Annotated in this window: 54 protein-coding genes and 1 pseudogene (2 of these 55 only partly in view); 30 read left to right on the plus strand and 25 right to left on the minus strand. The window is 60.6% G+C overall.

Translation table 11 applies throughout. The annotated features are described in order from the left end of the window. Positions 1–62, plus strand: partial view of a GntR family transcriptional regulator gene (locus tag F3J17_RS11855; protein ID WP_167057975.1) — the 3' portion only. 697 nt of this gene lie to the left of the window's left edge; only the last 62 of its 759 coding nucleotides appear in the window; the start codon falls outside the window, past its left edge; the stop codon is at positions 60–62. A gap of 66 nt (positions 63–128) precedes the next feature. Here the strand turns inward: F3J17_RS11855 and F3J17_RS11860 are convergent, their stop codons facing one another. Both F3J17_RS11860 and F3J17_RS11865 read right to left on the minus strand, forming a co-directional pair. Continuing rightward, on the minus strand, positions 129–335 hold the full coding sequence (locus F3J17_RS11860; RefSeq protein ID WP_167057978.1) for a tautomerase family protein: 207 nt from the start codon (positions 333–335) through the stop codon (positions 129–131). Between the two features lie 54 nt (positions 336–389). Further along, on the minus strand, positions 390–1190 hold the full coding sequence (locus F3J17_RS11865; protein ID WP_167057981.1) for an SDR family oxidoreductase: 801 nt from the start codon (positions 1188–1190) through the stop codon (positions 390–392). A gap of 439 nt (positions 1191–1629) precedes the next feature. On the opposite strand from F3J17_RS11865, the gene F3J17_RS11870 reads away from it, so the two are divergent. The 12 genes from F3J17_RS11870 to F3J17_RS11925 all read left to right on the plus strand — a co-directional run bounded on the left by F3J17_RS11870 (position 1630) and on the right by F3J17_RS11925 (position 14916). After that, positions 1630–3711, plus strand: coding sequence for a hydantoinase/oxoprolinase family protein (locus F3J17_RS11870; protein ID WP_167057984.1), 2082 nt, complete (start codon positions 1630–1632; stop codon positions 3709–3711). Positions 3712–3727: 16 nt separating this feature from the next. Further along, positions 3728–5455: a hydantoinase B/oxoprolinase family protein gene (locus F3J17_RS11875; RefSeq protein ID WP_167057987.1), complete on the plus strand. Its 1728-nt coding sequence runs from the start codon at positions 3728–3730 to the stop codon at positions 5453–5455. 29 nt (positions 5456–5484) lie between these two features. Continuing rightward, positions 5485–6009 carry a RidA family protein gene (locus tag F3J17_RS11880; RefSeq protein WP_345891187.1) on the plus strand — a complete coding sequence of 175 codons (525 nt, stop codon included), beginning with the start codon at positions 5485–5487 and terminating at the stop codon, positions 6007–6009. A gap of 199 nt (positions 6010–6208) precedes the next feature. Then, on the plus strand, positions 6209–7033 hold the full coding sequence (locus tag F3J17_RS11885) for a transporter substrate-binding domain-containing protein (RefSeq protein ID WP_240160935.1): 825 nt from the start codon (positions 6209–6211) through the stop codon (positions 7031–7033). 130 nt (positions 7034–7163) lie between these two features. Beyond that, positions 7164–7994, plus strand: coding sequence for an amino acid ABC transporter ATP-binding protein (locus tag F3J17_RS11890; RefSeq protein WP_167057993.1), 831 nt, complete (start codon positions 7164–7166; stop codon positions 7992–7994). Beyond that, a complete protein-coding gene (locus F3J17_RS11895) occupies positions 7960–8676 on the plus strand; it encodes an amino acid ABC transporter permease (RefSeq protein WP_345891179.1) in 717 nt (238 codons plus the stop codon). The genes F3J17_RS11890 and F3J17_RS11895 overlap by 35 nt, the downstream gene beginning before the upstream one ends. 9 nt (positions 8677–8685) lie before the next feature. Then, the gene (locus F3J17_RS11900; RefSeq protein ID WP_167057998.1) at positions 8686–9351 is read left to right on the plus strand and encodes an amino acid ABC transporter permease; all 666 of its coding nucleotides are present in this window, start codon (positions 8686–8688) and stop codon (positions 9349–9351) included. 32 nt (positions 9352–9383) lie between these two features. Next, on the plus strand, positions 9384–10400 hold the full coding sequence (locus tag F3J17_RS11905) for a 4-hydroxyproline epimerase (protein ID WP_167058001.1): 1017 nt from the start codon (positions 9384–9386) through the stop codon (positions 10398–10400). Beyond that, positions 10397–11686, plus strand: a complete 1290-nt coding sequence (locus F3J17_RS11910) for an FAD-dependent oxidoreductase (protein WP_167058004.1) — start codon at positions 10397–10399, stop codon at positions 11684–11686. Before F3J17_RS11905 ends, F3J17_RS11910 begins: the two co-directional genes overlap by 4 nt. Before the next feature lie 40 nt (positions 11687–11726). Next, the gene (locus F3J17_RS11915; protein ID WP_167058007.1) at positions 11727–12746 is read left to right on the plus strand and encodes a proline racemase family protein; all 1020 of its coding nucleotides are present in this window, start codon (positions 11727–11729) and stop codon (positions 12744–12746) included. A gap of 41 nt (positions 12747–12787) precedes the next feature. Beyond that, positions 12788–13714 (plus strand): shikimate dehydrogenase, encoded by a 927-nt coding sequence (locus tag F3J17_RS11920; protein WP_345891180.1) that lies wholly within the window; start codon positions 12788–12790, stop codon positions 13712–13714. A 56-nt stretch (positions 13715–13770) separates the two neighbouring features. After that, positions 13771–14916, plus strand: a complete 1146-nt coding sequence (locus tag F3J17_RS11925; protein WP_167058010.1) for a porin — start codon at positions 13771–13773, stop codon at positions 14914–14916. Positions 14917–14957: 41 nt separating this feature from the next. On the opposite strand, the gene F3J17_RS11930 is transcribed toward F3J17_RS11925, so the two are convergent. From F3J17_RS11930 to F3J17_RS11945, 4 genes are all read right to left on the minus strand, one after another. Next, the gene (locus F3J17_RS11930) at positions 14958–15674 is read right to left on the minus strand and encodes an aldolase (protein ID WP_167058791.1); all 717 of its coding nucleotides are present in this window, start codon (positions 15672–15674) and stop codon (positions 14958–14960) included. Between the two features lie 165 nt (positions 15675–15839). Continuing rightward, positions 15840–16961, minus strand: a complete 1122-nt coding sequence (locus F3J17_RS11935; RefSeq protein ID WP_167058013.1) for a tyramine oxidase subunit B — start codon at positions 16959–16961, stop codon at positions 15840–15842. A gap of 59 nt (positions 16962–17020) precedes the next feature. After that, positions 17021–18295 (minus strand): enolase C-terminal domain-like protein, encoded by a 1275-nt coding sequence (locus F3J17_RS11940; protein WP_345891181.1) that lies wholly within the window; start codon positions 18293–18295, stop codon positions 17021–17023. Between the two features lies 1 nt (position 18296). Continuing rightward, positions 18297–19706, minus strand: a complete 1410-nt coding sequence (locus F3J17_RS11945) for a DUF4147 domain-containing protein (protein WP_167058019.1) — start codon at positions 19704–19706, stop codon at positions 18297–18299. 220 nt (positions 19707–19926) lie between these two features. On the opposite strand from F3J17_RS11945, the gene F3J17_RS11950 reads away from it, so the two are divergent. From F3J17_RS11950 to F3J17_RS11965, 4 genes are all read left to right on the plus strand, one after another. Continuing rightward, entirely contained in the window at positions 19927–21330 is a 1404-nt protein-coding gene (locus F3J17_RS11950; protein WP_167058022.1) for a PLP-dependent aminotransferase family protein, read from the plus strand. After that, a complete protein-coding gene (locus F3J17_RS11955) occupies positions 21255–22547 on the plus strand; it encodes a branched-chain amino acid ABC transporter substrate-binding protein (protein ID WP_345891182.1) in 1293 nt (430 codons plus the stop codon). The genes F3J17_RS11950 and F3J17_RS11955 overlap by 76 nt, the downstream gene beginning before the upstream one ends. A gap of 148 nt (positions 22548–22695) precedes the next feature. Beyond that, positions 22696–24942 carry a PAS domain-containing protein gene (locus tag F3J17_RS11960; protein WP_240160936.1) on the plus strand — a complete coding sequence of 749 codons (2247 nt, stop codon included), beginning with the start codon at positions 22696–22698 and terminating at the stop codon, positions 24940–24942. 125 nt (positions 24943–25067) lie between these two features. Next, positions 25068–25415 (plus strand): response regulator, encoded by a 348-nt coding sequence (locus F3J17_RS11965; protein WP_240160937.1) that lies wholly within the window; start codon positions 25068–25070, stop codon positions 25413–25415. Positions 25416–25476: 61 nt separating this feature from the next. Here the strand turns inward: F3J17_RS11965 and F3J17_RS11970 are convergent. Beyond that, a pseudogene (locus tag F3J17_RS11970) lies at positions 25477–25824 on the minus strand (H-NS family nucleoid-associated regulatory protein); the annotation flags it as partial. A gap of 273 nt (positions 25825–26097) precedes the next feature. Here F3J17_RS11970 and F3J17_RS11975 point away from each other — a divergent pair. Beyond that, positions 26098–27639 (plus strand): methyl-accepting chemotaxis protein, encoded by a 1542-nt coding sequence (locus F3J17_RS11975; RefSeq protein WP_167058034.1) that lies wholly within the window; start codon positions 26098–26100, stop codon positions 27637–27639. Here F3J17_RS11975 and F3J17_RS11980 read toward each other — a convergent pair. Then, positions 27636–28565 carry a LysR family transcriptional regulator gene (locus tag F3J17_RS11980; protein ID WP_167058037.1) on the minus strand — a complete coding sequence of 310 codons (930 nt, stop codon included), beginning with the start codon at positions 28563–28565 and terminating at the stop codon, positions 27636–27638. The two genes, F3J17_RS11975 and F3J17_RS11980, sit on opposite strands and share 4 nt — an antisense overlap. Before the next feature lie 112 nt (positions 28566–28677). On the opposite strand from F3J17_RS11980, the gene F3J17_RS11985 reads away from it, so the two are divergent. Genes F3J17_RS11985 through aroQ form a run of 6 tightly spaced genes read left to right on the plus strand, consistent with a single transcriptional unit; the run spans position 28678 to position 33007 of the window. Further along, positions 28678–29628: a ketopantoate reductase family protein gene (locus tag F3J17_RS11985; RefSeq protein ID WP_167058040.1), complete on the plus strand. Its 951-nt coding sequence runs from the start codon at positions 28678–28680 to the stop codon at positions 29626–29628. Continuing rightward, positions 29625–30017 (plus strand): VOC family protein, encoded by a 393-nt coding sequence (locus tag F3J17_RS11990; RefSeq protein ID WP_167058043.1) that lies wholly within the window; start codon positions 29625–29627, stop codon positions 30015–30017. Before F3J17_RS11985 ends, F3J17_RS11990 begins: the two co-directional genes overlap by 4 nt. A gap of 10 nt (positions 30018–30027) precedes the next feature. After that, positions 30028–30489: a MaoC family dehydratase gene (locus F3J17_RS11995; RefSeq protein WP_167058046.1), complete on the plus strand. Its 462-nt coding sequence runs from the start codon at positions 30028–30030 to the stop codon at positions 30487–30489. Next, positions 30486–31700 carry a CoA transferase gene (locus tag F3J17_RS12000; protein ID WP_167058049.1) on the plus strand — a complete coding sequence of 405 codons (1215 nt, stop codon included), beginning with the start codon at positions 30486–30488 and terminating at the stop codon, positions 31698–31700. The genes F3J17_RS11995 and F3J17_RS12000 overlap by 4 nt, the downstream gene beginning before the upstream one ends. Before the next feature lie 17 nt (positions 31701–31717). Further along, positions 31718–32551, plus strand: coding sequence for a shikimate dehydrogenase (gene aroE, locus F3J17_RS12005; protein WP_167058052.1), 834 nt, complete (start codon positions 31718–31720; stop codon positions 32549–32551). Between the two features lie 18 nt (positions 32552–32569). Further along, complete coding sequence (gene aroQ / locus F3J17_RS12010) at positions 32570–33007, plus strand: type II 3-dehydroquinate dehydratase (RefSeq protein ID WP_167058055.1); 438 nt, start codon at positions 32570–32572, stop codon at positions 33005–33007. Positions 33008–33051: 44 nt separating this feature from the next. Here aroQ and glyA read toward each other — a convergent pair whose 3' ends face one another. The 8 genes from glyA to F3J17_RS12050 form a co-directional block, all read right to left on the minus strand. Next, positions 33052–34308 carry a serine hydroxymethyltransferase gene (gene glyA / locus F3J17_RS12015; protein WP_167058058.1) on the minus strand — a complete coding sequence of 419 codons (1257 nt, stop codon included), beginning with the start codon at positions 34306–34308 and terminating at the stop codon, positions 33052–33054. A gap of 151 nt (positions 34309–34459) precedes the next feature. Continuing rightward, the gene (locus tag F3J17_RS12020) at positions 34460–35482 is read right to left on the minus strand and encodes a GlxA family transcriptional regulator (RefSeq protein ID WP_167058061.1); all 1023 of its coding nucleotides are present in this window, start codon (positions 35480–35482) and stop codon (positions 34460–34462) included. Positions 35483–35568: 86 nt separating this feature from the next. Beyond that, on the minus strand, positions 35569–36291 hold the full coding sequence (locus tag F3J17_RS12025; RefSeq protein WP_167058064.1) for a GntR family transcriptional regulator: 723 nt from the start codon (positions 36289–36291) through the stop codon (positions 35569–35571). Positions 36292–36378: 87 nt separating this feature from the next. Continuing rightward, entirely contained in the window at positions 36379–37323 is a 945-nt protein-coding gene (gene yddG, locus F3J17_RS12030; RefSeq protein ID WP_167058067.1) for an aromatic amino acid DMT transporter YddG, read from the minus strand. Positions 37324–37431: 108 nt separating this feature from the next. Beyond that, positions 37432–38925, minus strand: a complete 1494-nt coding sequence (locus F3J17_RS12035) for an aldehyde dehydrogenase (RefSeq protein ID WP_167058070.1) — start codon at positions 38923–38925, stop codon at positions 37432–37434. After that, a complete protein-coding gene (locus F3J17_RS12040; protein ID WP_167058073.1) occupies positions 38925–39833 on the minus strand; it encodes a dihydrodipicolinate synthase family protein in 909 nt (302 codons plus the stop codon). Before F3J17_RS12040 ends, F3J17_RS12035 begins: the two co-directional genes overlap by 1 nt. Positions 39834–39886: 53 nt before the next feature. Then, complete coding sequence (locus F3J17_RS12045; RefSeq protein ID WP_167058076.1) at positions 39887–41218, minus strand: MFS transporter; 1332 nt, start codon at positions 41216–41218, stop codon at positions 39887–39889. Between the two features lie 138 nt (positions 41219–41356). Beyond that, positions 41357–42676 (minus strand): FAD-binding oxidoreductase, encoded by a 1320-nt coding sequence (locus F3J17_RS12050; RefSeq protein ID WP_167058079.1) that lies wholly within the window; start codon positions 42674–42676, stop codon positions 41357–41359. A 466-nt stretch (positions 42677–43142) separates the two neighbouring features. Here F3J17_RS12050 and F3J17_RS12055 point away from each other — a divergent pair, with 466 nt between their 5' ends. Next, positions 43143–44600: an amino acid permease gene (locus F3J17_RS12055; RefSeq protein WP_167058083.1), complete on the plus strand. Its 1458-nt coding sequence runs from the start codon at positions 43143–43145 to the stop codon at positions 44598–44600. Positions 44601–44624: 24 nt separating this feature from the next. On the opposite strand, the gene F3J17_RS12060 is transcribed toward F3J17_RS12055, so the two are convergent. Both F3J17_RS12060 and flhC read right to left on the minus strand, forming a co-directional pair. Next, entirely contained in the window at positions 44625–45101 is a 477-nt protein-coding gene (locus F3J17_RS12060; RefSeq protein ID WP_167058085.1) for a hypothetical protein, read from the minus strand. A 181-nt stretch (positions 45102–45282) separates the two neighbouring features. Beyond that, a complete protein-coding gene (gene flhC, locus F3J17_RS12065; RefSeq protein WP_167058088.1) occupies positions 45283–45864 on the minus strand; it encodes a flagellar transcriptional regulator FlhC in 582 nt (193 codons plus the stop codon). A 641-nt stretch (positions 45865–46505) separates the two neighbouring features. On the opposite strand from flhC, the gene F3J17_RS12075 reads away from it, so the two are divergent. Further along, entirely contained in the window at positions 46506–47297 is a 792-nt protein-coding gene (locus F3J17_RS12075; RefSeq protein WP_205194759.1) for a tyrosine-protein phosphatase, read from the plus strand. Between the two features lie 21 nt (positions 47298–47318). Here the strand turns inward: F3J17_RS12075 and F3J17_RS12080 are convergent, their stop codons facing one another. From F3J17_RS12080 to F3J17_RS12090, 3 genes are all read right to left on the minus strand, one after another. Further along, positions 47319–48584, minus strand: coding sequence for an ATP-binding protein (locus tag F3J17_RS12080; protein ID WP_167058097.1), 1266 nt, complete (start codon positions 48582–48584; stop codon positions 47319–47321). Continuing rightward, entirely contained in the window at positions 48581–49333 is a 753-nt protein-coding gene (locus F3J17_RS12085) for a response regulator (RefSeq protein WP_167058100.1), read from the minus strand. The genes F3J17_RS12080 and F3J17_RS12085 overlap by 4 nt, the downstream gene beginning before the upstream one ends. A gap of 118 nt (positions 49334–49451) precedes the next feature. Beyond that, positions 49452–50270 (minus strand): hypothetical protein, encoded by an 819-nt coding sequence (locus tag F3J17_RS12090; RefSeq protein WP_167058103.1) that lies wholly within the window; start codon positions 50268–50270, stop codon positions 49452–49454. A gap of 386 nt (positions 50271–50656) precedes the next feature. Between F3J17_RS12090 and F3J17_RS12095 the strand changes: the two genes are divergently transcribed. Together F3J17_RS12095 and F3J17_RS12100 are read left to right on the plus strand one after the other, a co-directional pair. Beyond that, positions 50657–51229, plus strand: a complete 573-nt coding sequence (locus F3J17_RS12095; protein WP_167058106.1) for a hypothetical protein — start codon at positions 50657–50659, stop codon at positions 51227–51229. An 83-nt stretch (positions 51230–51312) separates the two neighbouring features. Beyond that, complete coding sequence (locus F3J17_RS12100) at positions 51313–52089, plus strand: response regulator (RefSeq protein ID WP_167058108.1); 777 nt, start codon at positions 51313–51315, stop codon at positions 52087–52089. 91 nt (positions 52090–52180) lie between these two features. Here the strand turns inward: F3J17_RS12100 and F3J17_RS12105 are convergent, their stop codons facing one another. From F3J17_RS12105 to F3J17_RS12120, 4 genes are all read right to left on the minus strand, one after another. Beyond that, on the minus strand, positions 52181–52855 hold the full coding sequence (locus F3J17_RS12105) for a flagellar basal body L-ring protein FlgH (RefSeq protein ID WP_345891183.1): 675 nt from the start codon (positions 52853–52855) through the stop codon (positions 52181–52183). A 144-nt stretch (positions 52856–52999) separates the two neighbouring features. Then, on the minus strand, positions 53000–53812 hold the full coding sequence (locus tag F3J17_RS12110; protein ID WP_167058113.1) for a hypothetical protein: 813 nt from the start codon (positions 53810–53812) through the stop codon (positions 53000–53002). A 13-nt stretch (positions 53813–53825) separates the two neighbouring features. Then, on the minus strand, positions 53826–54014 hold the full coding sequence (locus tag F3J17_RS12115; protein ID WP_167058116.1) for a DUF6726 family protein: 189 nt from the start codon (positions 54012–54014) through the stop codon (positions 53826–53828). 53 nt (positions 54015–54067) lie between these two features. Further along, a complete protein-coding gene (locus F3J17_RS12120; RefSeq protein ID WP_167058119.1) occupies positions 54068–54250 on the minus strand; it encodes a hypothetical protein in 183 nt (60 codons plus the stop codon). Positions 54251–54642: 392 nt separating this feature from the next. Between F3J17_RS12120 and aldA the strand changes: the two genes are divergently transcribed. Together aldA and F3J17_RS12130 are read left to right on the plus strand one after the other, a co-directional pair. Continuing rightward, complete coding sequence (aldA, locus tag F3J17_RS12125) at positions 54643–56064, plus strand: aldehyde dehydrogenase (protein ID WP_167058122.1); 1422 nt, start codon at positions 54643–54645, stop codon at positions 56062–56064. Positions 56065–56287: 223 nt separating this feature from the next. Then, positions 56288–57343, plus strand: the 5' portion of a protein-coding gene (locus F3J17_RS12130; protein ID WP_240160956.1) for an MFS transporter. The gene runs 198 nt beyond the window's last position; 1056 of the gene's 1254 nt are visible here — the first part of the coding sequence; it begins with the start codon at positions 56288–56290; its stop codon lies beyond the right edge, outside the window.

Consider the following 57343-nt stretch of genomic DNA (forward strand, 5'->3'; position numbering starts at 1 on the left):
TCACTGCGTCCGTGCCCTTGAACTACCGCGCACCGTCGCGCGAAACTTCGACAACGGAATAAGACGTCGCTTGCAGGGAAGCGACTCCAGTCTTTTCGACAGGAGTCGCACTTTACGGCGCAACAGGCTTATTTCGTCGCCAGGCTGGCTTGCGTCGGTTCCGCAAGCGTGCCACCCACAGACCACATCGAGCGCTCCACCTCCGTCATCACCAGTTGCACATCCGCTAGCGGACATTTGGCGATGCGAGCTGTTTCGCGGGTCAAGACCTCGGCGAGTTCAGCTTTCTGGGCGTGAGTTCGGCCCGAGAGCATTTCAAGTCGAATAATTGGCATTGCGAATCGTCCTTTCGTATTTGAGTCGGGATATCAATCAGATTGTGCTTCGGATTATGCTTCGGGCTGGGGTGCCGGTTGCGATGCATACGCCAGGTAGGCCGAGCGAACCAGCCAGCCGCAATCGATCGGCAACGTCGAACCCGTGATGGCGGACGCGCCCGGTGAGCACAGGAAGAAGATCGCATCCGCGACTTCTGCGGGTTTCACGAAACGCTTCAATGCCGACATATCGATAATGGCCTGGGGGTCGCGTTCGCCGCTGTCGATCCGCGCCTGCATTGCAGGCGTGAGCGTGTAGCCTGGCGCCACCGCATTCACGCGCACGCCGCTCGGCCCCCATTCCGCGGCCATCACTTCGGTCATCATCTTCAGCCCGGCCTTGCCCACGGCATAGCCGATCTGTGCGGAAGGACGGTACGTCGTCAGCGAACAGAGATTGACGATTGCGCCTTCTCCCTGGCGGCACATCTCGCGGGCAAATGCACGCGAAACGAGCAGCGTGCCGCGCACATTGATGTCGTAGAGACGGTCGATTTCCGCAACGTCCACTTCGAGCAGGCGCACTGCGTTCTGCAGAATGCCACCCGAATTCACGAGCGCATCCGGTACGCCAAAACGCTCGATGACCTCGGCGGCGAAGCGGCGCACGTCGTCTTCCTTTGAGACATCGACCCGCAGGAATTCGGCGGCCGCCCCGGATTGCTGCATGTCCCGCGCGACGCTCTTGCCGCGCTCTTCGTTCACATCCGCCACGACTACGCGATAGCCCGCGCTACCAAATCGCCGCGCGGCTGCTTCGCCGATACCGCTCGCGCCGCCCGTCACCACAGCCAGCTTGTGTTCCTGATCCATAAGACGTCCCCATTGCGTTGAGCAAGCCCGCGCCGGTACGGCGCAAGTGCGTGCTGCCGAACTTCCTTCCGACGAAAGACCACCCGAAAGGCAATCTTTTTAGTCGACCAAATGTCGACAAATGCTTGCACCGAGCAAAAAAACTGTCAAGAAAACTTCGATTTTTGACATGCCTTTTCGCGCCAGGGTTTTCCTTGGTGATGCGTAGATAGCATTGAAAATAAAGGAAAAAACGCATTGATCAGCGCATTGAGAATTTTTTCTCGTTGACTTTGTCGGCATTTGGTCGACAATTGATGTGCGGCGAATGCACCTGAGAAATCGACAGCGCAGCACGCTGGCGAGGACTTGATCAACCCTCAGCCATGAGCGAACTCAGGCACGCAGCGCCCTCTCGTTAGCGGTATTTGCATCGCGCAAACTCTGAACGGATGAAACTATGGCAAGCGCACGCATCGGCGTTGACATCGGCGGGACATTTACCGATCTGGTACTCCTCGACGACAACGGACAGGTGACCTTTACTAAGGTATCCTCAACTCCGGCTGCTCCGGAAGAAGCGGTCCTCACCGGGATCGACCGGATTCTCGGGCAGGCGGGACTCAAGACCTCGGATGTCACCGAGGTGCTGCACGGCACGACCGTCGGCTCGAACACCATGCTTCAGAAGGTCGGCGCAAAGTGCGGTCTGATCACGACCAAAGGCTTTCGCGACGTGCTCGAAATTGGCCGCGTGCGTACGCCGTCGATGTTCGATCTCACCTGGGACAAGCCGGTCCCGCTCGCGGAACGGCGCTATCGCCTGGAAGTGAACGAGCGCGTCAATGCCGCGGGCGAAGTCCTGGTGCCGACGTCCATCGATGAAGTCCTCCGTGCGGGCGAGTTTTTCCGCGCTGAAGGCGTTGAGTCCGTCGCGATCTGTTTTCTGAATTCATACAAGAATGCGGAGAACGAAAGGATTGCGCTCGAAGCCTTCCAGAAGGCCTTCCCGGAAATCAGCGTCACGGCTTCGATTTCCGTTCTGCCGGAAATGCGCGAGTACGAGCGCACGTCGACCACCGTAGTCAACGCCTATGTATTGCCAGCGTTGCGCACTTATCTGCAGCGTCTCGAATCGGGCCTCAAGCGGATCGGCGTCAATGCGCCGCTGCTTGTGAGCAATTCGAATGGTGGTCTGTCGAGCGCTCGCATTGCACAGGACACGCCGGTCTTCTTTATCTCTTCGGGCCGCTCGGCAGGCGTCGTGGGCGCAGGCCGGCTGGGTGACGCGCAGGGCAGCAAGGAAATGGTTGTGTTCGATATGGGCGGCACGACGGCTTCGGCTTCGCTCATTCACGAAGGGCAATTGGCCCGCACCAACGAATACGAATTCCGCGCGGGTATTTCCACGCCAAGCCGCTTTATCAAGGCGGGTGGCTACATGATGCGTGTGCCGACGATCGACGTGGCTGAAGTAGGCAGCGGCGCAGGCTCGATTGCCTGGATCGACGGAGGCGGACTGCTGAGCGTCGGTCCGGTATCCGCGGGCGCATTTCCTGGCCCGGTCTGCTACGGCATCGGCGGCGAGCGACCGACGGTGACGGACGCGAATGCCGTACTCGGCTTCCTGCCGCCGAGTCTCGCAGGCGGGACGATGGAACTGAAGCTGGACGCTGCGCGCAACGCGATCGATACGCTGCTCGCCAGGCCGCTTGGCATCGGCGTAGAAGAGGCAGCGGTTGGGATCCGTGAAGTGGTCAACGTCAATATGGCGCGCACCATCAAGGCGGTGACGGTCGAACGCGGCGTCGATCCGCGCGATTTCACGCTGGTTGCGTTCGGCGGATCGGGTCCCGTGCACGCTTGCGATCTTGCTCGCGCGCTCGACATGAAGCAGGTGATTTTCCCGGCAGCGCCCGGCGTGTTCACTGCGATGGGCATGCTCGCCGGTGCGGTTGAACGCTATTTCGTGCGTCCTTCGCTGAATCTGCTCGATAGCCTCGATATCAACGAACTCGCGAATACGGTCGAACAAATGCGTGAGGACGCAAGGAAGGCATTGGCCGAAGAGGGCTATCCCGCCAACCGCATCGAATTCGTCTTCGACCTCGATATGCGATTCCGTGGGCAGGACTACGAAATTCCTGTGCGTGTGCCGGAAACGATCGACGGGTCGACTCGCGAAGCGCTGCGCGAAGGGTTTATCGCGGCCTACACGGCGATGTACGGCTACGCCTCGAAGGACGCCATCGAATGCGCGAATCTGCGTTTGCTCGCGCGTGGCATCGCCTCGAAGACGCTGGACTTCCGTGATATTCGCAGTGCGCAAGCGGCGAAGGGCGAGCAAAAGCGCAGTACGCGCCGCGTGTATTTCAATCGCGAGTCGGGCTGGGTTGATACGCCGGTCATCTCGCGTTCGCTGCTCGACAACGAGATCGTCGGCCCCGTCATTCTCGAAAGCACCGATACGACCATCGTGGTGCCGCCGGGCTGGCGCGTAAGCGCGGATCGGGTTGGCTGCGTCATCGCGACGCTCGCCTGACTTCATTGGAGCTAACATGACACAACGTAAAGTCGACCCCATCACGTTTGCGGTCGTAAAAAATGCGCTCGACACCATCGTCGACGACATGGCATTTGCCGTCATGCGCACCGCTCGCTCGCCGATTATTCGCGACGTGCTGGACTATTCAGTGACGATGTGCGACGCGGGCGGCCGCATTCTCGCGCAGGCAAAGACGGTCGCACTGCATCTGGGCGCCGTGCCCGACGCCGTGGACGTGGTGATTCGCAAATTCGCCGCAACATGCAAGCCCGGCGACGTGATCGTGCTGAACGATCCGTATGAAGGCGGCATGCATCTGCCCGATATCTTCATGTTCAAGCCGATTTTCTTCGAGAACCGGCTGCAGGGTTTCTCGGTGGTGATTGCTCACCACTGCGATGTGGGCGGACGCGTGCCTGGTTCCAATGCCGCCGATTCGACCGAGATCTTCCAGGAAGGCCTGCGCATTCCGCCGATGAAGCTCTACAGCGAAGGTCAGCAAAACGAAACGCTGGTCGACATCATCAAGAAGAACGTGCGTTTGCCGGATCTGGTGCTGGGCGATCTGGATGCGCAACTGGCGACCTGCAATATCGGCGAACGTGAACTGCTGCGCATGATCGGCCGCTATGGTGAAGACAATCTGCGTCTTTACTTCGACGAACTGCTCGACTACGGCGAACGCCTCACACGCAAGGCCATCGAAGCATGGCCGGACGGCACCTACGAATTCACCGACTATATCGACAACGACGGCTTTACGAGCGACGCGATTCCGATCAAATGCGCGATTACGGTGGCGGGATCGAGTTTGTCAGTCGATTTTGCGGGCTCGTCGCCGCAGGTTAAAGGCGCGATCAATTCGACGCTTTCATTCGTCAAATCGGCCACATATCTGAGCATCCGCTGCGTGCTCGACGCCGATGTGCCGAACAACGCGGGCGTCTATCGCTGCATCGACATCGCCGCGCCTGAAGGTTCGATCCTGAACCCCAGAATGCCGGCGCCGGTGGCGGCCCGTGCGCTGACCGGCTACCGCGTGGTCGATACCGTTTTCGGCGCGCTGGCGAAGATCGCGCCGAAGAAGGTGATGGCGGCGGGCGAGGGCGGCAACACCGTGATCGCGCTGAGCGGTTACGACGCCGATGCGAGCGAGCCCTTCATTCTGGTCGACATGATCAATGGCGCATGGGGTGGCCGCTCGAACAAGGACGGCGTGGAAGGCGTGACGAATCCGTCGCAGAACATGTCGAATCTGCCGATCGAGACGCTCGAAGCGCGCTATCCGATCCTGATGGAAGAGTATGGCTTCCGTAACGATTCTGGCGGTGCTGGCCGTTATCGCGGCGGTCTGGGTCTCGTGCGTCAATATCGCGTGCTGGCGAAGCAGGTAGTGGCGCAGATTCGCTCTGACCGCGCCGATCACGCGCCGTACGGCCTCTTTGGCGGCGCGGCCGGTGCGCCCTCGCGCAACATCCTGAATCCGGCCACCACGGCTGAGGCCGCGCCCAGCAAGTTCACGATGGAACTGGCAGAAGGCGTGGTGATCCGTCACGAGCAGGCGGGCGGTGGCGGCTACGGCAACCCGCTCGAACGCGACGTCGATCTGATCGAACGCGATCTGCGTGACGGCAAAGTGAGTGCGGCGTTTGCCGAACAACACCACGGCATCGTGATCAATGCGGTGGGTTTAATCGACCGCGATGCAACGCTGCAGAAGCGCCAGCGCGCCGCAGCCTGAACCTCTGAACAGCGACATCTTTGACCGTAGTGCCATCGGCGTCACACCACACCGGCGCTGATGGCAGGTCGACAAAGGTCATTGAAATGGAGCAAATCGAAGCACGTCTGGCCGAATTGGGCTACACGCTGCCAGCAAGCCCGGTTCCCAAGGCGAATTACGTTCCAGCGCGACTGGTCGGCAATCTGCTTTTCATTGCCGGTCAGATTCCGACCGCAGACGGCGAAGACAGATTCGTCGGCAAGGTGGGGCGCGATCTTCCGCTCGAAGACGGTCAGGCGGCGGCCAGGCTCTGTGCGCTGAACATGCTCTCGCAGGTTCGCACCGCACTGGGAGGAAGTTTCGATCGTCTCGCGGGATGCGTGAAGCTCAGCGGTTTCGTGAATTGCGATCCGGACTTCGGACAGCAACCTCAGGTGATAAACGGGGCCTCGGATCTGATCGTGCAGGTGCTGGGCGAAAGCGGCAAGCATGCCCGCTTCGCCGTTGGTGCGAATTCACTGCCCAGAAATGTGGCGGTGGAAATCGACGGGATCTTCGAAATTCGTTCGTAATTTCATGTCGATTGTTTCAAGTACGCCTTTGTAGATTTTTAGTATTCCGATGTAAAGAAGCTCGGATCATGGAAATTGCATCGACGTATGAAATGGTTTTTATAGGTACTGAACCGGCGTTCCACAAAAAAATAGATTGCGACGTTGAACAGAAAGCGTCGGACTTATCCCTTACCCTGCGAGGTTTGAAATGATCCGGATGTCCAGCCTTATTCGCCGCACGTTGATGTGCGCCACCGCATTCTCGGCGTTGATGTCGAGTGTTCCGTCCCATGCCCAGGATACGTCGACGTGGCAAAGCGTTCGGCAGGCCGGCGTGCTCCGCTGCGGTATCGCACTGTCGCCGCCCTACACCATGCGCGATGTCAAGACCGGTGAGTACGGCGGCATTTTCCCGGCGCTCTGCAAGGACTTTGGCGAGAAAGTCCTGCACGTCAAGGTTCAGTTCGTCGATACGTCTTGGGACAACATCGTCGCGGGGCTGCAGTCGGACAAGTGGGACATTTCATTGTCGCTCAACGACACGCCGGAACGTGAAAAGGCCATTGCTTTCTCGCGCCCGGTGGTCGATTACAACGTGACGCTTGCCTATAACAAGAACAATCCGAAGCTGCCTAAGGCCATTCATTCGATCGCCGATATCGACAAGCCTGGCGTGATCATCACCGTCATGTCCGGCACGGCGCAGGACAAGGCGATCTCCGGCCAGATCAAGCAGGCGCAGATCATGCGTTTGCCAGGCTTCGACGAAACGCGCCTGGCGTTGATGTCCAGGCGCGCAGACATGCTCGCCGACGACAACATGACGAACCATCTGCTGGATTCGGCGCACCCGGACTGGGCCACGACGTTCAACCCCACGCCGCCGCTGGCGCAACAAGGAATCTGCTTTGGTATCCGAAAGGAAACGTCCGCTGCCGACATTGCCGTGCTCAACAAGTTTATCGAGGACGAGCAGAAATCCGGTGGAGTGAACGCCATTGTTCAACGTTCGGTGAAGGAAACGATCGCTTCGACGAAGTAAGCGTAAATCGGGCAGGCGGCGTGACGGGACGTTCGCGCCGCTCTGCCTGACGAATGACGGTTCCGGCGTTGGCCCTCAGGCTCGGATCAAACCGAAGCGCCCCGCGAGGCGTTCTACGGAGAAAGTTCCCATGTTGCAATCCACTATGAAGATCGTACCCACTTCCATTACAGCGGATGATCCCGTCGAATCGGCAAGCGCAGGTGATTTCGTCCAGCTCCGTTCGGTCTATAAATCGTACGGCGAAAACCTGGTTGTCATGGACCACATGAACCTCGACATGCGCGCAGACGACCGGCTCGTCGTGATCGGACCGAGCGGAAGCGGCAAGAGTTCGCTGCTGCGGGTGATGATGGGCCTGGAGGGCATTCAGAGCGGGTCGATTGGCTTTCAGGGCAAGCCCTATATTCATGGTGCGGATTCAGGACGTGGCAAGCGCATCGACGGTAAGTTACAGCGCCAGATTGGCATGGTGTTTCAGCATTACACGCTGTTTCCGCACCTATCGGTGCTGAGCAATCTGATTCTCGCGCCTGTGAAGGTGGGCGGCGTGTCAAAGGCGCAGGCGACGGAGCGCGCACGCATGTATCTCGCGCGACTGGGACTGGAAAGCAAGCTGAACGCTTATCCCAGCCAGCTATCTGGCGGCCAGAAGCAGCGCGTGGCTATCGCCCGTGCGCTGATGCTCGAACCCAAACTGATGCTGTTCGATGAAGTGACCTCCGCGCTCGACCCGGAAATGGTGGTGGAAGTGCAGAACGTCATGCTCAAACTGGCCGAGCAAAAAATGGCGATGATCATCGTCACGCACGACATGCATTTCGCGCGCGACATTGCTACGCGTGTGGTGTTCTGCGCCAGTGGCAAGGTCGTGGAGCAGGGTGCGCCGCGCGATATGTTCAAGTGTCCGAAGGAAGCGCGCACGCGTGAGTTCCTCGAAAAAGTGCTTCACCTTGATTGAGGAAACGGTCATGCACTATCACTTCGATTTCAGCTTTCTCACGGATAGCGTGCCGCCGTTGCTGCAGGGTTTGAAGGTGACTGTCGAACTGGCGATTGCCGCTAACCTGATGGGGCTGACGCTGGGCTTCGTGCTTTGCCTGCTGGTAATGAGCCGCTGGGCGGTCGTGCGCGTGCCGGCGCAGCTATTTATCGAGTTTTTTCGTTGTACGCCGGCGCTGTTGCAGATCGTCTGGTTTTTCTACTGCATTCCGATGATGGTGGACGTGTTTCTCGATCCGGTGTGGATGGGCGTGCTCGCGCTGGGGCTCAACCTGACCGCGTTCAACGCCGAGGCCTATCGCGCGGGCGTGCAGGCAGTACCGAAAGAGCATATCGACGCGTGTGTGGCGCTGGGTCTCAAGCCTTGGCAGCGCACGGTTTTCGTGATTCTGCCGCAGGCGTTGCGCAATTCTCTTCCTGTGCTGATGACCAATGGCATCGGCACGCTGCAACAGAGTGCGCTGGTGGCGATTGTCGCTGTGGCCGACCTGATGTACGTCGCCAAGACGATTGCGACCCAGGCGTATCGCCCCATCGAAACGTACTCGGTCGTGGCGCTTGTCTATTTCCTGCTGTCTTTGCCGATCGCGCGATTGGTGCACGTTATCGAACGCCGCCAGGATCTGGCCCATCAGCGCTAAGGAGGCGACATGAACATCGATTTTTCCGTCGTGCTGCCGTACTGGCTGCTGCTTCTCAAAGGTCTCGCGATGACCCTTGGCCTCACCGGACTCTGCGCGTTGATTGGCAGCTTGCTGGGCTTCGTGGTCAGCCTGCTTAGAAGTTCGACCGTCGCGTGGATCCGGTTGCCCATGACGCTGTACGTCGAGTTTTTCCGGGGTACACCGTTGCTGATCCAGCTCTTCTGGGTGTTCTTCTGCTTTCCGGTGGTGTTTCAGTTGCCAATTCCACCGTATCTATCTGTGGTCATTGCGTTGACGCTTTTTATGGGCGCCATCACCAGCGAAACATTCCGCGCTGCGCTGAAGTCGATTTCATCGGAACAGCATGACGCCTGTATTGCGCTGAGTCTGTCGCCGCAAGCGAAAGTACTTTATGTGATTTTCCCGCAAGCCTTGCTGCGTGCGATTCCACCGCTGCTTTCGAACGTCGTGAGCCTGTTCAAGGAAAGTGCGCTGATCTCTTCGGTAGGCGTGGCGGATCTCATGTTCGTCGGCGAAAGTATCTCTAACAGCACGGCAAGGCCGCTGGAATTTCTGACGACGGTGGGCCTGATTTATTTTCTCGTGGCATTCCCGCTCACGCGTCTGGTTGGCCTCGTTGAGCGGCGCTTCCTGCGACGCTTTGCATACTAGAGTGAACCCGCAAAATGGTGATGAAAAATACTATGAAAAAGCATACGTTCAAGTGCATTGAGGGACATACGGAAGGCATGCCGGTGCGCATGGTGATCGAGGGGGCGCCGCAGTTGCAGGGAGCGACGATGAATGACCGTCGCCATTATTTCATTGAACACTACGACTGGATTCGCCGTGCGCTAATGCTGGAGCCGCGCGGGCACGCTCACATGTCGGGTACGGTGTTCTATCCGCCGATCAGCGGAAATGCGGATTTCAGCCTGCTTTTCATCGAGACGTCCGGTTGTTTGCCAATGTGCGGTCATGCCACCGTCGGCTCGATCTCCTTTGCGCTTGAATCCGGCCTGGTCACGCCGAAACAGGCTGGGCTCGTCGTTGTCGACGTGCCGGCGGGACAGGTCAGCGCGCGCTACGAAATGGAGGGGGATAAAGTTAAATGGGTCCGCTTTACGAACGTGCCTAGTTTCCTCCTGCATCGCGATCTGGAAATCGAGGTGTCAGCACTGGGCAAACTGAAGGTCGATATTGCCTACGGCGGTAACTTCTATCCTATCGTTGAAGTGCAGGAAAACTGGCCGGGGTGTGAACACTTCACGCCCGATGAACTGCTGGCGATGGGGCGCGAAGTGCAGAAGCGCGTCAACGAGGCGCTCGACGTGGTTCACCCGGACAATCCGAAGATTGGCGGTGTCAAACACTGCATGTGGACGGGGCGGCCGATGGCAACCGATGCCGACGGTCGTGCAGTCGTCATTACCGGCGATATTCTGATCGATCGTTCGCCGTGTGGAACCGGCACTTCCGCGCGAGTCGCGCAGCGCTATGCGCGTGGGCTGCTTTCGCAAGGTCAGGCATTTCGCCACGAAAGCTTGATTTGCAGCCGCTTTATCGGCCGCGTGGAAGGCACGACGACACTCGAAAGCGGTTTGGATGCCGTTTTCCCAAGTATCGAAGGGAGCGCCTACATTACCGGGCGCGGCGAGCATTATGTGGACGAAGCGCATCCCTATGCGCATGGCTTTACCCTGGAGGACTTCACGAAATGAACGCGATTCCTCAAGCGCACTTTCCGCCGGCCGTCAGCCCCGTGCCGAAGGAGCAGGTGGTGGTGATCGGCGGCGGCATCGTCGGCACCTGCTGCGCGCTGTATCTGCAACGCAGCGGCTACGCGGTGACGCTGGTTGACCCAGCCCAGGCGGGCGACAGCACGGCGAAGTGGAGTTGCGGCCAGATTTCGGTGGGCGAGATCATTCCGCTGTCCAAACCCGGCATTCTGATGAAGGTGCCGGGGTGGCTGCTGGACCAGACTGGACCGCTCGCGCTGCGTCCCAGCGCGATGCCTGGCATCATCCCCTGGTTTCTGCGTTTTCTCTCATGTGCGCGGCACTCGCGGATCAATACGATAGCCGGAGAAATGGCCTCGTTGACGCAGCATGTATTTGCCGACTATGCGCCGCTGCTGGAAGCGTGCGATGACAAGGCACTGCTGGTGCAGCGGCCGATCCTTCAGGTTTTCGACAGCGCTGCCGGTGTCGAGCACGAGCGCGGACATAATGAAACGCGCGCCGCGCTGGGTTTTTCATCGCAGGTATTGAATGGGTCGGAAATTGCGGATCTCGAACCGGCGCTTGCCGGCCGCTTTTCGCACGGACTGCTGTTGTCGCAATGGCGATTCGTGAGCGATACCGAAGGCTTTATTCGTGCGCTGACCGATAGCTTCATCGCGCAAGGCGGACGCCGTGTGCAGATCGGCGCTGATCGTATCGACGAATCGAACGGACGGGCCACCGGCGTCACGCTGGCGAATGGCGAAAGACTGCCCGCGGCGCATGTCGTGGTGGCTGCCGGTGTGGGATCGCGGCGATTCTTCGGACAATTGGGCGTGAGTTTGCCGCTTGAGGGTGTAGCGGGTTATCAGACCCTGCTTGCCGATCCCGGTGTTGAATTCAATCACTCGGTCATTTATGCCGATGGCGGTTTCTGCTTCACACCGATGACGCGCGGCCTGCAAATTGGCGGCACGATTGAATTTGCAGCGCGTGGCGCAGCGCCGAATTTCAAACGCGCGCAGATCATCGTCGACAAGGCCAAAAAGATTCTGCCGCAACTACGCACGGAAAAGCACGAATACGGCGTGGGATATCGCCCCCTGCTGCCCGATACGAAGCCGGTCATCGATCGCTCGAAACGACTCACCAACGTCACGATGGCGATTGGTCATGGGCAGCTTGGACTGACGTTGGGCGCAACTACCGGGCGACTCGTTGCGGATCTCGTATCGGGGAAGGTCCCGAAAACGGATTTGAGTCCATTCAGCGCGTACCGCTTCTGATTATCTCGCGGCACATTCATTCTTTGAGGACGTTTCAATCATGCGTTGGAAAAAGACCCTGCAACTCGTAGGCGTGCACTGCGAAGGCGAGATCGGCAAAGTCATTACCGGCGGTGTTGTCAGCATTCCCGGCGAGACGATGCTCGACAAGATGAATTACATCAACGAGGTCGACGACAGTTTGCGGCGTCTGGTGGTGCTGGAACCGCGCGGCTGTCTGCAGATGTCGGTGAATCTGCTGCTGCCGCCCACGCGGCCCGAAGCGCATGCGGGTTTCATCGTGCTGCAGTCAGATAAGGCGCATCCGATGTCGGGCAGCAATTCGATCTGTGTGGTCACGGCGCTGCTCGAACTGGGCATGGTGCCGATGGAAGAGCCCGTAACGACCGTGGTGCTCGATACGCCTGCCGGCCTGGTGACCGCGAAGGCGACGTGTCAGGACGGACGCTGCAAGTCGGTGTCGCTTGATATGGTGCCCGCGTTCGTCGAGCAACTCGACGTGGAGGTTGACGCGCAGGAGTTCGGCAAGATCAAGATCGATCTCGCGTTTGGCGGCGTCTATTACGCGCTCGTGGACGTGGAGCAACTGGGCATCGCAATCGCGCCCGAAAACGCGCGCAAGCTGGCCGACCTTGGCGTTCGTCTGCGTGCACTGATCGATAGCCAGGTGAAGGTGCAGCATCCGCTCTATGCGTCGATCAACCGGATCGCCTACGTGATGTTCCGCAATCGCGTCGATGGTACGACGTATCAGACGTGCACGACGCTTCCGCCTGGCCGGATCGATCGCTCGCCGTGCGGCACCGGAAGCTCCGCCAACCTCGCCACGCTCGCGGCGCGCGGGATCGTGGAGAAGGGCTCGAAGCTGACATCGCGCTCGACCATCGGCAGCGAATTCCGCGTGGAGCATCTGGGCGAGGCAGAGGTGGGCGGCCGCGCCGCAGTGCTGCCGCGGATCACCGGACGCGCGTGGATCTATAGCGTCGAACAGATGGGCGTGGATCCCGACGATCCGCTGGCAGCAGGCTTCATGTTGAGCGATACGTGGGGCGAGGGCTGATTCGGCGCGTAACGCTTTGCACAGTTGGCTGACCGCAAGCGGTGTTCTCTTGCGGTCGTCCCCTTAGAGAACAGAATTTGAGGAACATGATGATTACCGGAAAAACAGGCGTTTTCTTCATGGTAGCGGACCCGATTGACCAGGTTCGCACGCCGGAGATTTTTAATCAGGTATTCGAACAATTGAATATCGACGCAGTCATGGTGCCATTGCACGTGAAAGCGGATCATCTACCTGAGACTGTTCGATCGGTTTTCGAGTCGCCCACGACTCGCGGCATGGTGCTATCGATTCCGCACAAGACGGCCGCGGCGCAGCTGGTCGATCATCTGACGGCTGGTGCGCAGGTGGCCAATTCGGTGAACGCTATTCGCCGCAAGCCGGATGGCACGCTCGAAGGCGCGCAGTTCGACGGCATCGGTTTCGTCGAGTCGATGGATCGCTATTCGATGAACTATCGCGGCAAATCCGTTCTGTTGATTGGCGCGGGCGGGGCGGCGTCGGCCATCTGTACGGCCCTGGCCGAAGGCGGGATCTCGTCGCTGGCGATTTTCGATGTTGATTCGGCAAAGGCAGGCAAGCTCGCGCAAGCCATTTCGCAACGCTTTCCGATCCGCACGACGGTTCAAGAGAACAACGACCCAGCAGGATTCGACGTGGTGATCAACGCCTCGCCTGTGGGCCTCAAGGAGTCGGACCCGCTGCCGGTGCCCGCCGATCGCCTTGGCGTCGAAACGCAGGTGTGCGACATCCTGATGAAAAACCAGCCTACGCCGCTGCTTCGTGCCGCAATGGCGAAAGGCAACGCCGTGTTGCCGGGTTTCGACATGCTGATTCTTCAGTCCCCGCTGTTCCTGGAGTTCTTTGGCGTTAAGGAAGCCGCCGAACAATTGCGCAAGGACGATTCACCTGCACGTGACCTTTTGTTCCCTCACGAACTTCGCGGCATGGTCAAGTCCGCCGCATGATGTCGATGTAGCTGTTCCATAACAATTTATTTTAACGACAAAGGTTTGGATAACTAATGAAAAAAATGATATTGGCTGGATGCGTGGCAAGCTTTTCGTTGCCCGCACTGGCGCAAAGCTCGGTGACGCTTTATGGCTTGATCGATGAAGGATTCGACTATACGAACAATGTCAAAGGCGGCAAGGTCTATGAACTGCAAAGCGGCTATACGCAAGGCAGCCGCTGGGGTCTTAAAGGAAACGAAGACCTTGGCGGAGGTCTTGCCGCAATTTTCCAGATCGAAAGTGGCTTTGACGTGAATACGGGCAAACTCGGCCAGGGTGGGCTGGGATTTGGACGGCAGGCTTATGTTGGACTTGGTAGCGACAAATTCGGCGCGCTCACGCTCGGGCGGCAATACGATTCGGTGGTCGACTATCTGGCTCAGACCACCTCGAACGGCAGTTGGGGCGGTTACCTGTTTTCCCATCCGTACGATAACGACAATACGGACAATACCTTCCGTGTGAACAACACGGTCAAATACGCCAGCCCGAATATCGCCGGGCTGCAGTTCGGTGGCACGTATAGCTTCAGCAACGACACGAACTTCGCCAATAACCGGCAGTACAGCATCGGCGCACAATACACGATTGGCGGCTTGCTACTCGCAGCGGCGTATCTTCAGGCCAACAATCCGTCGGCGACGGCAAGCGGCGCAATCAACAACGGCGGCGACGAGAATTTCGTGGCGAAGCGCCTGCGTATCTTCGGTGCCGGAGCGACCTATGGATTCGGCAACGCCACCGTCGCCTTTGCGTATACGAATACGTTTGTCGCGCAGCCGGTTAGCTCAGGCTATGTCGGCGCGATCACGCCGGGCGGTGGTGCAACGCTATCGTCGTTGCGCTTCAATAACTTCGAAGTGAATGGAAAGTATCAGTTCACGCCCGCATTCTTCGTTGGCGCGGCTTACACGTTCACGCGCACCGATTTCAATGCGAGCAATGGCAAGTCGCATCCGCAGTTTCATAGTGTTGGCGTGATGGCCGACTACAATCTTTCGAAACGCACCGACGTGTACTTCCAGGGCGCGTATCAACATGCGGGCGGCGACAAGACCGGTTCCGTACTGGATGTTGCCTACGTTCCCGGTGCGGATGGTGTCTCGTCGACCTCGAATCAGGTTGTGGGACGCGTGGGCATCCGGCACAAGTTTTAAACAACTGACCCGGCGGAGTGCTATTCGCCGGGTTATGTTGTTCAAAGCATGCGTTTGAGCGCCGAGAAAAATAAAGCAGACTGCAGGCGTTCACTTTCCATTTGCGCAGCCACCGTGGCCGCGAGTTCGGCGCTGGCCGGGCGCAATGGTCGCCCAGTCGACATGGCGAGAACCTGCGATTCGCAGGCACGTTCGAGGTAGTACAGATCGTCGAACGCATAGTCGATACGCTCGCCGCACACGACCACGCCATGATTGCCCAGAAACGCAATGTCCTTGCTATTCATCGCGTTGGCAATGCGCTTCCCCTCGGCGGCATCCAGTGCCAGACCGTTATAGTCGCGATCCGATGCAACGCGTCCGTGAAATCGCATGGCGTTTTGCGAAAGGGTGGTGTCCAGACCGCAGTCTTCGATCAAGGTGAGCGCTGTTGCGTTCGGCATATGCGTATGCAGCACGCAGCGTTTCCCGGCGATCCGGTGAATGGCAGCATGAATGAACATGGCCGTGGGTTCGACATCGTGCTTGCCAGCCACCTTGTTACCATCGCCATCGACAATGACGATATCGTCGGGCTGTACTTCACGCCACATCAGTCCTCTGGGATTCAGCAGGAATAAGCCGTCATCGCCAGGAAGCATCACGCTGAAGTGATTGCAAACCCCTTCTTCGAGACCAAAGTGCGCTGCTGCGCGCAAAGCAAGAGCCAGGTCGTTTCGCAGGGCCGTGACCTGCCCGGAACGGTAGAGTTCACCCATGTCGATACTCGCCGCGTGGAGGTACGGAAAAGGGTGAAGGATCGCGTGCATATTCACAAGTATTACGGGCCTGGGTGTTGCAATCCAGCGACGTCGCGGAGGACGACGACAGAAAGCCCCTTTTTGACGAGGGGCATTTCAGATTGAATGTCTGTGAAGCGGCGTTTAGAAGCCAGCCGGCGTGTTCCAGAGATTCAGCGACTGGCCAATGCCTTTATCGAGCGCATTCTTGTAGAGATCGAAGCCCCAGCTGATATCGAACACCGCCATGCCGCAAGCGATAAAGAGAATTCGGTCGGCGGCGTTCTGGCGGCCCTTCTTGTTGCCGTTGACGACATCGCCAAGCCCAGTCGAATCCTTGAGTGAAGGCAGTTTGCCTGCGTCGATCAAACGATAAAGCGGACCGCCGATCACGCCGCTGTAATAGCCTTCCTTGTTGCCCGATGCGATGGCGTCTTCGACATAAGCTTCCTGCAATGCGGTATGGTCATACACGACCTTGCAATTCGTGAGAAACGATTCGTCGGTGTTGAAAGGACCCGAAGCGAGAATCGTCGCGCCAGGTTTGATCCATTCGTCCTTGAAAAACAGGGGTTTCAGGCGCGAGGCGGCTACCGTGATGACATCCGCATCGCGGAAGCCTTGCTCGGCCTCGTCCACGCCGACCGCGCGAATCCGGTATTTATCTTCGACCCAATTCGCGAATTCATTGGCCTTGTCGAGGAACACGTCAAAACAAACGACATGTTCGACAGAATCCAGTTGCGTCATGATCGCCGTGAAGCAGGCCTTGTTGATCGGCCCGCAGCCGATCACTGCCACGCTCTTCGCTTCGCGGTTGGCAAGATACTTTGCCGCCACGCCCGGCACTGCACCGGTGCGAGCCGCGCTCAACAGATTCGCCGACATCAGCGCGAGCGGTGCGCCTGTGTCCTTGTCGTTGAGCATCATCGTCAGGATCGAGCGGGGCAGTTCCTTTTGCGCATTCGCGTGATTCGAGCCATACCACTTATTGCCGCACACGTCGAAGCGACCACCCAGATAGCCCGGCATCGCCGCGAAACGGCGATCGGGCCCGGCCACCGGCATATTCGGGAATTTCGTTTCCTTCGGGAAAACGATGTTCATGCCGTGGTTGTTATGGTTCGCACCACCCATCAGATAATCGCCCTTGCCGAGCAGGCTGAAGGTTTCCTCGCAGACACCCACGCAGCGCGCGGCGTCCAGTACGCCCGCTTCGATCATGTCGGGTTCGGAGAGATACAGAAAATCGATTTTCGGATACATGATGCCTGCCTTGTTAAAGAGGGCTGAATGTGTTTGAAGCCGTATTGGCGGAAACTGGATCAGAACCGCAGGAGCGACGAGATATCGAACAATCGGCAGCCAGGACTGCGCGCGTTGGCGCGCATCAGGAAGTTGAGCTTTTCGATGCGTTCGCCCGAACGCGGCGCGCCGTTTTTCTGGAAGGGCACTTCAAGGCCAACGGAGAAGTCCATCACCACGTCATCAACCACGCCACCCGATCGCCCCGATGGAACGGCGAGCATGCGATGCTTTTCGGCGAAGCGATACGCGTCGAGCGCTTCGGTGATCGTGCCGACCTGATTGGGTTTGAGAACGAAACCGTCGACTGCGCGCGTTTCATGGGCGCGTTGCAGCAGCGGCAAACTCGTTACGGTCAGGTCGTCGCCCACGACTATCGTGCGCGGCAGAGCCTTGACGGCGGCGCTATAGCCTTCCCAGTCGTTTTCGTCGAGCAGGTCTTCGATAAAGACCAGGTCGAATCGCTCGCTCAAACGCTTCGCGTAGGCAATCAGTTCTTCCGTTGAAACCCGACGACCTTTGAGCAGATACGTGCCGGTTGCCTTGTCGTACATTTCGCTCGACGCACAATCGAGAGCAAATGCAATGCGTCCCGTATAACCGCAATCGTCGATCGCCTTTTGCATCAATTCCAGCAGGACTTCCGGATCATCGGACGGCGCGGCATAGCCGTATGAACTGGCTACTTGCGGCTTGTGACCGAGATAGTCGGTGAGCACATCGCCCAGACGCTGAAACACCGCAACCGCCATTTCGATGGCGAAATCGATGCTGTCGGTAGCGTACGGAACGATCAGGAATTCGTTGAACGCCTGTGTGAACTTCTCGTAGCGGCCGCCGTTGATGACGTTGAAGCAGGGCACCGGCACGGTTCGCACATCGCGTCCGGCGATGTGTTTGTAGAGCGGAATGGCGCGTGCCGCTGCCGCCGCGCGAAACGCGGCAATTGAAACCGAGTAGATGGTGTTGCCGCCCAGGCGCGCCTTATTGGGCGTGCCGTCGAGTGCGATCATGCGTTCGTCGATGGCACGCTGGTCGAACACGTTCATGCCTACGAGTGCCGGACCAATCACATCGCGCGCGATATCGACGGCCTTGTGTACGCTCAGACCGTTATAGGTCGACTTGTCACCATCGCGCAGCACGAACGATTCGTGCATGCCGACGGAAGTGCCGGTCGGTGCTGCACCCAGACCGACCGCACCGGATTCGGTGACGATTTCAACTTCAACCGCGGGGCGGCATTTGCAATCGATGATCTGCTGCGCCCGGATAGAGACGATTTTGTCCTGCACGTTATTTGCCCCCGTCGATAGCCGGAACATAAAGAATGTTCAGGTCGCAAAGATTGGTGCCGGTATTGCCGGTGAAGATTGCCGAATCGATGGCGTCGAGCGCCTCGAAAGAACTGTGCTCGCGCAGTGTCTGAAAGAGGCTGATGCCTTGTTTCGCGGCTGCCTCAAAGCTGGTGGAATCGGTGATGCCGCCCGCGACTTTGGCCGTGCCGTCGGTTCCTTCGCTGTCGATAGAGAGCAGGCACGCGCCTTGGGTTTTCGCTGCGGTGATCGCAAAGCTCACGGCCATTTCCTGACCTGGACCGCCGTGGCCTTTAATCACGCTGTTATCGGCGATATGCGTGGTGACTTCGCCGGAACTCAGCAGCACGCACGGCGGCTTCAGCGGATTGCCGTAGGTCTGGATCTCGCGCGCGATTGAGGCGAAGAATGTGCCCGCATCGCGGCTTTCTCCTTCCAGAAACGATGAAACAATCATCGCCGGCAGTCCCATTTCCTCGCATACGGTTTTCGCGTAGATGCACGAATCGGGCAGCGTATTGAGCAGAAAATAGGTGTTATCGGGAAAGGCTTTGGGCGTTTCGCCTTCGGGACCCGCATGCATCAGATAATCCACCACATTGGCCGGTAGACGCTCGGCAACGTTGCGGTTGACGATGGTTGCGCGCGCATCGTCCAGCGTGGTCATATCCGGGCCAATCGGCGTGCTTTTGTACGCGGCATAGGGCACGGCGATATCGCCGGTCGCGGGCGAGCCCACCGCATCGCTGATGCCAAAGCCGATCAATTCGGCGCCCACGGCCTGGATGCGCCTGGCCAGCATGCCGCCGTTGAGGGCGGAAATATGGCGACGCACTGCATTGATTTCGTAAATGCCCGCACCGGATTTCAGCAAAATATCGGTGGTATCGATTTCGTCCTGAAGCGAAATCCCGTCAATCGGGCACGACATCAGCGCCGAACTGCCGCCGCTGATGACTGCGATAAACAGATCGTCGGGACCCGCAGCATCGACAAGCTTGATAATTTCTTTCGAGGCGCGATGACCTTCTTCGTTAGGGAGCGGATGGCCGCCCACGAAGATCTCGGTTTTATTGAAGCGGTCGGTCTCCTCGTGAATCTTCACGATGGCGATGCCGCGCGTCAGCCGGTCGCCCAGTACATGATCGACCGCCATCGCCATATGGTTGCAGGCCTTACCTGCACCGATCAGATACACATGGCGCTTCTTCGCGAGATCCCACGAACGCGTGCCGATATGCAGCACGCTTCCTTCGAGCCGCATGATGCTGCGAATGCGCTGGTTGCTGTCGAGACGTGCGAGGGTTCGGTCGGCGATTTCGAGCACGATACGGCGTGAAGCTACGTCGCCCTGCGAAAGAAGCGCATCGGAATTGCGGATTTTCTGCATACCTGGGTACTCGATTCGATCTTGAGGAAAACGAATTCAGCGCGTGCGTGTTTTGAGTCTGTTTCGCGCCACCTCTGTTCGCGACGGAATAACGACGCTGAACTGGAATCGAATTTAAGTTTTTGACCTGTACAGAACCATGTACACTTCCTGGAGGTGTTTATTTACTGTGCAGGCCGTCACGCCTCTACAGTTATCCAGACCGACTGCTTTCAACGCCATGAATCCCGTCCTGACCCTGAACGCCAACGCTGAAGAACCGCTGACCCAGCAGATCGTCGGCGGCATCATCGATGCAGTGAAGGACAAGCGCTGGAGGCCCGGCATGCGGGTGCCAAGCATCCGCGTGTTCGCACAGGTGCATGACGTGTCCACCTTTACAGTCGTCGAGGCCTATGACCGGCTCGTCGCTCAGGGTGTGCTGGTTGCGAAAAGAGGTTCTGGCTTTTATGTGTCGGAGAAGAGCTGGAGCGCGCCGCGTATTGCGGTCGAAAAACTCGATGAGCAGCTCACGAACGGCTGGTCCGTGCGCAACTTCGCCGGGTCCGACGAAGGCACGATTCACGCAGGCGCCGGGTGGTTGCCCGATGCCTGGTTCGACAGCGACGGCCTTGCGCGTGCGTTGCGGCAGGCGGCGCTGCAGTCGGAGAATCTGCTTGGCTACGGACACGCGAAAGGGTACGAGCCGCTGCGCGCGCAAATCGTGCGTCAATTAGCCGAGCAGGAAACCGCGACCGATGTTGCGGGCGTGATGACGACGCTCGGTGCGAATCAGGCGCTCGATCTGATCATTCGTCAGTGCACCCAGCCGGGTGACACGGTCTTCGTAGACGAGCCGTGCTATAGCGACCTGCTGGTTGCTTTGAGGCTTCGCGAAGTCAAGTGCATTGGCATTCCCATGACGCCGGCAGGACCGGACATCACCTCGATCGAGACGCTATTCGAAACGCACCGTCCGCGGCTTTACTTCACCAACAGCCGGTTGCACAACCCAACCGGTGCGAGTTATAGCTCTGCCGCCGCTTTCCAGATCCTGAACGCTGCTGGCCGTTTCGATTGCCTGATCGTCGAGGACGATGTTTCTGCCGGATTGGTGCAATCACCGATGGTCACGCTTGCATCCATGGATCAGCTCAAACGCGTGATTTATGTCGGCAGCTTTTCGAAGACGATTGGCGCGGGTTTGCGCGTTGGTTTTGTTGCGGCCGACAAGGGCATTATCGAAGGGTTGTTGTATCAGAAGCTGGTTTCGGGCATGTCCACACCCACAGTCACAGAACGGCTCGTGAATTCCATCTTGTCCGAAGGACACCTACGCAAGCAGATGGAGCAGTTGCGCGATCGTCTCGCTATGGCGCAGGAGCGCGTGTGCCGTCGGCTTGAGTCCATTGGTTACGAGATTTTCTGCGAGCCGCGCGCGGGCATGTTCGTGTGGGCGAGACCTGCAGGATGGCACGGGGATTCGGCGGAACTGGCGGCCCATGCGTTGCGGGAGCGCATCATGCTTGCGCCGGGCAAGCTCTTTTACGGCGGCAACGTCACGACGTCGTGGATGCGATTCAACGTGGCGCATTCCCATTTCGACCAGCTCTACGCGTTTTTGGCGCAAGCACCTGGGCAATAGTCCGAAATGCGCCAGACATACGGAATCCCGTAATCGGCAGTGAGGAGTTCAACGGAGGGCGAATGCTTCGTCGAAGCGTGTGGACGATGGCTGTCATTCTGGCAAGCTGCGCAGTTGTTTCGACCGCGCAGTGCGAAAACGTGGACGTCGTCAAGATCGGTATTGCAGAGCCGCTGACCGGTTTCTCTGCCTCGTACGGCAAGGACGAGGAGAATGCCGCGCGGCTCGCATTCGAAGAGGCGAATCAGCAGGGTCTCGTGATTGGCGGGCGCAAAGTGCGATTCGATGTCGATGCCCAGGACGATGCGGGAGATCCCAAAACCGCGGTCGTGGTGGCCCAGCGTTTCGTGGACGAAGGCGTGAGCGGCGTGATTGGACATCACAACTCGGGCTGTTCGGTGGCCGCATCGGCACTGTATGCAAGCGCTGGGATTCCACAGATTTCCCCGACGTCGAGCTCGCCCACTTATACCGCGCAAGGCTTCAAGACGACTTTCCGCACGACGAGCGGCGATCGCCAGATGTCCGCGCTAAGTGCGCGCTATTCAACCCATCAACTGCACGCCAGGCGGATTGCCGTGATCGACGATGGCACGGACTACGGCAGCAATTTCGTCAGTCAATATGTGGCCGCCGTGGAGAAAGATGGCAGTGAAGTCGTCTCGCGCCAGTACACGACGCCTCAATCGGTGGACTTTCGCGCCATTCTCACCGTCATCAAGGGCGTCAACCCCGATCTGATTTTTTTCGCCGGACAGGATGTGCAGGCCGCTGGCCTGGCGAGGCAGATGCGTCAGCTAGGCATCAAGATCCGCTTCATGGGCGAGGGTGGATTCACGAACGAGAGCTTTCTGAAACTGGCGGGAGAGGGCGCACAAGGAATGTATAGTTGGGAGTACGGATTGCCTCTGGAAAGGATGCCTCGCGCCGCAGAACTCGATGGAAAACTGAAGGCGCGTTTTGGCTCCGGCATCGTGCACTATGCGCCGCTGGCTTATGACGCATCCTGGGCGATGATCAACGCCATGCAGCAGGCTGGCTCCACGGACCCCAGGCAATACCTGCATGCGTTGCGCACCGGTTCGTTCGATGGCGTCAGTGGCCGCATTGCCTTTGCCGCTAATGGCGATCTGCGCAATGCAACGGCCACGGTGTATCAGGCGAGGGATGGAAAATGGGTGCTGCTGGGTGTTGAGTCCTCGGCCGGCAATGAGTGAGTTGTCGGGCAATTTGCAGCAAGTTTGCGACGTATATATCAGCATGGGATAATTCCCTCATTGCTGCTTGAATCGATTTTTTCACCCCGATGCAGGTTTTGGCTTGTGTTCGAATAGCCACCGCCTGCCTGCAAATATTCAAACAATGATGGGATTGGCGATTGATCTTGGCGTCATGCTGGATGGGCTATCGGCCATCGCCTGGACTGTGTTTGCCGATGGCCGTGTCGATTTTGTGAACCGGAAGTGGACCGAATATACGGGCCTGGACATCACCGCGTCATTTGATGCGCAATGGCGGAACGCGATAAACCCTGACGATTTGCCTGAAGCGCTAGAACAGTTCGCGTCCATTCTGGTTTCGGGCCTCGCGGGTGAAATATCGGTGCGTCTGCGCCGTCATGATGGCCAATATCGTTGGCACACGCTGCAATCCAGCCCGATTTGCGATGCCAAGGGGGAAATCCTCCGCTGGTGCGTGCTGTGCAACGATATCGACGATCTGAGGCAAGCGCAGGAAGCGCTCAAGCGCCGCGAACTCGATCTGCAATTGATCGTCGAAAGCATTCCCGTGCCGGTCACGGTCACGTCGCCAACTGGCGAGGTTGAAAGTCTTAATCAGCTCACACTGGATTATTTCGGCAAATCGTTCGAGGAACTCAAGGCGTGGCGGGGCGACGAGGTCGTCCACCCGGAAGATCTGGCAGCCGCGGTCACCGGTCTGGAAACATCACTCGCAAACGGCGCGACCTATAACGTAGAGAGCCGCCACCGGCGTGCCGACGGGATCTATCGCTGGGCCAATGTGCGCGGGTTTCCACTGCGTGACCGCAATGGCGATATCCTGCGCTGGATTCTTCTTTCAATCGATATCGAAGACAGAAAGCGCGCGGAAATCACGCTTGCGGAAAGCGAGCGCCATCTCAACGAGACCATCAGCACGCTTCCCGCGCTCATCTGGACGGCGCGCCCGGACGGCACCGGCGAGTTTTTCAATCGCTATTATCTGGACTATGTCGGCCGCACGCTTGAGCAGGTGCGCGATTTCGAATGGACCAGCACGGTGCACCCGGAGGATCTTCCCGGCCTCATTGCCGCGTGGACGGACATCATGGCCAGCCGCATGCCGGGCGCTGCCGAAGCGCGCATGCAGCGTTATGACGGCCAGTATCGATGGTTTCTGTTCCGCACGAGTCCTTTGCGGGACCAGCAAGGCAACGTCATCAAATGGTATGGCGTCAATGTCGATATCGACGATCGAAAGCGCGCGGAAGAGGAACTGCGGCGTAGCGAGGCTTTCCTTGCCGAGGGCCAGGCTCTGGCCAGAATGGGCAACTTTTCGTGGCACGTCGATTCGAACGAAATCGCCTGGTCGGAGCAGCTTTATCACATCTTTGGCATCGAGCCGGGCACGACGATGACATTGGAGCGAATCATCGCTCATTGTCATCCCGACGATTTATGCTTTGTCACGCAATTCCTCGAACAAGGGCAGCGCGGCGACGCCGATATTGAGTGCCAGCACCGGATCGTGATGCCGGATCAGTCCATCAAGCACCTGCATCTGATCGCGCATCGTGCCAGCGATAAGCCGGGAAGCTACGAATATATCGGTACGACGCTCGATATCAGCCAGCGGCGCTCGTCGGAAGAAGCGCTCGACAAGGCGCGCTCGGAGCTTTTGCACGTTTCGCGGGTGATGAGCCTGGGCGCGCTGACCGCGTCAATCGCGCACGAAGTCAATCAGCCGCTGGCGGGCATCGTGACCAATGCCAGCACCTGCCTGCGCCTGCTTGCGGCCGATCCGCCCAATATCGAAGCCGCACAGGAAACTGCGCGCCGCACGATCCGCGACGGGCACCGCGCCGCTGATGTCATTGCGCGGCTGCGCGCGTTGTTCAGCAAACGTAGCGCCACGATCGAAGCCGTCGATCTGGGCCACACGGCGCGCGAGGTGATCGCGCTGATGCAAAACGATCTCGACCGCGCACGCGTGATCCTGCGCACGGAATTCGCCGATGATGTCCCGCTCGCGGGCTGTGATCGCGTGCAGGTGCAGCAGGTGATCATGAATCTGCTGCGCAATGCGGCGGACGCGATGAGCACCGTGAATGACCGTCCTCGGCTCATGTGGGTCAAGACCGAAGCCGAGCCGCAAGGCATGGTGCGTTTGTCGGTGCGCGATTGCGGTATGGGCTTCGATCCGGAGAGCGCGGAACGGTTTTTCGACGCGTTCTATACCACCAAGGACGACGGTATGGGCGTGGGGCTCGCGATCAGCCGCTCGATCATCGAAAGCCAGAGCGGGCGTCTGTGGGCGGAATTACCCGCCAATGCGCCTGGCGCCATTTTCGCATTCTCCCTTCCCGTCTACGTGGCCCCGCGTCTGTCGTAATGCCCGCGGGCAAGCCCGGACACATACTTCTGTATGGTGGACGCGGGTCCGCGAATCGGGCATCGTAAGGCGCCTGATTCAGGGGCAAACGAGGACGATTGCGCGGGGCAACGATGCGGGTAACGTTGGTCGATGATGACGAGGCACTGCGGGAATCGCTTCCCGATCTGGTGAATATATTCGGCTATGCCGTAAGCGTATTCTCTTCTGCGGAGGCATTTCTCGCGTCGGGAATCGCGGATCAAACCGATTGCCTGATTCTCGACCTCAATATGCCTGGCATGGGCGGCCTGGGACTTTTACGCGAGTTAAAACGGAATAGCCGGACATTGCCGGTGATCTTCATCACCGCCCATCAGGACGACGCGCTGCGCGAGCGGCTGCTCAGGCAGGGCGCGATCGATTGCCTCTATAAGCCTTTCAGCGATACGGCGCTGCTTGCGGCACTCAAGAATGCGCTGGGCGAGGACTGAAAGCGCTTTCGCTTTCCCGCGTGCGGACTTAAAAGTGAAGGTCGTCTAAAGAGGGGCTGGCTCAGGAGGCTTGAAGCGGTTCGGCTTTAACGGTGGCGAGGCGGGTGCCGGCAAACGGGTCGTCGCGCCAGTCCACGCCGGCGGGCTTGTTCGCGGGCTTTTCCTGGGCCTTGCGAACCGAAAAATGCTCGAGGGACTGTCCTGCGCTGGTCGCCTGGACCACCCATTGCGGGGCTGCGCCTTCGCCGTCCCAGCCATTACCAAACGCATCGCGATACTTTACCGCGAGCTGGCGGCGTTGATCTTCCGCGATTGATGCGGCAAGTGCTTCGGGCGTGATATTGAATTCGGCCATCCTGCGCTGCAGGTAAGCCACGATGCTGTCGCGCTTTCTTTCATCCATTCTGTTTGTCTCCGCCTGCCACGTATTCGTCGTGCAGGCCGGGGTAAATCATACCTCACCAGGATAACACAACGGACAATGCCTAATATGCCAGGCGCATCCATTCGTTATTGTGGGAAAGGCAACGTAACGAGTCATGCCACAGTCCAGGTCTTTACCCGACTCAAGAAGGGCAGACGGAGTGCCGATATGCATTCACGCGGCGTTAACCAAATGGTTAATTTTGCTTCCGTGAGCGACGTCTTTTGACGTTTTTTCCCCTGCCCTTCTTGAGCCGAAATGAAAGTCTCAACCAAGCTGATCCTTCTCGTCGGCACCGCGCTGGTCGGTGTCGTTTGCATAGCCGCGATGACGCTTTCGCAATTGAAGCAGTCGCTGGTCGAGAGCCGGCAGCAGGAAATCCGCAATCTGCTGCTTAAAGCCGAACATCTGGCGCTGTATTACCAGGGCCAGGAAGCACAGGGGAAACTCTCGCGCACCGATGCGCAAAATGCCGCAAAAGCGGCCATCAGCGAGTTAAATGCCGATAGTAAGAGCTATTACTGGATCACCACGACGGACAGCATTAACCTCGTACATCCGAATGCCAGTCTGATCGGCACGAAAACCGGCGGCAATCGTACGACGATTGGCGATCTCACGGATACGCAGGCATACGCACAAGGACTCAATCAAGAGCATATCGCACTTGTGGACGTATTGATCCACCGCTCTGCAAATAGCCCGCTCGAACCCAAGTTGCAGGGTGTCGTGGCGGTGCCGGCGTGGCAGTGGTGGATCGGCACCGGATTCTTCTATGACGATATCGACGCCGCCTTCTGGCGTGTCGCGCGCGCCATGATCGCGATCGCCGTGCTGATTTTCGCGGTGGTCGGCACGATGGCCTGGCTGATGACGCGCAGCATCCGCCGCGCGCTGGGCGGCGAACCCGCCGATGCCGCCGGGTTGGCCGCGCAGATCGCCGCCGGCAATCTCGCTGCGCATATTGCGCTGGCCAGCGACGACCGTTCCAGCCTGATGCACGCGCTGCACGAAATGCGCGGCAAACTTCGCGAGCTGGTGCAGGGCATCCAGCATTCCAGCGACTCGATCGCTACGGGGTCGTCGGAGATCGCGCACGGCAATGCGGATCTTTCGCAGCGCACCGAAGAACAGGCGGCGTCGCTCGAAGAGACGGCGGCGAGCATGGAGCAGCTCACGGCTACCGTCAAGCAGAACGCCGAAAACGCGCGCCAGGCGCGTCAGCTTGCGGTGCTCGCTTCCGAGGCGACGGGACGCGGCGGCAGCGCTGTCAACGAGGTGATCGAGACGATGCAGGGTATTGCCGACGAGTCCCGGCGTATCGGCGACATTATCGGCACGATCGAAGGCATTGCGTTCCAGACCAATATTCTGGCCTTGAATGCGGCGGTCGAAGCGGCGCGCGCGGGTGAAGAAGGTCGTGGCTTCGCAGTCGTGGCCGGCGAGGTGCGGGCGCTTGCACAGCGCAGCGCGGCGGCGGCGAAGGACATCAAGGCGTTGATCGGGTCGTCGGTGGCGCGCGTCGACGCGGGCTCGGGCCAGGTTGCGGTGGCCGGCGAGCGCATGCGGGAAATCGTGCAGTCGATCACGCGTGTGAGCGACATCATGGGCGAGATCGAGGCCGCATCGGTCGAGCAAAGCACCGGTATTGAGCAGGTCAATCTTGCGGTCTCGCAGATGGACACCGTCACGCAGCAGAACGCGGCGCTGGTGGAGCAGGCCGCGGCTGCCGCGGCAGCGCTCGACGAACAGGCCGTTCGGCTGCGCTCGACCGTGGCGGTTTTCCGTATCGCGGCTTAAGCGCGAGAGGACGCAGCGCCTGGCGCCGAAGCGCCGAACAGACCCACAACCACGGCCCGCAGCCAGCGGTTGCCGGCCTCCTGGTGATAGCGCGCGTGCCAGTGCTGCCGCACGGCGAAACCTTCAACGGGAATCGGGCAGGGATGGACCGCGAGATCGCCGGCCTGCGCCAGCGTCTCGCCGATATGGCGCGGCAGCGTCGTGATCAGGTCCGTGGTCTGCACGATCGCGCCCAGACCCAGAAAACCCGGCAATTCGAGCGCAATTTGCCGCTCGATCCGCTCCCGAACCAGCGCCTGTTCGAGCAGCGCCGTGCCGGTTCCCGCCGTAATGGCCACGTGAGCCTCGGTCCGGTACGCCTTGATACTGAGCCGCTTGCGAATGCGCGGATGATGGCGATTCGCCAGACACACCCAATCCTGCTCGTAAAGCTGCTGCTGATAAATGCCGCCGCTGAGCCAGGGCACGTATCCAATCGCCAGATCCGCCTCGCCCGATTCGAGCGCGCGTTCCGTATTGCCGTCGATTCGTGCGGCTTCCAGCCGTACGCCAGGCGCTTGCGCACGCACATGGGCGAGCAGGCGTGGCAGCAGCGTCACGTGGCTCGCATCGGTCATGCAGATGCGAAAGCGCCGTTGCGCCGTGGCTGGATCGAAGGCAATTTCCCACGCCGCAAAGCGCCGCAACGATTCGAGAATTTCCCGGCACGGACCGATTAGCGCCTCCGCCTGGGGAGTGGGCATCATGCCGCCCGGCGTGCGAATAAAGAGCGGATCGTGCAGATGCTCGCGCAGTCGTGCGAGCCAGATGCTGATGGTTGGCTGGCTTTGACCAAGTTGTTCGGCTACGCGCGTGACGCTGCGCGTGTCGTAGAGCAGGTCGAATAGCTGCAACAGCTTGAGGTCCGGCAGATCGGCGGGAGTCACGGCGTTTCACCATTATTGCGTGAGGCAATGACGTCATTGTAGCCATTGCATTGCGACATCGGGCGGCGACTCTTATCGTGACGTCAACGTTAGAGAGGTTAAGGAGACGCTCTTGAAAATTGCCATTCTGGGTGCCGGTGCGCTGGGTTGCGCGATTGGCGCGACGCTGACCGAAGGCGGTCACGAAACCTGGTTGATCGATCGCTCGCCCGCGCATGTCGACGCCATGCGTACGCACGGATTGCGCGTCGACGACGCACGCGGCACGCGCCAGGTGCGAGTTCGCGCAACGACGGAGCCATCCGAAGCTGGCGAGGCGGACGTCGTCATCGTGCTGGTCAAATCCTTTCATACCGATGCGGCGATTCGTGGCGCGCTCGCGCTCGTCGGGCCGCAGACCGTGGTGTTGTCGCTGCAAAACGGTCTGGGCCACGAAGACATTCTGGCCGACGCCGTGGGCCGCGAGCGCGTGCTGGCGGGCAAGACCTATGTGGGCGGCGTGCTACGCGGCGCGGGGCATATCGAATCGGGTGTGGTTGGCAAGCACACCATCATTGGCGAACTGGACGGGCGGGTGACGGAACGCGCCAAGCGTATCGCCGGGGCGTTCAGCCGCGCGGGTCTGCAAACGCAAGTCAGCGACAACATCGTCGGCACCATGTGGGACAAACTGCTCGTCAATGTTGCGACGGGCGCGCTGACCGGCATCACGTCGCTGACTTATGGCCAGCTCTATGACGAGCCGCTGCTCAAGGCTGCTTCGCTGGCGGCCGTTTCGGAGGCGATCGCGGCCGCGCAGGCTGCGGGCGTGACGCTTTCCATGACCGATCCGGAGCAGGCGTGGACACTCGCTGCTGAAGGCTTGCCCGCTGCGTTCAAGACGTCGATGTTGCAAAGCCTCGAAAAAGGCTCGGTGACCGAAATCGACTTCATTAACGGCTCGGTTGTGCGTTGGGGCGCGCGTCACGGTGTGCCCACGCCCGTCAATGCAACGCTCGTCGCCTGTATCAAGGGCATCGAACGCGCCATGGCCGATCGTCAGAAAGCAGAGGCGAGAGCATGAGTGCGCCAAAGGCCTATCTGGAACACGTCGCCATTTTCGTGCGCGACATTCATTGGCACATCCGCTTTTTCGAAAACGTATTCGGCATGACGATGCGCGAGGTCGACGGTACACGCGAATCACCGCGTCAGTACTGGACGCTCGGTGGCATGCAGTTCATTCATATGCCGGATTTTCAGGGTCCGGAGGGACGCCTTGGACATCTCGGCATCATGTGCGAAGACGTCGAAGCGGCGCTCGCTGCGGCACATCGCCATGAGGTGCAGCCGATGCCGCAAGGCGCAAACTGGCTGCGTTTGCCCGATGGCCTCGCCATCGAATTCATTCAGGCGAAACCGGCGCGTTGCGTTGCGCAGGCGCTCGCCATCGATCCGCGCGCAGAGGGATGAGGTGAACACCGTGACTATCGTTGAAAAATACTGGGACGACGCGCGCGAAGGCGATGAATGCGTGAGCCCGCACTACACCGTGACGAAGGAACGCATTCTGGCTTATGCGGATCTCACCGGCGATCACACGCCGGTTCATGTGGATGAGGAGTACGCGAACGCAAGCCACTTTGGCTGCCTCGTCGCGCACGGGCTGTTTGGCCTTTCTATCGCGGATGGCCTTAAAACACAGAGCGATTATCGCTTTTTGCCGGGCATGTCGCTCGGCTGGAGCTGGGACTTCGTTCTGCCCATCAAGGTCAACGACGTGCTGCATGTGAAGTTTCGCGTGGGTTCGATGCGACCGAGCAAGAGCCGTCCTGACTGGGGCATCGTGATTCTGCCTTCAGAACTCATCAATCAGCATAACGAAGTGGTGCAGCGCGGCGAGCATCGTTTGATGGTGCCGCGCCGTCCGGGAGCCACGCAATGAAGCAGGCTCGTCCACTCGAAGGTATTCGCGTTGTCGATTACAGCCATTTTCTCGCGGGGCCGTATGTGGGGCGATGCCTTGCGGCGCTGGGCGCGGAAGTGATCAAGGTCGAGCGGCCCGGCAGCGGCGATGCGGGACGCCAGCACGCCACCGTGCTCGACGAGCGCAGCAGCGGCTATTTTCTGCAGCTCAATATGGGCAAGCGCGGCGTCAGCGTGAATATGAAGGACCCGCGCGGCAAAGCCTTTATGGAGCGGCTCTGCGATTCTGCGGACGTGTTCGTGGAGAACTATCGTCCCGGCGCGCTCGACAAGCTCGGTCTGGGCTACGAAGCGCTATCCGCACGCAATCCGGCGCTGGTTTACTGCTCGATTTCTGCCTATGGCCACACAGGGCCGGACGCACATCGCGCGGGTTTCGGCCTGATTGCCGAGGCGAAGAGCGGCATCATGCAGATGGTTGGCACGCCGGGCGAGCGGCCGCCGTTGTTGCGCATTTCGCTTGGCGATATGTACACGGGCATCCATGCGGTGGCGGCCATCAATGCGGCGCTGCTGGGCCGCGTGAAAAGCGGGCGCGGGCAGCATATCGACATGGCGCTTTACGACACGCTGGTTTCGATGCACGAATACGCGGTGCAGTGCTACACGCTTGCCGACGTGCTCCCCGAGCAAACGGGTCATGATATGCCGGGTTCGACCTTGTATGGCGTGTTCCATGCGACGGACGGCGATCTGGTGATCGCGGCGCAGGTGGACGATGCGTGGAAGCGTTTCGCCGCGCTGATCGAAGCGAACGGGGGGCCGCGTGGTTTTGGAGCGGATGCGCGCTTTCACAACAGCGTGGGACGCAATGCGAACCGGCTGGCGATCCTTGCCGTGGTCGAACCGTGGGTGGCGGCGCGCACAGTGGCGCACATTCTCGAACTGCTCGATGGTATCGATGTGCCGTGTGCGAAGGTGCAGCGCATCGATGAAGTGATTGCCGATCCGCAGATTCAGGCGCGCGGCATGATCGTCGAACAGGAGCATCCGCGCTATGGCACGCTGCGGTTGCCCAATCTGCCGTTCCGCTTCTCCGCGTGCGACACCACGATACGCGAGGTCGCGCCCGACCTTGGTCAGCACAACGCCGAAGTGGCGCAATCACTCGGCTTCAGCGCTGCCGAGATCGACGCGATGCAAACCGACGGCGTGCTGTTCGAACGCTAAAGACCATGGAGATGACGGTGAACGATACCTATGCAGTCATTGGCAATCCTATCGACCATACGAAATCGCCGCTGATTCATGGGCTTTTCGCCGCTGCGACGCAGCAGGCGATGCACTACACGGCGATCGAAGGACCACGCGATCCTGATGATGCGTTCGCGGCCACGGTGCGCGAATTCATCGCGGCGGGCGGCAAAGGCATGAACATTACCGCGCCGTTCAAGCTGGCGGCATTCGATATGGCCGATGAACGCAGCGAGCGCGCCACGCTCGCGGGCGCGGCGAACGCGTTCAAGTTCGAAGAAGGGCGGATTCTCGCGGAGAATTTCGACGGTATCGGCCTGCTGCGCGATATCGAAGTGAATCTGCACGCGCCGCTCGCGGGCAAACGCGTGCTGCTGCTCGGTGCGGGCGGCGCAGCGCGCGGTGCGTTGCTGCCGTTTCTGGGCGCACGTCCCGTTGAACTGGTGATCGCCAATCGTCATGTCGAAAAAGCCCGGGCGCTGGCTTCGCAACTGTCGTCGCAGGGCGCGCTAACGGCTTGCGCATATGGCGAACTCGACCGGTTGGGGCGCTTCGACCTGGTGGTCAACGCCACATCGGCGAGCCTGACCGGCGATCTGCCGCCGGTGCCGCCCGGTGTTTTCAGCCCGCATGGCACGGCTTACGAACTGGCCTATGGCAAACGCCTGACGCCATTCCTGCGACTGGCGCGCAATGCGGGCGTGGCAGGCATTGCGGATGGCGTTGGCATGCTGGTGGAGCAGGCCGCCGAAGCCTTTGCATGGTGGCGCGGCGTGCGACCTGCGACGCAAGCCGTGATCGACCGATTGACGGTTCCACTCGATTAAGTGCTATTCGGAGACGGTATGAAGCACATCCTGATGCTGCACGGCATCAATCACAATATGTTCGGCAAGCGCGATCCCATTCAGTACGGGACCATTACGCTCGAACAGATCGACGCGCAATTGCAGGCGCTCGCCACGGAACTGGACGTGCGAGTGGAATCATTTCAGACCAATAGCGAAGCGGCGATGTGCGAACGCATCCATCGCGCGTTTGAAGAGGGTACGGATGCGGTACTGATCAACGCGGGTGCGTGGACGCACTACAGTTATGGCATTCGCGATGCGCTGGCGATGCTGGTTTGCCCGGTCGTCGAACTGCATATGTCGAATATTCACGCACGCGAGCCATTCAGGCACAACTCGGTATTTGCCGAAATCGTGACGGGGCAGATCTGCGGATTTGGTTCGCAGAGCTATCTTCTTGCTATGCGGGCAGCCGTAGCAGCACTGCAATAAACGCGGCGCGGTCCTTTGCGACCGCGCCGCCACATCAGAAACGCTTAGCTATACACGGGGAAGCGCGTGGTCAATTCGGCCACTTGCGCCTTCACGCGCTCGATCGTCGCTGCGTCTTCCGGGTTCTCAAGCACGTCGGCGATCAGGTTGCCCACCTGTTCGGCTTCCTTCACGCCGAAGCCGCGCGTCGTCATCGCGGGCGAGCCCAGGCGGATGCCGCTCGTGACAAACGGCTTTTCCGGATCGTTCGGGATCGCGTTCTTGTTGACCGTGATGTGCGCCGAACCCAGCACGGCTTCCGCCGCCTTGCCGGTGATGTTCTTCGCGCGCAGGTCGACCAGCATCACGTGGCTTTCCGTGCGGCCCGAAACGATACGCAGACCGCGCTTGACCAGCGTTTCAGCCAGCACGCGTGCGTTCTCGACCACTTGCTGCTGGTAGGTCTTGAATTCCGGCGATGCGGCTTCCTTGAACGCCACCGCCTTGCCGGCGATCACGTGCATCAGCGGGCCGCCCTGGATGCCAGGGAAGATCGCCGAATTGATGGCCTTTTCGTGCTCGGCCTTCATCAGGATCACGCCGCCGCGCGGGCCGCGCAGGCTCTTGTGCGTGGTCGTGGTGACGAAATCGGCGAACGGCACCGGGTTCGGGTACACGCCCGCAGCGATCAGACCAGCGTAGTGCGCCATGTCGACCATGAAATACGCGCCAACGGCCTTCGCGACCTTGGCGATGCGCTCGAAGTCGATACGCAGCGCGAATGCCGATGCGCCTGCGATGATGAGCTTCGGCTTGGTTTCGTGCGCGCGCTTTTCGAGTGCGTCGTAATCGATGTCTTCGTTCGCGTCGAGACCGTAGCTCACGACGTTGAACCACTTGCCGCTCATGTTGAGCGCCATGCCGTGCGTCAGGTGACCGCCTTCGGCGAGGCTCATGCCCATGATGGTGTCGCCCGGCTTGAGCACGGCGAAGAACACACCCTGGTTGGCCTGCGAGCCCGAGTTCGGCTGCACGTTGGCGGCTTCCGCGCCGAACAGCGCCTTCACGCGGTCGATGGCGAGTTGCTCGACGACGTCGACGTTTTCGCAGCCGCCGTAGTAACGCTTGCCCGGATAGCCTTCGGCGTACTTGTTGGTGAGTTGCGAGCCCTGTGCGGCCATGACCGCGGGCGAGGTGTAGTTTTCCGACGCGATCAGTTCGATGTGATCTTCCTGACGGCGGTTTTCGAGTTCGATTGCGGCAAAGAGTTCGGCATCGACGCTTTCTAGCGTTTCGGCGGTTGAGGCGGCGCGTTTGAACATGTCTTATCCATTCCAGATGTCGGAGGGTTAGGCTCTCAGGTTCTTGTCTGTTTATCGTGCACTGCCCGGCTGCACTGCGCCTATTTAAAGGCAAGCGACGCGGACTTGATAGAACGTTTGCGACAAGCCTAAGGGATGGCCGCCGGAATGGTCATTCCTCACACGCAACAGCTTCCTGAACATGCGGGCGCGCGACACGGTACGCGCTGGGCGATTCGTCGAATTCCTTGCGAAACTCGCGGCCGAGATGCGAGGCATCAGAAAAGCCGCAGGACATGGCGATATCGGCAACGGTGCGGTCCGACGCGGTCAGCATCCACGCGGCCATGCGCACGCGCATCTGGCGCCCATAGACGTTGGGCGATTTGCCGGTCTCGGCGATAAAGAGCCTTTCGAGTTGCCGCACGGACGTATCCACGCGCCGCGCCAGTTCGGTGAACGGCAGTGGACTGGCGATGTGCTGTTCCATGATGAGAATGGCGCGGCGCACCTTGGGATGCGATGCGGGATCCAGGCCGGGCGGATAGGGCTGCGGCGCGTTGCCCCGCTGGGCATCGTCGACGATCAGGATGCGCTGGGCTTTCTGCACGATCGCCGCGTCCAGATGCCGTAAAAGGATGGCGGCGGCGACGTCGATCGATGCGCGGCCGCCCGAGCAGGTGATGCGCCGCCGGTCGATCACGAACAGACGGTCGGCAATCAGGCTGGATTCAGGAATGGCCGGAAATCGCTCGACGAAATCCCAGTAGTGGAACCAGCTTACGCAGATGCGATGGCCGTCCATGACGCCTGCGCGGGCCAGTGCGAATGCGCCTGTGCAGATACCCACGAGGGTTGCGCCGCTGGCCGCGGTGGCGCGAATGAAGCGATGGGTCGCTTCGCTGGCGGAAGGCCCGGAATGCAGCAGGCCGCCCACCACGAGCAGATAGTCGAAAGCGCCGGCATCGTCGAAGGTCGTCCAGGGCGTGACCTGAATGCCGCAACTTGCGCGGATCGGCGCGAGCGATTCCGCGACGATGGTCCAGCTGCAGCGCACCGGGCGGCTCATATCGCCGTCGTCGCTGGCGAGACGCAGCAGATCGACGAAGCCTGAGAAAGCCGTCAACGTGAAATTCGGCAGCAGGACAATGCCGAAGCGAACTGGCTTTGGCAAAGCCGGCGTGCCGCTATTCAATTCGTCATCCTATATTTTAAGAAGCGCGAGAAAACGGCAAAAGAATCGGCGCATTGACGCGCCGATCGAAGCCGTGATTCAAACGATCACGCCAGGCTGAGCGGTACTTCCAGCCCCTCCGGAATCGCGTAATCCGTCATATGTCGGCGCGACAGTTCCCAATGCGCTCTGACCAGTTCAGCCGCGCGCTCCGTGTCGCGGCGTTCGATGGCATCGATGATCTCGTCGTGCTGATGCGCCGCCTGATTCATCTCGTGCACCATGTTTTCGCTGGCCGGGTGGCGATAAAACGTCTTGCCCAGGCGCGCGTGATCGATCAGCAGACGGCGCAAGCTGGGCATCAGATAATCGTTCTGCGCCATCGTGCCGATTTCCAGATGGAATTGATCGTTATAGAGCACGCGATTTTCGACGTCGTGGGCGTCGATGGCGGCGCGAAAGCGCTTCTGGATTTCGCGCAGGCGCGCAACGTCGGCGGCGGTGGCGTTGGCTGCCGCGAGTTGCGTCGTGGCGACGTAAATGAGCGGTGCGGCCAGGAAGAAACTGCGCAGCGAGTGGTAGTTCATCGACGAAACCCGCGCCGCACGATTGGCTTCCAGCTCGATATAGCCCTCGGCGGCCATCTGGCGCATCAACTCGCGCACGGGAGGGCGCGAAAGGCCGAATTCATCGCACAGGGCCAGTTCGTCCACCACGGCGCCAGGCTTCAATTCCATGCTGACGATGCGTCGGCGCAGGGTTTCGGCCAGCACGGCCTTGCGGTCGGTGGGGGCGTTGTCGATCTGGGTTTCGTCGGGGCTCGTTTTCATCGGGATTCTCTGTCTACCTTTTGTGTACTATAAATCGCCGAATAGAAATTCACCAGACGATGCGCCAGGCGCGCGGCCCGTGGGCGCTCAGACTCGCTCCCCAATTCGTTCCGCCTCAGTGCTGGCTGGCTTCTTGACCGAGCGAGAGCGCGTGGCGATCCAGCACAGGATCGATCCGGCGCAGACCATCAGCGCGCCGTGCCAGAACGCATCCGAAAGCGGCGCGTGCAGCAGCGTGGCCGCCAGTGCGGCGGAAATCACTGGAATGAAATACGAAGCGCCTGCCAGAACCGTGGCGTTGCCATGCAGAATGCCGATGTTCCAGGCCGCGTAGCCAAAGCCCATCGCCGCCGCGGCCAGAAACAGATAGACCATCGCCTGCATATCGAAGTGCATCGCAAAGTGCATCCCACTGGCGCTTTCGATTGCATATTTGAGCCACAGCACCGCGGATACCAGCATGAAAAACGGCGTCACGCCGTTCTTGCCGTTTGCGAGTCGCGCCGTCACTGTGCAGTACGCGGCCCAGATCAATGCGCCGCTGAACGCGAGGCCATAACTCAGCGGATTGTCCTTGACGTTCCCCAGCATGCCCGCGAGATCGATGCCCCGATCGCCGCCCAGCACCCAGCCGATACCCAGCATCGAGAGCACGAAACCCGGCACCACGAGCAGATTGGCCTTCTGCTTGTTGAATACGATGGCCGAAACCAGCGTGAACGTGGGCCACAGATAATTGACCATGCCGACTTCGATCGCCTGCCTGCCGTTGTGGGCATAGCCGATCGACAGCGATAAGCAGAGTTCGTAGGCGACAAAGAGCCCGCTGCCCCAGATCAGATAGCGACGCGGAAATTGCCTGAGGTTGGGAAAACCGACCGTCAACGCGAGAAACCCGGAAGCCACCGTGTACATCATGGCCGCACCGCCGGTGGCGCCCAGACTTTCGCTGACTCCGCGAATCAGGGCGACGATCGACGCCCACAACATGATCGCGATGAGCCCTATCAGCGTGGCCGTATCCTTTTTCATTCCTCGAACCTGCTTTGATATTTCCATATTGCCGGCGTTTTCCCGCGTCGACGCCGTGACCTGCAACAGTGCTCTGGCCACGGCGACTGCGTCGAATACCGCCTACGTTCACACGGGCACGTCGATCCAGATGGTCTTGATCTCGGTGTACTGGTCGTGCGCCCAGACCGACTTGTCCCGGCCGCCGAAGCCCGATTCCTTGTAGCCGCCGAACGGTGTCGTGATGTCGCCTTCGCCAAAGCAATTGACGGTCACGACGCCCGCGCGGATTTCACGCGACAGACGGATCGCATGGTTCAGCTTGCTCGTGTAGACCGAGGCGGCCAGACCATAGACCGAGTCGTTGGCGAGTTCGATCGCTTCGTCGATGTCCTTGAACGTCGTGACGGACAGCACGGGGCCGAAGATCTCTTCCTGGAAGAGGCGGCTTTGCGCGCTCACGCCATCGACGACGGTGGGCTCGACGAAAATGCCGCGTTCCGTGTCGCCGCCGTAAGCGACGCGCAATTGTTCCGTTTGCGCCTGTTCCAGATACGAACGGACTTTCTCGAAGTGAGCCTTGCTGACCATCGCGCCAATGCGGTGTTCCGGATCGAGCGGATCGCCCATCTTCCATTCGCGCATCTGTACGCCGATGCGTTCGAGCAGGGCGTCCTTGACGTCCGCATGCACGATCAGGCGCGACGATGCCGAGCAGTTCTCGCCCATGTTCCAGAACGCGCCATTGACGACGTGTTGCGCGACGGCGTCGAGATCGTCCGCATCTTTGAGCACCACGGCCGGATTTTTGCCGCCGCACTCTAGCACAATGCGCTTGAGATTGGATTCGGCGGCATAGTGAAGGAAGCGTCGGCCCGTGACGGTGGAGCCGGTGAAGCTCACCATATCGACGTCCATGTGCAGGCCCAGCGGCTCGCCCACTTCCTTGCCGCCGCCAGGCAGCACGTTGAAGACGCCGGCGGGCACGCCCGCTTCGTGCGCCAGTTGCGCCACGCGCAGGGCGGTGAGCGTGGTTTCCTTGGCGGGCTTCACGACGATGGAGCAACCTGCCGCAAGCGAGGGGCCAATCTTCCACGCCAGCATCAGCAGCGGGAAATTCCACGGCAGCACCAGGCCGACCACGCCGATGGGCTCGCGCACGACCAGCGAGAGCGCGCTCGACCCGACCGGCGCCGTGGCGTCGTAGATCTTGTCGATCAGTTCGGCATGCCAACGAATCGTATGGATCGTTTCGGGAACGTCGGTGTTCTGGCATTCGCGAATCGGCTTGCCGCTGTCCAGGCTTTCCATCGTCGCCAGTTCGTGCGCGTTGGCTTCGAGCAGATCGGCGAATTTCAACAGGATCGACTTGCGACGCGACGGCGGCAGATTGCGCCAGCGGCCATCCTTGTATGCGGCGCGCGCGCAGGCGACGGCGCGATCGACATCTGCGGCGTTGCAGGCGGCGATTTCCGCGAGTACTTCATCCGTGGCCGGATTGGTGGTCGTGAACGTTTCGCCGGAAACCGAGGGCTGGAATGCACCGTCGATAAAGGCCTGGGTCGGCAATGTCAGCTGCGCGGCCAGCGCAGCATATTCCTGGGCGCTGAGCAGATCGGCCATCAGACCTGGCCTCCAACGGCGACTGCCACTTCGCGCTTGAGTTCGGTAACGATGGCTTGCAGGCGTTGCTTCTGGTCGTCGTCGAGACCCTTGAGCGGTGCACGCACGCCGCCGCTACGCAGGCCGATGATCTCGCAGCCATGCTTGATCGACTGCACAAACTTGCCTTCTTCGAGGAAGTCCATCAGCGGCAGCATCGCCGACATGATGCGGCGGCCCTTGTTGAAGTCGTTTTCCACCGCGCAAGCCTGATACAGCGCGATATGTTCGGCGGGCAGGAAGTTCGAACCGGCGCAGACCCAGCTACGCGCGCCCCATGCGAAGAATTCGAGCGCCTGATCGTCCCAGCCGCACGACAGGCCGAGTTGCGGGTATTCGCGCGCCAGCATATGCAACTGGCCGGTCTGGCCCGAGCTTTCCTTGATCGCGACAAAGTTCTTCGACGCCGCCAGAACGGTGTTGAAAAACTCGCGGCCCATCGAAACGCTCATGCGACCGGGGTAGTTGTAGAGCATGATCGGCAGATCGGCGGCGCGATCGATCGTCAGCGCGTGCTCGGCGTTTTCCTGTTCGGTCGGCAGAGCGTAGGGCGGCGAGCCGACCAGAATCGCGTCGGCCTTGATGGCTTTTGCGGCCTTGGCGTATTCCACCGAATCCTCGGTACGCACCGCGCCCGTGCCGATGATGAGCGCCGTGCGCGTGCCGATCACTTCCTTCGCCAGATTGCCCAGATCGAAGCGCTCCTGCGCGGTGTGAGCGTAATACTCGCCCGTCGACCCGCCGATGATGATGCCGTGCACACCGGCTGCGACCAGCGATTCGAGCACTTCCGCAAAGGCCTTTTTGTCGATCTGGCCTGCTGCGTCGAGGGGCGTGATGGCCGGCGTGTAGATGCCTTCAAATTTCATGATGTTCTTCCGTGAAAAAGGGAATGAGGAGCGACTGATCGCGGGTCAGTAAGTCAGTGATTGAGTGAAGCGGCTTCCTGCAAGCTCAGCGAGCGCGTTTCCGGTGCGAGCGCGAGCGACGCCGCCAGACCCACGAACGACACCGCAGCGGCCGCATACATGGTGTTGCCGATGCCGATGCTATTGAGCGCGATGGGCACGCACCACGTGCCGATTGCTGCGCCAATACGCGAGAGCGATGCGCCCATGCCCACTGCAAAAGCGCGGATATCGGTCGGAAAAATTTCGTTGGGATACACGAGTTGCAGCACCTGCGCACCGCCAATCAGCACGGCATAGGCGCCAAACAGCACGAGAATCAGAATGGCCGAGCCGTTCGAACATGCGCCCAGCGCGAGCAGTGCCAACGCCGACCACAGGAAGCTGTGAATCACCATCGCGCGGCGGCCAATCGTATTGATGATGCGCGTGGCGATGATGCAACCGACCACGAACAGCAGCGTGATAGCGACCGAACCCAGCGATTCCCATTGGCCGGTCAGATTGAGCGCCTGAAGCACGCGCGGTGCGAACGAATAGACCGCGAACACGGGAATGACCGAGCAGCTCCAGAACAGCGTGACGAACAACATGCGCTTGCCATAGCCGGAGTGCAGAAGCGCCAGCAGCGAAACTTTCTTTTCAGTCGTTTCTTCAGGGAGATTCTTCAGCGAGAACGACGGGCCATAGACCTTCTTGATGATCGCTTCGGCTTCGGCGCGACGGCCTTTGCTGAGCAGCCAGCGCGGCGATTCCGGCGTACCCAGGCGCACGATAAACAGCGCAATGCCGATCACAGCGGGGCTGGCCAACACCCAGCGCCACGCATCGGGCGCACCGCTGCTGAGAATCAGATTGCCGACGATATAAGCGAGCGCTGCGCCAAGGAACCAGATGATCGTCAGCATGGCCAGACGCGGACCACGGTATTTTCGCGGCATGAATTCGACCAGCAGCGAACCGGCCACCGGATATTCAATGCCCACGCCTACGCCGATCAGGAAGCGCAGCGCGAACAGCGCTTCGCCGGAATGGACCCAGAGTTGCGCGAGCGAGCAGACGAAGAAGATAACGGGCCCGAAAAAATAGGGCTTTTGACGACCCAGGCGGTCGGAGAGCCAGCCGCCCGCAAAGCCGCCGACGAAGATGCCAATCAGCGCGGATGCGGCCACCATGCCTTCCCAGAAGCTGGTCAGACCGAGCGCTGCGGAAAATTGCACCATCGCCACGCCGATGATGCTCAGGACATAGCCATCCATGAGCCAGCCGCCGCTTGAACGGATGGTGAGCAACTGATGGAATCCGTTGAGCGGGACGTCCTCGATGGATACGTGTTGATTCGACATTGCCAGTCTCCTTCCATGAAATGGAACGCTATTTCGTGGTCCGAACCACGTCTGTGGCGTCCTGTGCTTCGTATAAGGTGCGATCGGTCTGTATGTGAACTTGCCGATTTTTCGCGGTCTGCCGTTGTGTTGTGAGTCTTAGCTTTCGAGCCCTGCCTTGCGTTGTCCCCACCAGAGCGTGGCGTTCACGCCCAGCGAAAGGAACGGTTCTGGCGGCGCCTTGTTCGGCCCGGAGGTTTGCAGCAGGAAATTCGTCAGTTCATTGGGCTTGCCGGCCAGCCAGTCGGCGAGCAGCGTGCCCGTGACCGTGCCGCGCGTGATGCCCAGGCCGTTGCAGCACAGCGCGCCATAGACGTTGGGCGCGAGTTGCCCGAAAAAGCCCTTGTGGTTCTGCGACAGCGCGAGCGAACCGCTCCAGGTGTAATCGAATTCCACTTGCGGCAGCATGGGGAAACGCCGTTCGAACGACAGGCGATGGCGATCCGAAAAGCGCGAGAGACATTGCTCCTTGGGACGGCCATCCGGATTGAACGAGAAGCTGTTGCGCACGAGGATGCGGTTATCGTGCGTGCGGCGCAGGGTGCTGCCGAACGGATCGGCGGGAATCACGCCCCAGAACGGCTTGCCGCCGAGTTTCGCCTGTTCCGCGCTCGTGAGCGGACGCGTGAGGCTGGCATACAGAAACACCGGCAGCATGGTGCGATCCAGAAAGCCGAAGCGCATGCCGAAGGCGTTATTCGCGAGCACCAGTTTGTCGGCGGTGATGCGGCCATTGCGATGCGCCAGCACGATCTTGTCGCCGTATTCCACTTCGGTAACCGGCGTGTGTTCGTAAAGCGTGACGTTGGGCGGCAGGCTGTCGGCCAGCCCTTTCACGAGACCCGACGGCTGTACCAGCACCGTGCCTGGCGTAAACAGCGCCTTGCGATAGAACGAGGTGCCGATGTGTTCGGGCAGCGCCGCGCCGTCGATCACTTCGTAGCGTTGGCCCAGCTTGTCCAGACCCCGGCGATACGCATCGAGCACGGCCACGCCGCGCTCTTCCACTGCCGCCTGATATTTGCCGCACGCGTTCATATGGCAATCGATGCCGTGCTCGTCGACCAGTTCGCGCAGGATCTGCTGGCCGAGCAGGTTGAGCTTGAGCGTGGTGCGGGCCGTGTCGATATCGCCGATGTAATCGTCCGCGCCGATGTCGTGCGGCAGATCGATCGCAAAACCGGCGTTGCGCCCCGAGGTGCCGAAGCCAACCTCCTGGGCTTCGATGAGCGCGATCTCATCGTCGGGGAAATTGAGCGCGAGCTGGCGGGCAGCCGCGAGGCCGGTGAAGCCGGCGCCGATCACGGCCCAGCGAGCCGTGGTTTCTCCTGCGTGAGCAGCCTTGGGAGTGCGCGCGCGACTCGTGTGATACCAGCCACACATCTTGTCGTCGGCAGGGAGCGAGGTAACCGTTTGCATTTCTAATTCCAATATCGCTTTTGAAACCCACTGCACCTTCGGGTGATCGCGCACCGGCTGCATGCGCCGCCCCTCGGGGCCGTACTACACGACGGCGTCTTCCAGACCGTCGTTTGACGGCGAGTCTTTTGCCGTCCAATCTGTGTGTATACAAATTGTAGACGGAGTATAGGTTTTGATTAGGCATAGTAAAAATAAGGGTTTACGCGCTGCGATTGCGCATGGAAGGCGCGGACGATGATGCTTCAATGATGGGAGGGTTTTCCCTGGGTTGGAGGCAGGGAATCAGGCGCGGAAGCAGGCGGGACGTGGCCGCACGGGGGAAGAGAGGGCGGCAGCTGACTGTCGCGACCGTTATACGGCCGGTCGAAACGGTTCTATATCGGGCGTTTTTGGCTCCGGATGATGAAAGCGATCAAAGACGAATGCCCGACGATGTCCCCGAAAAAAACACGGAGGAAGACATATGCGACAGATAGACAGGCAAGCCAGTTTGATCGACCCAGCGACCGCGGGTTACGCGGATCTCGAAGCGCGAGCGGACGCGCATCACGGCTCGCATCGCCTGGCAGACGGACTCAAACAGCGCCACGTCGTGATGCTTTCCATCGGCGGGAGCATTGGTGCGGGTCTGTTCGTCGGTTCGGGGCATGCGATTGCCGAAGCCGGGCCGGCCGCCGTGCTGGCCTATGTGTTCGGCAGTCTGCTGGTCGTGACGGTGATGCGCATGCTCGGAGAGATGGCTTGCGCGATGCCCGATTCCGGCTCGTTCTCCACCTACGCGGATAAGGCGATTGGCTCGTGGGCGGGCTTTACGATCGGCTGGATGTACTGGTGGTTCTGGGTGCTGGTGGTGCCGCTGGAAGCGACCGCCGCCGCCAACATCCTGAACGGCTGGTTGCCCGATGTGCCGGTCTGGCAACTCTCCGTGCTGGTCACTGCGGCGCTTACCGTCGCGAATCTTGCGAGCGTTCGCAATTATGGCGAACTCGAATTCTGGTTCGCGATTATCAAGGTGAGCGGCATTCTTCTGTTTATCGGCTGCGGTATTGCCGCGCTTTCAGGCATGCTGCCGTCGGTGCATCTGACGCCCTGGCAAACCGTGACGGGACACGGCGGATTTATTCCGCGAGGCATGGCGCCCATCGTTGGAGCGTTATTGACGACGATGTTCACATTCCTTGGCACGGAAGTGGTCACGATCGCCGCCGCGGAATCGGAAAATCCCGCGCGGGAAATCGGTCGTGCGATTACCTCGGTGGTGTGGCGTATTTCGCTGTTTTACATCGGCTCGGTGCTGGTCATTATTTGCACGGTGCCGTGGAATGATCCCGATCTGACGCGGCTGGGCGCGTATCAGGCGGTATTGCGTAGTTTTCACATTCCCTATGCACAACTGATTACCGATGGCCTGATTCTCGTCGCAGTGGGAAGCTGCCTGAATTCCGCGTTGTATACGGCGTCGCGCATGATGTATTCGCTCGGCACGCGACATCAGGCACCCCGTTTTGTGACGCGCACGACGGCCAACGGCGTGCCGGCGCGCGCTGTGATGGCGTCGAGTCTGGTGGCGTTCGTGGCGTGCGGCGCGAATTATCTTGCGCCGAAATATGTCTTCGATGCCTTGCTGTCGACCACGGGCGCAATCGCGCTGCTGGTGTATCTCGTGATTGCGGTGAGTCAATTGCGTCTGCACAAGCGCCTCGTGGCAAGCGGCCCGTTGAAGGTCAGAATGTGGCTGCATCCGTTCCTGGGCGTGCTGGTGGTGTTGCTGATCGGCGGCGCGTTTGGGGTGATGGTGCTCAGCGAAGATCACCGGCGCGAGGTGATTGCCACGCTCGCATGCTGTGCGGTGCTCGCTGCGGTGGGCTACATTCGCCAGCGGCGTTTTCTGGCGAAGCAGCCCACACAGCGCATGCTTTGAATCTGCGTGACTGGATCGCGGTGTTCAGATAAACAGCGAGATCAGGCCGCCGATGGTGATGCCCGCGGCCAGCCATCGGCCAAACGAATAGGCGTGGTTGGGATCGGGCGGCTGGTCGGGCCGTGCAAGTCCTAATGCGCCGTAGACCAGTGAACGCATGGGTTGTGCGTTTGCCTGATCGGAGCTTTCTCCCGCCGATGCATCCGTGGCGGCGGCTGTGGATGCGTCCCCTGTTGCGTCGGTCGATGCCGTTGCGGATGCATCGGTTGAGGCAGCGGCGGCATCGTCCGTTGCATCGTCCGCCGACGCATCGTTCGATGCAGCGGCATAGCCCTGTGGCGAGATCGCTACAGCATCGTCCTGCGACACGGGCGTGGCGCTATCGCTCGTGTCTGTCTTTACTGCCCCGTTTTGTGTGGTGGTGGTCGTGACATCCGTATTACTGCTGCGGGTGTACGCGGCGCCGTCGCCCGCGGTCGTCGCTAAACTGCCGATTTCCATTGTTCACCTCTTTTAATTCCATCGCTTTATCGCGACGCCCCGATATTCCCATGTCGCGATGTCCGATTGCCTGACGAATAGCGCGTAGAAATGCGCGATATTCGCGCCGCGCGGGAGAACGTGGAAAGTAGCGACGCTCGATTCGATCCCTAGATCGACTCGAACGTATATGCCGCGTGGTTCAGGCCGCGTGCGGCGTAGCGAGGAGCGCCATGCTTGCAGCGTTTTCCTGGTTGCGGCTTTCCAGCACGGCGCGCGTGACGCCGGCGCGCGAGGGCGGGGCGCATACGCAGCAGGTATAGGGCTTATGAATTTCGCGCACCGGACGCACGAAGCGGCCCGTGCAGGTGCCACAGCGCGTGAGCGTTAGCAGGCCGCCCTCGAAAAAGCGCAGCAGCGTCCATGCGCGGGTGAAACTCAGCACGCGTTCGATTTCGGCGCAATCGCAATGTTCGAGATAGAGGCGATACGCGCGTGTAAGCGCGTCGAGCCTGCTGCATTTCGCCTCATCCCTGAGATACAGGTAGATGTTGTAGAACAGCGAGGCGTGAATATTCGGCAGCCACGTGAAATACCAGTCTGCCGAAAACGGCAGCATGCCCTTGGGCGGCGACGCATCCTTGAGTTCGCGATAGAGCCGGATCAAACGATTGCGCGAGAGATTGAGCTCTTTTTCCAGCACCGGCATGCGTGCGCCAAGCTGGATCAGTTCGATTGCGCGCATGACCTCGCGCGCCTCTTCGGTGACACTGCCTTTGTACATGTCGTTGCACTCCCATGGGCAATAGTCGCTGCCAGTGCGCAAACTTCGCAGCGTGGCGTCCATGCCTGAATTTCACGGGCGATTATAGAAGCGGCAGATTGAGCGTCAAGAATAATATTTTGGAAGTAATTGGAAGTTTCGTTAATGAAATCAAGGGGTTTTCGCATCGGCCCAAGCCCACTAAGGCGCGAGCAAACAAGGTGTTTCATGCAAACTTTCCAGCTCTGCCGAATTGGAAAGGAGTGGAAAGATTTGTGGTGAAAATGCACCGTGACGCGGCCTTTATGGCGCGGCATGATGTCGCCGCTGCGCCTGCGCGGTGCAATGCCCGGTAATACGGATTATTACGGACTCTTGCAACGTAACCTTTTTCGTCCCGTCTGCCGGTAAACTTCGGCTTTCCAATTTTTACGCGCGTGGCATATCTCGCCGCCCGCGTGCTCGCCGGAACGCGAGCACCCCTCACTCGCTTTCTATCGATGATGCTTCCTTTTTCCGCCAGTTCTTCTTCGTTCAGACACTTGCGCAAAGGTTTGCCGGGCGCGATGCCCGGCGGCGTCACTGCCGGCGTCACAGCGGCTGCGCGCGGCGCGGCTGGTACGCTGGCCAGTCCGCCGCGGCGCAGGCTGCTCAAGGGCACCATGAGCGTTCTGGCGCTGGGTGGTTGCGCAAGCACCCTCCTGAGCGCATGCGGCGGAGACTATTCGGATGGCACAGGGCCGCAGTTCGCACCCACGCCGGTCGTGAATTCCGTGGCGAATTTCCGCGACATTGGCGGGGCGGCGCCTGGCTATTCGACCAGCGATGGCGCGCACGTGCGCCGCGCACTGTTGTATCGCTCCGACGCGCTCACGCCCAATACAGCGGACACGGTCACGCTCGAACGCATGGCCTTCGCCTGCATCTACGATCTGCGCACGCCCGCCGAAAACGACGCCACGCCCGATATCGTGCTGACCAGCGCCAATCGCGTCACGCTCAACGTGCTCGCGACGCCCGCACCGCGCTCGTTCGCCGGCTATTCGGCGAGCGAACTGGATGCGGCCATGCAGGCGCAATGGCGTGAACTGGTGATGGGGCGCGAACAATGCATCGCGTATGGCGCGCTGCTCGAACATATTGCCGAAGCGCCGGGGCCGCAATTGATCGTTGGCGGCAATGGCGTGGATGTGGCGGGTTGGGCGTCGGCGCTGTTGTTGCTGATCGCCAATGTGCCGCTTGAAATCGTCGTGCAGGATTTTCTTCTGACGAATGCGTGGCGCTCGACCACGGTGGATTCGCAGAATCTCACGCCGCCCGTGCAGGCGAGCTATCTGCAGGCCGCGTGCGACGCGCTGCAGTCCGGCTACGGCGATATCAATCGCTATCTGCAGAGCGGCCTGGGTCTTGATTCGGTGACGGTCGGCCGTCTGCGCGCGCGTCTCGCGGTTTAAGGAAGTTCGGATGCCTGAGCGTTACAGCGCGGGCAGCGCGATGCGTACGCGCAGCCCGCCTTCGGGGTGATTGGAGAGGTCGCACTGACCGCCCTGATTGCGCACGAGGCGCGTGATGATCGCGAGACCGAGGCCGCAATGGCCTTCGCCGCCGCGCGCTTCGTCCAGACGCACGAATGGCTTGATCGCGGCCGCCACGCGGTCGGCGGGAATGCCGGGACCGTGATCGCGCACTTCGATCAGCCATTGCGCGCCTTCGCGGCGGGTGGAAATCTCCACGGGCGGCACGCCGTGTTCGAGCGCGTTGTCGACGAGATTCGAAATCAGCCGGTCCAGCAGCGTACGCGGCATGCGAAATGCCGGGCCCGCGCGCAGATCGAGCCTGAAAAGCACGTCTTCATCGCTGCCAGTATCCGAATAGTATTGCTCGCGCAGCAGCGCATCCACTTCCACTTCGGGCCCGGATTCAGGCCGTTGTCGCGCGAATTCCAGAAACTGCTGGACGATATCGTTGAGCGAATCGACTTCGCGATACAGCTGTTGACGTTCGAGATCGGAACCCAGCATCGAGGCGCGCAACTTGATGCGCGTGAGGGGCGACTTGAGGTCGTGCGCGACGCCTGCCAGCATGACGGCCTGATCGTCGTCGGCCTCATTCAGCTGCTTCATCATGCGGTTGAACGAACCGATCAGATCGCGCAGTTCGCGCGGCCCTTGTTCGTTGACGGGCGCGGGGCGATGGCCGCTGCCGAATGCACGCGCCGCGTTGGCGACGAGAGAGAGCGGGCGCTGCATCTGCCACATGGCAAGCAGCGCAACCAGTAACGACATGGCGAGCAGGCCGATAGCCTGCGGCAAAAGATTGGGCGGCGGCGGCAGATCGACGGGCGCGACGATCCACGTGGGGTGGCCCGGAAAGCGTACCCAGAGCGCCGCGCGGTGATGCTGCAGATCCGCAAGAATTTCGGTGCCTGCCGGCAGATCGCGCAGCAACTGCTTGCGCAGATCGGCGAGCGGCTCGCGTTTGGGCACTTCAAGATTCACGTCGGCGGGCATGTTCCATGTGGGCACCAGATGCACGCGTAACGCGGGAGCCAGCTCGACTTCATTGGGCGCTGCGCCGTTAGCCGCGTGCAGCATGAGCAACAGTCCGCGCTCAAAACCTTCGACCTCATGACGGCGCGGCTGCGGTGCGAATACGACAAACCAGCAGGCCTGCACGATAAAAAGCACGAGCGCCGACATCAAGGCCATGCGGCCAAACAGCGTATTCAGCGGATTGTTCATGAACCGGCGTTAGCAGTATCGGCTACGCCGTTGCCATCGATTTCATCTTCGCGCAGCGGCACGAATACATAGCCTTTGCCGCGCACGGTCTGCACATAACGCGGTTGTGCGGGATCGTCCTCGATCACGCGGCGCAGACGCCAGATCGGTACGTCGAGGCTGCGGTCGTTGAACGGCACGCCGTCTTCGCGCAGCAGATCGTGGACCAGCACGCGCGAAAGCACGCGGTACGGATTGCGGGCGAAGATCTTCAGCAGAGCGAATATGCTGTCGCGCAGCGGCACGCGTTCGCCGTCGCGCAGCAGCGAGCGCGTGGCGAAATCGAGCTCGAACGGCCCGAACTGGCAACGCTCGCGCGCTTCGGGCGCGCTGGGCGGCACTGCGCCGTGACGGCGCAGCACGGTCTGGATGCGCAGCAGCAGTTCCTGCGGATCGAAGGGCTTGGCGACATAATCGTCTGCCCCGAGCGTGAGCCCGGCGATGCGATCGGTCACCGCGCCGCGCGCGGAGGCGAAAATCACCGGAATGTCATCGCCCTGCGAGCGCAACGCGGCGAGCGTGCGCAGTCCATCGGTGCCAGGCATCATGACGTCGAGCACGATGACCGAAGGTCGTTCGAGCTCGAGCCGCCGCGCGAGGTGGGTACCCTCGTGCAGCACGGAGGTCTGGAAGCCGTGGGTTCGCAGGAAGCGGGAAAGAAGATCGCGCACGACCGGATCGTCGTCGACGATGAGAACGTGTGGACTCATCGTGAAATTTTAATTGTTGTCGACGTTTCGATGAATACTGTCGATGTGACCAATTCTTACCTTCGCTTACAAGAGGCCCAAGACGGGCCTTATCCAACGTCCCACGGCCTGCCGTCGCTTACTTGACAGCGACCGCGGCTTCCTGAACAGGCGCTTGTGCGGTTTGTGCCGCAGTCTTGGCTTCCGGGGTCGAACCCGTTGCCGCCTTGACAGTCTTGTCCTTCGACTGCGCGATCACTTCGTCGATCGACGCCACGCTGGTTGCGTGTGCAATGGCCTTGCTCGACGCGGCGTTTGCCTGCGCGTTCGACGCCGACGGCGCGGGCACGGCGGCCGGAATGTGCTTGGCGAGAGCGTCGGCAATACGCTTCTGGCGCGCGTCGGCGGCCACGCCGCTCGGCATCTTGCGCAGACGCAGGGCTTCGGCGCTGGCTTGCGCGTCTTCGTGTTTCGCGTCGGTGTGCTTGACTGCGGGCTCGATGCCCTTCATTTCCAGCACGGCGTCACGTGCGGTCGGCGCGAGGTGTTGATCGGCAACGCCATCCTTCACGCGTTGCACGGTGGCTTGCTGGCCGTGCTTGAAATCGCCTTCGAGTTCGGCGATACGGCGGTTGTACCAGTCCGTCACGCAAGCCTTGTCCTTGCAGTTGTGCTGGCGCCATTGCCACTGGCTCACGCGATCGGCTTCGAGCGCGGTCGAATCGGGCGTTGCGTCGATGGCTGTTTTATAGAGCGCGGCGAGCTTGTCGTCGAGCGCCGACAGCTGCGGATCGGTGCAGACGATACGCTCCGACGCCGAAGCGTTGTGCGGGCAATGGAAGCTCGCCGCCTGCGCTGCAGTCGTTGCGGCGAACGTAGCGAAGAGCGCAAGCGCGGCGGTGCTCAGACCGCGATGCAGGAAAGATTTAGCGCGGCGGTTGGTCTGTTCTCGGTTCATGGCGGACACGATGATGTTGAAATGGCAGGGGACGACAGGCGGCTCGTCCGGCGTCGCCACGGCGCACTGCGCCGCACGGAAACGATAGACGCAGCGACCTCGACACAAAACCTCGCTCAACGGGGCGATTGCTGAATCGCTTACGAATCATTTCAAATGGGGTGTGAGCGGTAAGTAATGGCGTGCGCAATCGACGCTGGGCAGCCAGTCCGGCGGGTGTGCCGTGGAAAAAACGCTTACGCGCTGGGAGATTTGCGAAGAAGTGGGAAGCCACTTTCAACATTGGCCGATGTCTGCGCCTTCGCGCACCACGCTTTGCCGCGATGATGCACGTCGAGCCCTGCCGCCCGCCGTGCAGCCCATCGACGCGTTCTGCCTCCGCCTCCATGCTCAACGTTATCCGCACCTCACTTTGCGCAGCGGCGCTTGCTGCGCCGCTCGCTCTCAACGGCTGCGCGTGGACGCTGATTACGGCCGCCGACGCGACCGGTTCGGTAATCCAGGCCGGTTACGCCGTGGCCTCGAATTACTCGTCGCCGAAATTCGTGACGGGGCGGCCCGTGAATCTCACCGATGTCTGCATCGAAATCAATCCGATGGTGACGGCGGCCGATTTCGTGCCGTCGCTGCAATATGCGCTCGCGCAGCGCGGTGTGCGCTCGGATCTCTATAGCCCGGGCACGGAACCCGCCAATTGCGCCGGACGGCTGGTCTATAACGCGTCGATCGAATTTGGCCGTCCGACGTTTAGCGACGACAGCAAGGCCTATCTGTCGACCATCAATATGACGATCTTTCTGCACAACCGTATCGCCGTCACGGCGCGCTACGAAGTGCATGGCCTGAGCACCGACCGCTATTCCAGCGCGACCGTGAAGCTTCAGGGCCTGATCGACAGCATGGTGGTGGATCAGACGCGTCTTGCGAACACGTTCGAGTCGGCTTCGAGCGGCCAGTAATCTTTCTCGCCGCGTATTTCAGGAAAGGAATGGGAAGGTAAGGGGTCTATGCCGCGACCGGCGAAGTCCCTTACGATCTGCGCATGACCAATAACGTATTCCTCGTCGACGACGATCCCGTCGTGCGCGACGTCACTGCCGAGTATCTCCAGATGCGCGGCTTCACCGTCACCGCGCTGCCGTCGGCGCGCGCCCTGCAGAACAAGCTGAGGTCCGAGCGACCGCAGGTGGTCGTGCTCGACATCATGATGCCGGAAGTGGACGGCATCAGCGCCTTGCGCGAATTGCGCGCGAGCGGCGACGATCTGCCCGTCATCATGCTTACCGCGCGTAACGAAGTGATCGATCGCGTGCTGGGCCTGGAATTCGGCGCGGACGATTACGTGGGCAAGCCCTTCGATCCAGGCGAACTGGCCGCGCGTATCCGCACGGTCATGCGCCGACGCAGCGTGGCAAGCGCGACGGGCGCGCCGGAAAGCCGTGCATCGTTCAGCTTCGGGCCGTTCGAGCTGGATTTCCGCTCGCGCGAACTCTATCGCGACGAAGAGCGTATTCCGCTGCGTTCGAGCGAATTCGCGTTCCTGAAACTGTTCGTCAATCACGCGATGACGATTCTCTCGCGTGAGCAGATCATCGAAATCGTCTATGGCGAAGCGGGGCGTTATCGCAACCGCAGCCTGGATGTGGCGATCTGGCGTCTGCGTCGACTGATCGAAACCGATCCGTCCGAGCCGCGCTATCTGCAAACGGTCTGGGGTCACGGCTATGTATTCGTGCCCGATGGCGAAGTGGGCGTGGCGGAGCGTTACAGCGAATATAAGGGCGAATACAAAAACGACGTGAAAATCGAAGACGATTAAGAAAGAGTCAGAATTCAGTAAAAAAGGGCGGATCGCTATGTAAAGCGATCCGCCCTTTTTCTATTGTCCAGGGATTGGCCAGGAATACGGTTTAGAAAGTCAGCACGCTCAGGAACATGCGTTGCAGCCAGCCCACCGTTGTCGCGTCGTTGAGCATGCCGTGGCCGACTTCTTCTATACGCGCATTGGCGATCTTGCCGGAATCGACGAAATTGTCGGCTTCGACATCGTTGGGATTGACGATGCCCGACAAACGCAGGCGCTGATGCTCGCCGCTCATGGCAATGATTTTCTCGCCGGATACCACGAGATTGCCCGTCGGCGTCTTGCTGATGATGGTCACGGCGAGCGTGCCGTTCATGCCGCTCGACAGCGTGTGGCTGCCGCTGCCATTGAATGTCGTCGACGCCGAACCGATGTTGAACAGACGCGCAAGCCGCGCTGCCGTGCCGGTCGATTGATCGGCGGCGGTTGCGGTAATGTCGCTCGAACGCTTGGCGGCAGCCGTGGCGTTGTCGTTGCCCGTATAGGATTCGGACAGACGGATCGTCAGCACTTCGCCGATATGCTGGGCGCGCGGCGTTTCATAAAGCGCGACCGACGTGCCGGCCTGATAGATCGAGCCGCTCGTGTTCACGTTGAGCGGCGCTTCGGCCAGCGGCGGCGTCATCGGCGTTTCAACAATCGAGTCCTGCGTGGCGCAGCCCGCGAGCGCGAACGCAGCGCCGGAAATCAGGCAGAGCGCAAAGCGCGGCGAATATTTCACCGCCTTGCGGCCCGTAACAGAAGATAAGGAATCCGATTTAATCGGAAGGTGTTGAGCGCGAGAAGATTTCATCATTTTCGTCGGGATACGCGTGGGGGCGGGCTCGGTTTGTCGGCCTCTGCAGCCCGCAGGCTGCCGGTCCGGTCAGCCTTCGTCGAACTGGCTGACCTTCAACGCGCGCTCGAAGCCCTTGGGGCGCGGGCTGGGTGTTTTCAGCTGATAGGTGAGCGTAGCGCGGCCGCCATCGGGCAGCATGCAGATCGTGATCGTGCTGGCGGCGTTGTCCCATACCAGCAGCGGCACATCGGCGTTGCCACGCATGCGCGGCTTGCCGTAACGCGCCGCGAGCAGATCGCGCAGATCGAACGCGGTCATGCTGTCCACCACGAAAGACATTTCATAGAGCCGCAGCGGCTCGCCGGGCGCGTCGTGCGCGAAACGCAGCACATGATCCACGGCGGGCGCGCCGGCTACAACCGCAAGCGAAGGCGTCCAGCCGTTCGAAGTGCGGTGCGCCCAGCGGCAGGCGATGGTGGGGCTGGCGTAACTCTTGAGCATCATGCCGATGTCGCCGCCTGCCACGTCGGTTTCGCATACCAGCGTGCTTTCGTGCGGCGTCGCGCGGATCATGTTGGCTTCGCGCAGCGCACTCAGCGTGATGCCTAGCGAGATGCCGCGAAACGAGAACGGCGTGTCGTCCGGCACGGCGGTACGCGTGCGCGCGGCCGTCGCACGGCGTGGCGCCGGCGCAGGTGATGCCGCATGCGATGACGGCGGATTCGACGACTTTTGCTGGGCTTGCTCAAGCTCGGCCTTGTGCACGTTGTGCGTTGCTGCTGGCGCAGTAACGGACGCCGCGGTGCTCACTGCCTCGGCACGCGCCGGCATGGCGAACATGCCAGTGCAGAGTGCACCGATAGCGCTTACCGTGCAGACAATCCACGACGCCCGTTTCATGATGCAGCTCCGCTTAGTCGACTGCCGCCGCGCAGGCGTCGAACGGGATCGCCGCCGGATGTCCGACGACGGGCACGATCTTCAGCGTCGCCGAAGCGACACGGCAGGGGAACGCCACAACCGCGCAGCCGTCGAGCGGCAGCGCGAGGCTGGCGAGCAAAAGGGCCGACGCTGTACGCGTGAAACCATTGGAAAGTTGCATGGCGGTCAGCCTGGACATTACCTGGGAGTACGACACGACAATCGACGCAGCGGTCATGCAGTGGTGTTGATGGTGTGGCCGAGCGGACCGACCGGGGTCGGTTGCACGGTTTCCGGCTTGGCCGACGATTCGCCGCCCGGTTGTTGCAGGCCGCTGGGCTTGCTGCTGCGATTGTTTGCGAGCGGCTCGAGCGACGCAGGGCGGGTGAGGTTGCTGGAACCGATGGAACTGGTCATGTGGGGCCTCCTTGGCACAGTGAAACGAAGAGGAGGGCGCGCGCCGCCGCAGCGGCCGCCCCCGTGGTGCACCGCCCGAAACCGGGTTTCGTGGCGGCGAGTGAATCTTCGCGTCAAGCGGCGCGCCATGAAGCAACAATCAAAGGGGCGCTTTACCGGAAGCCTTACAAGTCCTTTCGCGGGTATACCAATGCCGCCGCGCAAGCGCGGTGCGGCTGCGAAAAATGTTGCGTAACCTTGCCGCCGGTAAGGGCTGAAACCCTTACGGGGTGGGCCTGTGGGAAGCATGCGTTTTCCGCATGCTTCCCTCGACAATTAATCGTTTGTGAGCCATTCCGTCGCAGCGGGATACTGCGCCCACCTCAGACGTGGCGACGATCAGGCATCACATCATGCGAGCAGATTACAACTTCATTAACGGGACATTCCTCGAAACGGACGCGCAGCGCATCGCCGTCTATAACCCGGCCACAGGCGGGCTGATCGGCCATGTAAGCGCCGCAAGCGCCGCCGATGCGGTTCGCGCGGTCGAGGCCGCGGCCACGGCGCAGCGCAGCTGGCGCCGCCTGCCCGCCGCCGAGCGCGGCGCAATCCTCACACGATTCGCCGATGCCATCGACGCCCGCTCGCCCGTGATCGGCGCGGTGCTGGCGGCCGAATCCGGCAAGAGCGTGGCCGACGCCACCGCCGAAGCGCATTACGCCGCCGAAATCCTGCGCTATCACGCGCAATGGGCCCGCCGCATCGAAGGCGAGGTGATCCCCAGCGACAGCGCCAACGAGAATCTCGTCCTGATGCGCGAGCCGATCGGCGTCGCGGCCTGCCTGATTCCGTTTAATTTCCCGATCTACACCTTGCTGCGCAAGATCGCCCCCGCGCTCATCACGGGCAATGCGGTGGTGGTGCGCCCGAGCAACAACACGCCGTGCTCGGCCTTCGAAGTGGCGCGCGCCGCACAAGAGGCGCAAGTGCCGGCCGGTCTCATCAACGTGCTGGCGATGGATCACGACACTGCCGCCGTGCTCTGCACGCAGCGCGACGTCGGCATGATCACGCTCACGGGTAGCGTGACGGCGGGTCGCAAGGTGCTCGATTACTGCAAGGAAAACATCGCCAAGCCGTCGCTCGAACTGGGCGGCAAGACGCCGGCCATCATCGAGGCGGATGCCGATCTCGAAGCTGCTGCTGCTGCCATCGTGCGTTCCAAGACCACGCACTGCGGCCAGCTTTGCACAGCTATCGAGCGCGTTTATGTGCAGGCGTCGGTGCACGCGCGCTTTGTTGAGCTGCTGCGCGAAAAGATGAAGGCCGTGACGTTTGGCGACCGCGCGGTGGATGCCTCGCATATGGGCCCGCTCATCAGCGAGCAGGCGCGCGCGTCGATCCACGCGATGGTCGAGCGCGCCGTGGCCGACGGCGCAAAGATCGAAACCGGCGGCTATCTGCCGGAAGGCACGGGCCACTTCTATCCGCCCACGCTCCTGAGCGGCTGCCGCCAGGACATGGAGATCGTGCAGGAAGAGATTTTCGGGCCGGTGCTGCCGGTGCTGTCCTACGAAACGCTCGACGACGCGCTGCGCATGGCCAACGATCATCAGTTCGGTCTGTCGTCGGTGCTGTACACGGAGCGTTATCGCTCGACGATGCGCGTCGCCAACGAGATCGAAGCAGGCGAGCTGTACGTCAATCGCACGCCCGCGGACCCGTACCAGGGCTATCACGCCGGCTGGAAGCGTTCTGGCCTGGGCGGTGACGACGGCAAACATGGCATGCTCGAATTCACGCAGACGCGCCTCGTGGTCATGCCGTTCTAAAGATGTTGCAGGAAATTGATTAGTTCGGATCACTGAGCGAATAGGTAAAGGGCGTCTGCTGCAACGGACGCCCGCTTGAAGAAACGCCGACCGCTGCACGGCCGCCCTTGAGCGAGCCTGCAAGCGAGTCTGCGGTATGGAGACAATCTTGCAGAAGTCCATCGCGAAACCCGGCGCGCCTGCGTCGCCGACTGCCTCGTCCATTTCCACCTCATCAGGCAAGATGCAGCGCTACGGCCAGCTCATGCTGCTGGTGCTGGCTGCAGGCGCCATTTATCCGATTCTTTATCTGCGCCAGGTCTATCAGACCACGATGCTCGATGTGTTCCATATCGACAATGCGCAACTGGGCTACCTCTATTCGGTGCTCGGCATTATTTTCTTTCTGTCGTATCTGCCGAGCGGCTGGCTCGCCGACCGCGTCGCGCCACGTCTGTTGATCTGCTTTTCGCTGATTGGCACGGGCGCGCTGGGACTCTGGTATTCGACCGCGCCGGCGTTCCCCATTCTGATGGTGATCTTCTGCTGCTGGGGCCTGACGACGGGGCTGACGTTCTGGGCGTCGGTGCTCAAGCGTGTGCGCATGATCGCAGGCGCGAACGAACAGGGCCGCTTCTTCGGTCTGCTCGACGGCGGGCGAGGCCTGGTCGAAGCCTTGCTGGCGACGGTTGCGCTTGCGCTGTTCGCGGCGGCAACCGGTTCGGGCCGTGGCGAAGCGACGGGTCTGCGTCATGTGATCTTTCTGTATTCGTTCACGTGTATTGGCATTGGCGCGCTGATGAGCTTCTTCAAGGACGCCGCGCCTATCCAGGACGATACGCAAGGCGCCGCTGACGCGAAGCAATCGAATGCGCGCGGCGCGCTCTGGCGCGATCTCTCGACGCTCGCGAAGATTCCGCAACTGTGGCTTGTAGCGGCAGTGGTGTTCTGCGGCTATCAGATCTTCTGGGCGACCTACAGCTTCTCCGCCTATCTGCAACAGGGCGAGATGCATATGACGGTCGTGGCGGCCGGCATGGTCACCACGCTCAAGCTGTGGATGCGCCCGCTCGGCGGTATCGGCGGCGGCTATCTGGGCGACCGTCTCTCGAATCTGCGCGTGCTGATCTGGGCGATGTTCCTCGCGGTGGTCGGGCTGATCGGACTGATCGTGTTGCCTTCGCTGCGCAATATGGCGCTGCTCGGCGTGGTGGTGCTGTTTATCGGCCTGATGACTTACGCGATTCGCGGCCTCTACTGGACGCTGCTCGACTACTGCGCGATTCCGATGCGCATTACG

This window comes from Burkholderia sp. Ax-1719 (genome assembly GCF_011753055.1).
In the GTDB taxonomy this organism is placed as follows: domain Bacteria; phylum Pseudomonadota; class Gammaproteobacteria; order Burkholderiales; family Burkholderiaceae; genus Paraburkholderia.

Bases quoted from the DNA above. Each gene is read 5' to 3' on its own strand.
- F3J17_RS11910 (WP_167058004.1), top strand. From the start codon at position 10,397: ATGAACGCGATTCCTCAAGCGCACTTTCCGCCGGCCGTCAGCCCCGTG.
- glyA (WP_167058058.1), bottom strand. From the start codon at position 34,308: ATGTTCAAACGCGCCGCCTCAACCGCCGAAACGCTAGAAAGCGTCGAT.
- F3J17_RS12050 (WP_167058079.1), bottom strand. From the start codon at position 42,676: ATGCAAACGGTTACCTCGCTCCCTGCCGACGACAAGATGTGTGGCTGG.
- F3J17_RS12120 (WP_167058119.1), bottom strand. From the start codon at position 54,250: ATGACCAGTTCCATCGGTTCCAGCAACCTCACCCGCCCTGCGTCGCTC.
- F3J17_RS12095 (WP_167058106.1), top strand. From the start codon at position 50,657: ATGCTCAACGTTATCCGCACCTCACTTTGCGCAGCGGCGCTTGCTGCG.
- F3J17_RS12055 (WP_167058083.1), top strand. From the start codon at position 43,143: ATGCGACAGATAGACAGGCAAGCCAGTTTGATCGACCCAGCGACCGCG.
- F3J17_RS11925 (WP_167058010.1), top strand. From the start codon at position 13,771: ATGAAAAAAATGATATTGGCTGGATGCGTGGCAAGCTTTTCGTTGCCC.
- F3J17_RS12100 (WP_167058108.1), top strand. From the start codon at position 51,313: ATGACCAATAACGTATTCCTCGTCGACGACGATCCCGTCGTGCGCGAC.
- F3J17_RS12110 (WP_167058113.1), bottom strand. From the start codon at position 53,812: ATGAAACGGGCGTCGTGGATTGTCTGCACGGTAAGCGCTATCGGTGCA.
- F3J17_RS11860 (WP_167057978.1), bottom strand. From the start codon at position 335: ATGCCAATTATTCGACTTGAAATGCTCTCGGGCCGAACTCACGCCCAG.
- F3J17_RS11890 (WP_167057993.1), top strand. From the start codon at position 7,164: ATGTTGCAATCCACTATGAAGATCGTACCCACTTCCATTACAGCGGAT.
- F3J17_RS11865 (WP_167057981.1), bottom strand. From the start codon at position 1,190: ATGGATCAGGAACACAAGCTGGCTGTGGTGACGGGCGGCGCGAGCGGT.
- F3J17_RS11900 (WP_167057998.1), top strand. From the start codon at position 8,686: ATGAACATCGATTTTTCCGTCGTGCTGCCGTACTGGCTGCTGCTTCTC.
- F3J17_RS12080 (WP_167058097.1), bottom strand. From the start codon at position 48,584: ATGAACAATCCGCTGAATACGCTGTTTGGCCGCATGGCCTTGATGTCG.
- F3J17_RS11870 (WP_167057984.1), top strand. From the start codon at position 1,630: ATGGCAAGCGCACGCATCGGCGTTGACATCGGCGGGACATTTACCGAT.
- F3J17_RS11875 (WP_167057987.1), top strand. From the start codon at position 3,728: ATGACACAACGTAAAGTCGACCCCATCACGTTTGCGGTCGTAAAAAAT.
- F3J17_RS12090 (WP_167058103.1), bottom strand. From the start codon at position 50,270: ATGAACCGAGAACAGACCAACCGCCGCGCTAAATCTTTCCTGCATCGC.
- aldA (WP_167058122.1), top strand. From the start codon at position 54,643: ATGCGAGCAGATTACAACTTCATTAACGGGACATTCCTCGAAACGGAC.
- flhC (WP_167058088.1), bottom strand. From the start codon at position 45,864: ATGTACAAAGGCAGTGTCACCGAAGAGGCGCGCGAGGTCATGCGCGCA.
- F3J17_RS11945 (WP_167058019.1), bottom strand. From the start codon at position 19,706: ATGCAGAAAATCCGCAATTCCGATGCGCTTCTTTCGCAGGGCGACGTA.
- F3J17_RS12060 (WP_167058085.1), bottom strand. From the start codon at position 45,101: ATGGAAATCGGCAGTTTAGCGACGACCGCGGGCGACGGCGCCGCGTAC.
- F3J17_RS12035 (WP_167058070.1), bottom strand. From the start codon at position 38,925: ATGGCCGATCTGCTCAGCGCCCAGGAATATGCTGCGCTGGCCGCGCAG.
- F3J17_RS11990 (WP_167058043.1), top strand. From the start codon at position 29,625: ATGAGTGCGCCAAAGGCCTATCTGGAACACGTCGCCATTTTCGTGCGC.
- F3J17_RS12085 (WP_167058100.1), bottom strand. From the start codon at position 49,333: ATGAGTCCACACGTTCTCATCGTCGACGACGATCCGGTCGTGCGCGAT.
- F3J17_RS12025 (WP_167058064.1), bottom strand. From the start codon at position 36,291: ATGAAAACGAGCCCCGACGAAACCCAGATCGACAACGCCCCCACCGAC.
- F3J17_RS11905 (WP_167058001.1), top strand. From the start codon at position 9,384: ATGAAAAAGCATACGTTCAAGTGCATTGAGGGACATACGGAAGGCATG.
- F3J17_RS12045 (WP_167058076.1), bottom strand. From the start codon at position 41,218: ATGTCGAATCAACACGTATCCATCGAGGACGTCCCGCTCAACGGATTC.
- yddG (WP_167058067.1), bottom strand. From the start codon at position 37,323: ATGAAAAAGGATACGGCCACGCTGATAGGGCTCATCGCGATCATGTTG.
- F3J17_RS11950 (WP_167058022.1), top strand. From the start codon at position 19,927: ATGAATCCCGTCCTGACCCTGAACGCCAACGCTGAAGAACCGCTGACC.
- F3J17_RS12040 (WP_167058073.1), bottom strand. From the start codon at position 39,833: ATGAAATTTGAAGGCATCTACACGCCGGCCATCACGCCCCTCGACGCA.
- F3J17_RS11935 (WP_167058013.1), bottom strand. From the start codon at position 16,961: ATGTATCCGAAAATCGATTTTCTGTATCTCTCCGAACCCGACATGATC.
- F3J17_RS11930 (WP_167058791.1), bottom strand. From the start codon at position 15,674: ATGGGTGAACTCTACCGTTCCGGGCAGGTCACGGCCCTGCGAAACGAC.
- F3J17_RS11960 (WP_240160936.1), top strand. From the start codon at position 22,696: ATGGGATTGGCGATTGATCTTGGCGTCATGCTGGATGGGCTATCGGCC.
- F3J17_RS11915 (WP_167058007.1), top strand. From the start codon at position 11,727: ATGCGTTGGAAAAAGACCCTGCAACTCGTAGGCGTGCACTGCGAAGGC.
- F3J17_RS12000 (WP_167058049.1), top strand. From the start codon at position 30,486: ATGAAGCAGGCTCGTCCACTCGAAGGTATTCGCGTTGTCGATTACAGC.
- F3J17_RS11975 (WP_167058034.1), top strand. From the start codon at position 26,098: ATGAAAGTCTCAACCAAGCTGATCCTTCTCGTCGGCACCGCGCTGGTC.
- aroQ (WP_167058055.1), top strand. From the start codon at position 32,570: ATGAAGCACATCCTGATGCTGCACGGCATCAATCACAATATGTTCGGC.
- F3J17_RS11885 (WP_240160935.1), top strand. From the start codon at position 6,209: ATGTCCAGCCTTATTCGCCGCACGTTGATGTGCGCCACCGCATTCTCG.
- F3J17_RS12075 (WP_205194759.1), top strand. From the start codon at position 46,506: ATGAGCGTTCTGGCGCTGGGTGGTTGCGCAAGCACCCTCCTGAGCGCA.
- F3J17_RS12115 (WP_167058116.1), bottom strand. From the start codon at position 54,014: ATGCAACTTTCCAATGGTTTCACGCGTACAGCGTCGGCCCTTTTGCTC.